This window comes from Nocardioides sp. NPDC023903 (genome assembly GCF_040639295.1).
Taxonomy (GTDB): Bacteria; Actinomycetota; Actinomycetes; order Propionibacteriales; family Nocardioidaceae; genus Nocardioides.
In genome coordinates, this window is sequence record NZ_JBEZZS010000010.1 from 56,738 (window position 1) to 113,345 (window position 56,608).

Annotated in this window: 56 protein-coding genes (2 of these 56 cut by a window edge); 17 read left to right on the forward strand and 39 right to left on the reverse strand. The window is 70.3% G+C overall.

What is annotated here, in order from left to right:
- The 15 genes from pgeF to mraZ all read right to left on the reverse strand — a co-directional run.
- Positions 1–413: the 5' portion of a peptidoglycan editing factor PgeF gene (gene pgeF, locus AB0F44_RS13080; protein ID WP_357355987.1), read on the reverse strand. 298 nt of this gene lie to the left of the window's left edge; the window shows 413 of its 711 coding nt (coding positions 1–413); it begins with the start codon at positions 411–413; the stop codon falls past the left edge of the window.
- A 41-nt stretch (positions 414–454) separates the two neighbouring features.
- Entirely contained in the window at positions 455–1,690 is a 1,236-nt protein-coding gene (gene ftsZ, locus AB0F44_RS13085) for a cell division protein FtsZ (protein ID WP_357355990.1), read from the reverse strand.
- A gap of 179 nt (positions 1,691–1,869) precedes the next feature.
- The gene (locus tag AB0F44_RS13090; RefSeq protein ID WP_357355992.1) at positions 1,870–2,784 is read right to left on the reverse strand and encodes an FtsQ-type POTRA domain-containing protein; all 915 of its coding nucleotides are present in this window, start codon (positions 2,782–2,784) and stop codon (positions 1,870–1,872) included.
- A gap of 17 nt (positions 2,785–2,801) precedes the next feature.
- Positions 2,802–4,220: a UDP-N-acetylmuramate--L-alanine ligase gene (gene murC, locus AB0F44_RS13095; RefSeq protein WP_350661408.1), complete on the reverse strand. Its 1,419-nt coding sequence runs from the start codon at positions 4,218–4,220 to the stop codon at positions 2,802–2,804.
- Positions 4,217–5,293, reverse strand: a complete 1,077-nt coding sequence (gene murG, locus AB0F44_RS13100) for an undecaprenyldiphospho-muramoylpentapeptide beta-N-acetylglucosaminyltransferase (protein ID WP_357355994.1) — start codon at positions 5,291–5,293, stop codon at positions 4,217–4,219. The genes murC and murG overlap by 4 nt, the downstream gene beginning before the upstream one ends.
- A gap of 13 nt (positions 5,294–5,306) precedes the next feature.
- Positions 5,307–6,599 (reverse strand): putative lipid II flippase FtsW, encoded by a 1,293-nt coding sequence (gene ftsW, locus AB0F44_RS13105; RefSeq protein ID WP_357355996.1) that lies wholly within the window; start codon positions 6,597–6,599, stop codon positions 5,307–5,309.
- A 108-nt stretch (positions 6,600–6,707) separates the two neighbouring features.
- Positions 6,708–8,171, reverse strand: coding sequence for a UDP-N-acetylmuramoyl-L-alanine--D-glutamate ligase (gene murD / locus AB0F44_RS13110; RefSeq protein WP_357355998.1), 1,464 nt, complete (start codon positions 8,169–8,171; stop codon positions 6,708–6,710).
- Positions 8,171–9,289 carry a phospho-N-acetylmuramoyl-pentapeptide-transferase gene (gene mraY / locus AB0F44_RS13115; RefSeq protein WP_160024331.1) on the reverse strand — a complete coding sequence of 373 codons (1,119 nt, stop codon included), beginning with the start codon at positions 9,287–9,289 and terminating at the stop codon, positions 8,171–8,173. Before mraY ends, murD begins: the two co-directional genes overlap by 1 nt.
- A gap of 138 nt (positions 9,290–9,427) precedes the next feature.
- Positions 9,428–10,888 carry a UDP-N-acetylmuramoyl-L-alanyl-D-glutamate--2,6-diaminopimelate ligase gene (locus tag AB0F44_RS13120; protein WP_357356176.1) on the reverse strand — a complete coding sequence of 487 codons (1,461 nt, stop codon included), beginning with the start codon at positions 10,886–10,888 and terminating at the stop codon, positions 9,428–9,430.
- Between the two features lie 139 nt (positions 10,889–11,027).
- A complete protein-coding gene (locus AB0F44_RS13125; protein WP_357356000.1) occupies positions 11,028–12,743 on the reverse strand; it encodes an MFS transporter in 1,716 nt (571 codons plus the stop codon).
- Positions 12,744–12,799: 56 nt separating this feature from the next.
- A complete protein-coding gene (locus AB0F44_RS13130) occupies positions 12,800–13,234 on the reverse strand; it encodes a MarR family transcriptional regulator (protein WP_357356001.1) in 435 nt (144 codons plus the stop codon).
- Between the two features lie 155 nt (positions 13,235–13,389).
- Positions 13,390–15,213, reverse strand: a complete 1,824-nt coding sequence (locus AB0F44_RS13135; protein WP_357356003.1) for a penicillin-binding protein 2 — start codon at positions 15,211–15,213, stop codon at positions 13,390–13,392.
- Positions 15,214–15,225: 12 nt separating this feature from the next.
- Positions 15,226–15,822 carry a hypothetical protein gene (locus AB0F44_RS13140; RefSeq protein ID WP_357356005.1) on the reverse strand — a complete coding sequence of 199 codons (597 nt, stop codon included), beginning with the start codon at positions 15,820–15,822 and terminating at the stop codon, positions 15,226–15,228.
- The gene (rsmH, locus tag AB0F44_RS13145; RefSeq protein ID WP_350661426.1) at positions 15,819–16,817 is read right to left on the reverse strand and encodes a 16S rRNA (cytosine(1402)-N(4))-methyltransferase RsmH; all 999 of its coding nucleotides are present in this window, start codon (positions 16,815–16,817) and stop codon (positions 15,819–15,821) included. The genes AB0F44_RS13140 and rsmH overlap by 4 nt, the downstream gene beginning before the upstream one ends.
- Before the next feature lie 250 nt (positions 16,818–17,067).
- Positions 17,068–17,481: a division/cell wall cluster transcriptional repressor MraZ gene (gene mraZ, locus AB0F44_RS13150; RefSeq protein ID WP_231380332.1), complete on the reverse strand. Its 414-nt coding sequence runs from the start codon at positions 17,479–17,481 to the stop codon at positions 17,068–17,070.
- Between the two features lie 229 nt (positions 17,482–17,710).
- On the opposite strand from mraZ, the gene AB0F44_RS13155 reads away from it, so the two are divergent.
- The 3 genes from AB0F44_RS13155 to AB0F44_RS13165 are packed head-to-tail and all read left to right on the forward strand — an operon-like array spanning position 17,711 to position 22,301.
- Positions 17,711–18,688: a MoxR family ATPase gene (locus AB0F44_RS13155; protein ID WP_357356008.1), complete on the forward strand. Its 978-nt coding sequence runs from the start codon at positions 17,711–17,713 to the stop codon at positions 18,686–18,688.
- Positions 18,689–18,717: 29 nt separating this feature from the next.
- Positions 18,718–20,013, forward strand: coding sequence for a DUF58 domain-containing protein (locus tag AB0F44_RS13160; RefSeq protein WP_357356010.1), 1,296 nt, complete (start codon positions 18,718–18,720; stop codon positions 20,011–20,013).
- Complete coding sequence (locus AB0F44_RS13165; protein WP_357356012.1) at positions 20,013–22,301, forward strand: DUF3488 and transglutaminase-like domain-containing protein; 2,289 nt, start codon at positions 20,013–20,015, stop codon at positions 22,299–22,301. Before AB0F44_RS13160 ends, AB0F44_RS13165 begins: the two co-directional genes overlap by 1 nt.
- A gap of 10 nt (positions 22,302–22,311) precedes the next feature.
- On the opposite strand, the gene AB0F44_RS13170 is transcribed toward AB0F44_RS13165, so the two are convergent.
- The 5 genes from AB0F44_RS13170 to AB0F44_RS13190 all read right to left on the reverse strand — a co-directional run bounded on the left by AB0F44_RS13170 (position 22,312) and on the right by AB0F44_RS13190 (position 26,149).
- Entirely contained in the window at positions 22,312–22,680 is a 369-nt protein-coding gene (locus AB0F44_RS13170; protein WP_357356014.1) for a DUF3040 domain-containing protein, read from the reverse strand.
- Between the two features lie 145 nt (positions 22,681–22,825).
- Positions 22,826–24,031 (reverse strand): DNA polymerase IV, encoded by a 1,206-nt coding sequence (gene dinB / locus AB0F44_RS13175; RefSeq protein ID WP_357356016.1) that lies wholly within the window; start codon positions 24,029–24,031, stop codon positions 22,826–22,828.
- A gap of 117 nt (positions 24,032–24,148) precedes the next feature.
- Positions 24,149–24,874: a methyltransferase domain-containing protein gene (locus tag AB0F44_RS13180; protein WP_357356018.1), complete on the reverse strand. Its 726-nt coding sequence runs from the start codon at positions 24,872–24,874 to the stop codon at positions 24,149–24,151.
- Positions 24,875–24,923: 49 nt separating this feature from the next.
- Positions 24,924–25,385: an SAV_6107 family HEPN domain-containing protein gene (locus AB0F44_RS13185; protein ID WP_350661441.1), complete on the reverse strand. Its 462-nt coding sequence runs from the start codon at positions 25,383–25,385 to the stop codon at positions 24,924–24,926.
- Positions 25,386–25,555: 170 nt separating this feature from the next.
- A complete protein-coding gene (locus AB0F44_RS13190) occupies positions 25,556–26,149 on the reverse strand; it encodes a hypothetical protein (protein WP_357356020.1) in 594 nt (197 codons plus the stop codon).
- 144 nt (positions 26,150–26,293) lie between these two features.
- Between AB0F44_RS13190 and AB0F44_RS13195 the strand changes: the two genes are divergently transcribed.
- Complete coding sequence (locus AB0F44_RS13195; protein ID WP_357356022.1) at positions 26,294–26,929, forward strand: DUF4126 domain-containing protein; 636 nt, start codon at positions 26,294–26,296, stop codon at positions 26,927–26,929.
- Positions 26,926–28,251: an NAD(P)/FAD-dependent oxidoreductase gene (locus tag AB0F44_RS13200; protein WP_357356024.1), complete on the forward strand. Its 1,326-nt coding sequence runs from the start codon at positions 26,926–26,928 to the stop codon at positions 28,249–28,251. Before AB0F44_RS13195 ends, AB0F44_RS13200 begins: the two co-directional genes overlap by 4 nt.
- 7 nt (positions 28,252–28,258) lie before the next feature.
- Here AB0F44_RS13200 and metF read toward each other — a convergent pair whose 3' ends face one another.
- A complete protein-coding gene (metF, locus tag AB0F44_RS13205; RefSeq protein ID WP_357356025.1) occupies positions 28,259–29,149 on the reverse strand; it encodes a methylenetetrahydrofolate reductase [NAD(P)H] in 891 nt (296 codons plus the stop codon).
- Positions 29,150–29,183: 34 nt separating this feature from the next.
- Between metF and AB0F44_RS13210 the strand changes: the two genes are divergently transcribed.
- Positions 29,184–30,269: a polyprenyl synthetase family protein gene (locus AB0F44_RS13210; RefSeq protein WP_357356027.1), complete on the forward strand. Its 1,086-nt coding sequence runs from the start codon at positions 29,184–29,186 to the stop codon at positions 30,267–30,269.
- A 30-nt stretch (positions 30,270–30,299) separates the two neighbouring features.
- On the opposite strand, the gene AB0F44_RS13215 is transcribed toward AB0F44_RS13210, so the two are convergent.
- Positions 30,300–30,977, reverse strand: coding sequence for an anti-sigma factor (locus AB0F44_RS13215; RefSeq protein ID WP_357356029.1), 678 nt, complete (start codon positions 30,975–30,977; stop codon positions 30,300–30,302).
- Complete coding sequence (sigK, locus tag AB0F44_RS13220; RefSeq protein WP_357356031.1) at positions 30,967–31,569, reverse strand: ECF RNA polymerase sigma factor SigK; 603 nt, start codon at positions 31,567–31,569, stop codon at positions 30,967–30,969. Before sigK ends, AB0F44_RS13215 begins: the two co-directional genes overlap by 11 nt.
- A gap of 101 nt (positions 31,570–31,670) precedes the next feature.
- On the opposite strand from sigK, the gene AB0F44_RS13225 reads away from it, so the two are divergent.
- Entirely contained in the window at positions 31,671–33,200 is a 1,530-nt protein-coding gene (locus AB0F44_RS13225; protein WP_357356032.1) for a molybdopterin-dependent oxidoreductase, read from the forward strand.
- Here the strand turns inward: AB0F44_RS13225 and AB0F44_RS13230 are convergent, their stop codons facing one another.
- The 3 genes from AB0F44_RS13230 to AB0F44_RS13240 are packed head-to-tail and all read right to left on the reverse strand — an operon-like array spanning position 33,201 to position 34,444.
- Positions 33,201–33,623 (reverse strand): barstar family protein, encoded by a 423-nt coding sequence (locus tag AB0F44_RS13230; RefSeq protein WP_357356034.1) that lies wholly within the window; start codon positions 33,621–33,623, stop codon positions 33,201–33,203.
- A gap of 5 nt (positions 33,624–33,628) precedes the next feature.
- Complete coding sequence (locus AB0F44_RS13235) at positions 33,629–34,039, reverse strand: ribonuclease domain-containing protein (protein WP_357356036.1); 411 nt, start codon at positions 34,037–34,039, stop codon at positions 33,629–33,631.
- Positions 34,040–34,072: 33 nt separating this feature from the next.
- Entirely contained in the window at positions 34,073–34,444 is a 372-nt protein-coding gene (locus AB0F44_RS13240; protein ID WP_355229878.1) for an Rv2175c family DNA-binding protein, read from the reverse strand.
- A 113-nt stretch (positions 34,445–34,557) separates the two neighbouring features.
- Here AB0F44_RS13240 and pknB point away from each other — a divergent pair, with 113 nt between their 5' ends.
- The 4 genes from pknB to AB0F44_RS13260 all read left to right on the forward strand — a co-directional run bounded on the left by pknB (position 34,558) and on the right by AB0F44_RS13260 (position 39,234).
- On the forward strand, positions 34,558–36,681 hold the full coding sequence (pknB, locus tag AB0F44_RS13245) for a Stk1 family PASTA domain-containing Ser/Thr kinase (protein ID WP_357356038.1): 2,124 nt from the start codon (positions 34,558–34,560) through the stop codon (positions 36,679–36,681).
- 2 nt (positions 36,682–36,683) lie between these two features.
- Positions 36,684–37,583: a deoxyribonuclease IV gene (locus tag AB0F44_RS13250; RefSeq protein ID WP_357356040.1), complete on the forward strand. Its 900-nt coding sequence runs from the start codon at positions 36,684–36,686 to the stop codon at positions 37,581–37,583.
- 194 nt (positions 37,584–37,777) lie between these two features.
- Complete coding sequence (locus AB0F44_RS13255; protein WP_357356042.1) at positions 37,778–38,758, forward strand: hypothetical protein; 981 nt, start codon at positions 37,778–37,780, stop codon at positions 38,756–38,758.
- Between the two features lie 8 nt (positions 38,759–38,766).
- The gene (locus AB0F44_RS13260) at positions 38,767–39,234 is read left to right on the forward strand and encodes a GNAT family N-acetyltransferase (RefSeq protein ID WP_350661472.1); all 468 of its coding nucleotides are present in this window, start codon (positions 38,767–38,769) and stop codon (positions 39,232–39,234) included.
- Between the two features lie 99 nt (positions 39,235–39,333).
- Here the strand turns inward: AB0F44_RS13260 and AB0F44_RS13265 are convergent, their stop codons facing one another.
- Entirely contained in the window at positions 39,334–40,674 is a 1,341-nt protein-coding gene (locus tag AB0F44_RS13265; protein WP_183545321.1) for a class II 3-deoxy-7-phosphoheptulonate synthase, read from the reverse strand.
- Positions 40,675–40,784: 110 nt separating this feature from the next.
- Positions 40,785–42,203 carry an APC family permease gene (locus AB0F44_RS13270; protein ID WP_357356044.1) on the reverse strand — a complete coding sequence of 473 codons (1,419 nt, stop codon included), beginning with the start codon at positions 42,201–42,203 and terminating at the stop codon, positions 40,785–40,787.
- A gap of 189 nt (positions 42,204–42,392) precedes the next feature.
- Between AB0F44_RS13270 and AB0F44_RS13275 the strand changes: the two genes are divergently transcribed.
- Genes AB0F44_RS13275 through AB0F44_RS13290 form a run of 4 tightly spaced genes read left to right on the forward strand, consistent with a single transcriptional unit; the run spans position 42,393 to position 46,069 of the window.
- Positions 42,393–43,235: a DUF1028 domain-containing protein gene (locus AB0F44_RS13275; protein ID WP_357356046.1), complete on the forward strand. Its 843-nt coding sequence runs from the start codon at positions 42,393–42,395 to the stop codon at positions 43,233–43,235.
- Positions 43,232–44,701, forward strand: a complete 1,470-nt coding sequence (locus AB0F44_RS13280) for a glycerol kinase (protein WP_357356048.1) — start codon at positions 43,232–43,234, stop codon at positions 44,699–44,701. The genes AB0F44_RS13275 and AB0F44_RS13280 overlap by 4 nt, the downstream gene beginning before the upstream one ends.
- Entirely contained in the window at positions 44,698–45,168 is a 471-nt protein-coding gene (locus AB0F44_RS13285; RefSeq protein WP_357356050.1) for a hypothetical protein, read from the forward strand. Before AB0F44_RS13280 ends, AB0F44_RS13285 begins: the two co-directional genes overlap by 4 nt.
- A gap of 28 nt (positions 45,169–45,196) precedes the next feature.
- Positions 45,197–46,069, forward strand: a complete 873-nt coding sequence (locus AB0F44_RS13290) for a metallophosphoesterase (RefSeq protein ID WP_357356052.1) — start codon at positions 45,197–45,199, stop codon at positions 46,067–46,069.
- Positions 46,070–46,137: 68 nt separating this feature from the next.
- Here the strand turns inward: AB0F44_RS13290 and AB0F44_RS13295 are convergent, their stop codons facing one another.
- The gene (locus tag AB0F44_RS13295; RefSeq protein ID WP_357356054.1) at positions 46,138–47,439 is read right to left on the reverse strand and encodes an endo-1,4-beta-xylanase; all 1,302 of its coding nucleotides are present in this window, start codon (positions 47,437–47,439) and stop codon (positions 46,138–46,140) included.
- A 227-nt stretch (positions 47,440–47,666) separates the two neighbouring features.
- Here AB0F44_RS13295 and AB0F44_RS13300 point away from each other — a divergent pair, with 227 nt between their 5' ends.
- Positions 47,667–48,224 (forward strand): GNAT family N-acetyltransferase, encoded by a 558-nt coding sequence (locus AB0F44_RS13300; protein ID WP_357356056.1) that lies wholly within the window; start codon positions 47,667–47,669, stop codon positions 48,222–48,224.
- Between the two features lie 3 nt (positions 48,225–48,227).
- Here the strand turns inward: AB0F44_RS13300 and AB0F44_RS13305 are convergent, their stop codons facing one another.
- The 6 genes from AB0F44_RS13305 to AB0F44_RS13330 all read right to left on the reverse strand — a co-directional run bounded on the left by AB0F44_RS13305 (position 48,228) and on the right by AB0F44_RS13330 (position 52,808).
- A complete protein-coding gene (locus AB0F44_RS13305; RefSeq protein ID WP_357356058.1) occupies positions 48,228–48,881 on the reverse strand; it encodes a class I SAM-dependent methyltransferase in 654 nt (217 codons plus the stop codon).
- A 38-nt stretch (positions 48,882–48,919) separates the two neighbouring features.
- Positions 48,920–49,738, reverse strand: coding sequence for an NADPH-dependent oxidoreductase (locus AB0F44_RS13310; protein ID WP_357356060.1), 819 nt, complete (start codon positions 49,736–49,738; stop codon positions 48,920–48,922).
- 65 nt (positions 49,739–49,803) lie between these two features.
- Positions 49,804–50,694 carry a hypothetical protein gene (locus AB0F44_RS13315; RefSeq protein WP_357356062.1) on the reverse strand — a complete coding sequence of 297 codons (891 nt, stop codon included), beginning with the start codon at positions 50,692–50,694 and terminating at the stop codon, positions 49,804–49,806.
- A gap of 25 nt (positions 50,695–50,719) precedes the next feature.
- A complete protein-coding gene (locus AB0F44_RS13320; RefSeq protein ID WP_357356064.1) occupies positions 50,720–51,565 on the reverse strand; it encodes an arylamine N-acetyltransferase in 846 nt (281 codons plus the stop codon).
- Positions 51,562–52,005, reverse strand: coding sequence for a flavin reductase family protein (locus tag AB0F44_RS13325; RefSeq protein ID WP_357356066.1), 444 nt, complete (start codon positions 52,003–52,005; stop codon positions 51,562–51,564). Before AB0F44_RS13325 ends, AB0F44_RS13320 begins: the two co-directional genes overlap by 4 nt.
- Positions 52,006–52,055: 50 nt before the next feature.
- Positions 52,056–52,808, reverse strand: a complete 753-nt coding sequence (locus AB0F44_RS13330) for a lysophospholipid acyltransferase family protein (protein WP_357356068.1) — start codon at positions 52,806–52,808, stop codon at positions 52,056–52,058.
- Positions 52,809–52,906: 98 nt separating this feature from the next.
- Between AB0F44_RS13330 and AB0F44_RS13335 the strand changes: the two genes are divergently transcribed.
- Positions 52,907–53,395 carry a hypothetical protein gene (locus tag AB0F44_RS13335; protein ID WP_357356070.1) on the forward strand — a complete coding sequence of 163 codons (489 nt, stop codon included), beginning with the start codon at positions 52,907–52,909 and terminating at the stop codon, positions 53,393–53,395.
- On the opposite strand, the gene AB0F44_RS13340 is transcribed toward AB0F44_RS13335, so the two are convergent.
- The 4 genes in view from AB0F44_RS13340 to AB0F44_RS13355 are tightly spaced (at most 10 nt apart) and all read right to left on the reverse strand, a layout consistent with a single transcriptional unit that may run on beyond the window.
- Positions 53,392–54,357 (reverse strand): ROK family protein, encoded by a 966-nt coding sequence (locus AB0F44_RS13340; RefSeq protein WP_357356072.1) that lies wholly within the window; start codon positions 54,355–54,357, stop codon positions 53,392–53,394. The two genes, AB0F44_RS13335 and AB0F44_RS13340, sit on opposite strands and share 4 nt — an antisense overlap.
- A gap of 10 nt (positions 54,358–54,367) precedes the next feature.
- Complete coding sequence (locus AB0F44_RS13345; RefSeq protein WP_350661499.1) at positions 54,368–55,321, reverse strand: ROK family glucokinase; 954 nt, start codon at positions 55,319–55,321, stop codon at positions 54,368–54,370.
- A gap of 3 nt (positions 55,322–55,324) precedes the next feature.
- Positions 55,325–55,747, reverse strand: a complete 423-nt coding sequence (locus tag AB0F44_RS13350) for a DUF5304 family protein (protein ID WP_357356074.1) — start codon at positions 55,745–55,747, stop codon at positions 55,325–55,327.
- A 2-nt stretch (positions 55,748–55,749) separates the two neighbouring features.
- A protein-coding gene (locus AB0F44_RS13355) for an ArsA family ATPase (protein ID WP_357356076.1) crosses the window boundary here: on the reverse strand, positions 55,750–56,608 show its 3' portion. It continues 353 nt past the right edge of the window; 859 of the gene's 1,212 nt are visible here — the last part of the coding sequence; its start codon lies beyond the right edge, outside the window; its stop codon occupies positions 55,750–55,752.

The window sequence follows — 56,608 nt, forward strand, 5'->3', positions numbered from 1 at the left end:
GCGCGCATCCGGGCGATGGTCTCGGGCACGACCCCGGCCGCCATCCCCTTGCGTCCGGCGTGCGCCGCGCCGATGACCCCGGCCGCCTCGTCCGCGAACAGCACGGGTACGCAGTCGGCGGTGCGGACCAGCAGCACCAGGTCGCGCTCGGTGGTGACGATTCCGTCCGCCTCGGGGCGGGTGCCGCACTCCGCGTCGACGACCGCGTTGCCGTGGACCTGGTAGAGGTCGGCGTAGGGCGCGCCGTCGGCGAAGTCGGCCAGCAGCAGCCGATGGTTCTCGGCCTTCGCCTCCGGCGAGTCCGAACCGTTGACCGCCAGGTTGAGCTCGGCGTAGGGAGCGAGACTGACCCCGCCGTACCTGTCGGTGAACGCCAGGTCGACGAGGCCTGCTGAGGCTCGGAACGAATACAAGAAAGGGACCTACTTCAAACTGTGCTTACTTGAGGCTGTGTTTACTTCAGGAAGTCGGGAACGTCGAGCTCGTCATCGCTGTACTGGACGCTCGGAGCGGGCTTCTTGGCGACCGGGGCGGGCTCGGCCGGCGGAGCCGCGGGCGGAGGCGTGGCCGGGGCCGGCTTGGCCGGCGTGGCCGGCGCGGCGGCCGGGGTCTCCTCGGCCTCCTCGGTGCGCCGGCTCGCGACCGCGGTGGCCACGGCGGCGGTCTCGCCGTTGTTGGCGGACTGGGAGCTGGAGCGGCTCTGCATGGTGCCGAGTGCCGACTGGCCCTCGCGGCGCTTGGGCATGCCACCGTCGAAGCCGGCCGCGATCACGGTGACCCGGACCTCGTCGCCGAGCGCGTCGTCGATGGTCGCACCGAAGATGATGTTGGCCTCCTGGTGGACCGCGTCGGCGACCAGCGCGGCGGCCTCGTTGATCTCGAAGAGGCCGAGGTCGGAGCCACCGGCGATCGAGAGCAGGACCCCGTGAGCGCCGTCGATCGATGCCTCCAGCAGCGGCGAGGAGACGGCCATCTCGGCGGCCTCGACGCTGCGGTTGTCTCCGCGCGCGGAGCCGATGCCCATCAGCGCCGATCCGGCGTTGGACATGACCGACTTGACGTCAGCGAAGTCGAGGTTGATCAGGCCGGGCGTGGTGATCAGGTCGGTGATGCCGGAGACACCCTGGAGCAGCACCTGGTCGGCCTGGCGGAAGGCGTCCATCACCGACACGTTGCGGTCAGAGATCGACAGCAGCCGGTCGTTGGGGATGACGATGAGGGTGTCGACCTCCTCGCGGAGCTTGGCGATCCCGTCCTCGGCGGAGTTGGCGCGACGGCGGCCCTCGAAGGCGAACGGGCGGGTCACCACACCGATGGTCAGGGCGCCGAGGGAGCGGGCGATGCGGGCCACGACCGGGGCGCCACCGGTGCCCGTGCCGCCACCCTCGCCGGCAGTCACGAAGACCATGTCGGCGCCCTTCATGACCTCTTCGATCTCGTCGGCGTGGTCCTCGGCGGCGCTCTCCCCCACACTCGGGTTGGCGCCGGCACCGAGACCGCGGGTCAGCTCGCGACCGATGTCGAGCTTGACGTCGGCGTCGCTCATCAGGAGCGCCTGGGCGTCGGTGTTGATGGCGATGAACTCGACCCCCTTGAGGCCGACCTCGATCATCCGGTTGACAGCGTTGACGCCGCCGCCACCGATGCCGACGACCTTGATGATCGCCAGATAGTTCTGTGCAGCTCCCACGGTGGTCGCCCCTTCGATCGCTGGTTGGTTCTTACGGCAGGTTCTGAACCCTTACCCTCAGCCTGAGGGTTATAGTTATGTCAACCTCGCCGTTCTCAGAACAGTAGGCAGACGTACGTCCTCAAACTGGCGCGACACGCGGACGCGGATCAGTTGTGCCGATCCGTTGCCGTCCGGTATCAGTCGACGCTCTTGCTGGTGACGGGCTGGCCGGGCACGGAGACGTCGTAGCGGGCCACGTCGGGCTCCGCCTTCATCAACGCGACCAGCACGTCGGCCTTGGTGTCGGACTGGGCGCTGCTCCCCCACACCACCCGCTTGTCGTTGCGCAGTTCCAGGGAGATCGAGTCGACGGTGGTCACCTCGACGTGGTCGACCCTCTTGGCCAGGCTCGCCGGGAGGGCCGAGGCCACTGCGGCGGCCTCGCGGAGCGCGTCGGAGTTGGTGCCGGTCACGGTGTTCACCATCGGCAGACCGGACGGCGCCTTCTTGTAGTCCCAGAAGACGGTGCCGGTCTCGTCGAGCGCGCGGAGCCGGCCGCCGATGGAGACGACGGCCACCGGCGTACGTTCGGTGACGTCGACCCGGATCTTGTCGGGCCACTCGCGCGAGACGTTGACCGAGCGCACCATCGGCAGCCCGTTGAGCACCCGCACCTGCACGGCCTCGAGGTCGGCGGTGGCCAGCGGCTCCCCGACAGGGACGGCCGCGAACTCGACGACCTCCTTGGCGCTGGTCATCTTCATCGAGCCGTGCACCGAGGTGCCCTTGACCTGCAGCCAGGTGGAGAAGTAGACCGCCCAGATCCCGCCGAGCAGAAGGGCGATGACCAGGGTGCCGACGATGAGGTAGCGCCACGCCAGCCAGCGCCGGCGCCACTGGCGCCGGGCGAAGGCCTTGCGGCTCTTCAGGGTCGCCGGATCGACCGGCGCAGGCTCGTCCTGAGACTCCTCCGGCTCCGGTTCGGCGCTCGACTCAGCCCCGGCCTTGGCCTCCTCCGAGCCGAGGTCGATCTCGCGCTCCCCGGACGCCGACTGGGCGATCTCCAGGGCCTCGGCGATCTCGGTCTCGACGCCTGACCCCTTCTCCGCCATGCTCGCCTCCCCCAGCGTTACTGCTCTGCCGTACGTAGCCTGGCGAGCACCATCGGGCCCACCTCCGTCACGGTACCTGCCCCGAGGGTCAGAACGAGGTCACCCGGACGGGCGCGGCGGGCCAGCTCGACGGCTGCCTCCTCGAGCCCGGCGACGCTGACGACCCGGTCGGGCGGCAGCGGCACCGCGTCGGCGACGAGCTTGCCGGTGACCTCGGGGTCGTAGTCCTCCCGGGCGAGGTAGACGTCGAGGACGACGACCTCGTCGGCTGCGCCGAGCACGCGGCCCATCTCCTCACCGAAGATCCGGGTGCGGGAGACCATGTGCGGCTGGAAGGCGACGATGAGCCGTCCCTGCCCCGCCACGGACCGGCCGGAGACGAGATCGCCTGCGATCTCGGAGGGGTGGTGGGCATAGGAGTCGTAGACGCGTACGCCTGCGGCCTCTCCCTTGCGCTCCATCCGCCGCCGGGTCCCGGTGAACGACTCCAGCCCCGCCTTGAGCAGGTCGAAGGAGTGCCCCAGGCGCAGGCCGACGGTGAGAGCGGCCAACGCGTCGGCGACGTAGTGGCGCCCGGGGATCTGCAGCGTGACCCGGCCCAGCTCGTCGAGCCCGTCGACGACGGTGAAGGAGGAGGTGGTGCCCTCCAGGACGACGTCGACGGCGCGTACGTCGGCCAGCTCCGACTCACCGACGCCGATGAAGCGGCGGCCGAGCGAGTGGGCGACGTGGCGCAGGTCGGCGGCGCCGGGGTCGTCGATGACCGCGACCAGGAACCCGTCGGGAGCCAGCCGCCCCACGAACTGGGCGAAACCCTCGCGGTAGGCCTCCTCGGTGCCCCACTGGTCGAGGTGGTCGGCCTCGACGTTGGTGACGACCGCGGCGTACGGCTTGTAGACCAGGAAGGCGCCGTCGGACTCGTCGGCCTCGGCGACGAACAGGTCGCCCGAACCCTCGGCGGCGTTGGTGCCCGAGGCGGCCAGCTCGCCACCGACGGTGTAGGTCGGCGCGGCGCCCGCGGCCTGCAGGGAGACGGTGAGCAGCGAGGTGGTGGTGGTCTTGCCGTGGGTGCCGGCGACGGCGAGGACGCGGCGGCCCTCCATCACCGAGGCCAGGCCGGCCGAGCGCGGGTAGATCCGCAGACCCTTCTCGACGGCCGCGACGTACTCCGGGTTGTCCTCGCGGATCGCGGTGGAGACGATCAGCGTGTCGACGCCGTCGACCTGGGAGGCGTCGTGGCCGACGTAGACGGTCGCGCCCTCCTCGCGCAGCGCCGCGACCATCGACGAGTCGGCGCCGTCGCTGCCGGAGACCTCGATCCCGCGGGCCAGCATGACCCGGGCGATCGCGGACAGACCCGCCCCACCGATGCCGATGAAGTGGACCCTGCCGAGCTGCTCGGCGGGAAGGATGTGCTCGGGAACGGGAACTCTCATGACCTGCCTCCTGCTACGACCTCGAAGATCATCCGTGCCAGCCGTTCGTCGGCGTCGCGAGGCACCAGGTCGCTGGCGGCCTTCGACATCGCCTCGAGCCGGGCGCGGTCGGTGACGATCGGGGGTACGTGGCTGGTGACCCAGGCGGCGTTCATGTCGGCGTCGGAGACGAGCACGGCCCCACCGGCGTCGACGACGGCGCGCGCGTTGAGCGCCTGCTCGCCGTTGCCGATCGGGAGAGGTACGTAGACAGCCGGCACTCCCACGGCGCTCGCCTCGATCACCGAGTTGGCGCCGGAGCGGCAGATCATCAGGTCGGCGGCGGCCAGTGCGAGGTCCATCCGGTCGACGTAGTTGAGCACGTGGTAGCCCGGACCGGGCGAGACCATCTCGTTCTTCGGGCCGATCACGTGGAGCACCTGGATCCCGTTGCTGGCGAGGGCCGGGTAGGCGCCGGAGACGGACTCGTTGATCGTCCGGGCGCCCTGGGAGCCACCGGTGACCACGATCGTGGGGCGGTGCTGGTCGAGCCCGAAGAAGCTACGCGCCTCGGCGCGCAGCGCCCAGCGGTCCATCGTCGAGATCATCCGTCGGATCGGCAGCCCGATGTATTCGGCCTTGGGCAGCTTGGTGTCCGGGAAGCTCACCGCGACCCGGTCGGCGAGGCGAGCACCGACCTTGTTGGCGTAGCCGGGCATCGAGTTGCCCTCATGGACGATCACCGGGATGTGGCGCCGCTTCGCGGCGATGTAGGCCGGCACCGAGACGTACCCGCCGTAGCCGACGACCACGTCGGGCCGGACCCGGTCGAGCACCTCGTACGTCGCGTCGACCGCACCCTTCAGGTTGGCCGGCACCTTCAGCAGGTCGCTGCTGAGCTGGCGCGGCATCGGGACCGGCGGGATCAGCTCGAGCGGGTAGCCCGCGGCGGGGACCACCTGGTTCTCCAGGCCGCGAGGCGTGCCGAGGCAGGTCACCTCCACGCTGGGGTCGAGTCGGCGCAGGGCATCAGCCGTGGCGAGCAGGGGGGATGTGTGTCCAGCGGTGCCACCGCCGGCGAGGAGGGCCTTCATGATGCGTCCGAACTTATCGGTTGCGTTGAGCGGACCGGTAAGCGGCTGCCTGGCGCGCCCGATCCTTTGCCAAGGCTTTACGCTGCTTCAGCGCCGCGGCTGCCGCCGGTTCACGACGGGCGAAGCCGATCACGACGCCAAGCGCCACCATCGATGGGATCAGCGCCGAGCCGCCGTAGGAGACCAGCGGCAGTGGGATGCCGATCACCGGCAGCAGCGCGAGCACCATGCCCACGTTGATGATCATCTGGCCCAGCAGCCAGACCAGTACGCCGAAGCTGAAGTAGCGTACGAACGGCCGGTCGGTCTGGCGCGCGACCTTGACCAGCGCGAAGGCGAGGGTCAGGAAGAGGCCGACGACGAGCAGAGTGCCGACCAGGCCGAGCTCCTCGCCCAGCACCGCGAAGATGTAGTCGGTGTGGGCCTCGGGCAGGTCGCCCCACTTCTGCTGCGAGGCTCCGATCCCCTGGCCCAGGATGCCGCCCGAGCTGAGCGCGTAGAGACCGTGGGAGGGCTGCCAGCCCTGCCCGTGGTAGTCCTTGAACGGGTCCGCGAAGCTGGTCAGCCGGGCAAGTCGCTCGGTGTCGGTGCTGATCAGGAACAGCACCGAGACACCGATGATCGAGATCGCCATCCCGAACAGCCGCCCGGGCGCCCCGACCACCCACAGCATCCCGAGCACGATCGCGAAGAAGACCAGGGCGGTGCCGAGGTCCCGGCCGGCGAGGACGAGCCCGGTGGCCAGCGCGATGCCGGGCAGGACCGGCATCAGCACCTCGTGAAGGCTGTCGAGGCGGCGCTCCTTGAGCGCGTAGACGTGGGCCGCCCACAGCACGATCCCGAGCTTGGCGATCTCGCTCGGCTGGATCTTGACCGGGCCGGCGCCGATCCAGTTCTGCTGCCCGTTGACGTCGTGGCCCAGGAAGATGGTCAGGAAGAGCAACACGCAGGCGATGACGTATCCCGGCCAGGCTAGCCGTCGCAGGTGCTTCGGCCGGATCCTGGAGGCGATGAACGCACACGGGATGCCGATGATCACCCACAGCACCTGCCGCCCGACGATCGCGTAGGAGTTGTCCATCTGGGTGTAGGCCCACACGCTCGAGGCGCTCAGCACCATGATCAGCCCGATGGTCAGCAGCAGCGCGGTGCTCGTGAGCAGCAGGTAGTAGGCGGCCAGCGGCCGGTTCAGCGCCACCCTCAGCGCGTGGAACCAGGCCTTGAGGTAGCCGAGAACCGACTTCGGGTACGCCTTGGCCTGCTCGGCCGAGCCGGAACCGGTCTGGTCGGGGCTGGTGGTCGTCACGGCCTACCTCCCAGTTGCGGTGCGACGTACGTCCATTACATTCTCGCCGCCGTCTCCGCGTTCGCGGCGCATCTCCCCCGCGTGTCGCCCCGGCCGAGGCCGGTGGGGTCAGAGCTGGCGGCGTACGGCGTCGGCGAAGGCGTCGCCGCGGGCCTTGTAGTCGCGGAACTGGTCCTGGCTGGCGCAGCCGGGGGCCAGGAGCACGGTGTCGCCGGGCTTGGCCAGCGCGGCGGCGATCTCGACGGCTTCCGCGAGAGCGGCTACGCCGTCGGGGTCGTCGAGCTCGACGATCTCCAGGTCGCCGGCGTGGGCGGCGAGGGCGGAGGCGATGACGTCGCGGTCCTGGCCGATCAGGATGACGGCCCGCAGCCGGTCGTGGATGGAGGCGACCAGGTCCTCGAAGCGGGCGCCTTTGGCCAGCCCGCCGGCGATCCAGATCACCGGGTCGTAGGCCTGCAGCGAGGCCTGGGCGGCGTGCGGGTTGGTCGCCTTGGAGTCGTCGACCCAGGTGACGCCGCCGGCCTCGGCGACGACCTCGATGCGGTGGCCGTCGGGGCGGAACGACTTCAGCCCGTCGCGTACGGCGGCCTGGGAGACCCCGTGCGCCCGGGCGAGCGCGGCCGCGGCCAGCGCGTTCTGGACGTAGTGGGGTGCGGAGGAGGCGAGATCGGAGATCTGGCACAGCTCCGCGGCGGAGGTCTGACGCTCCTCGATGAAGGCCCGGTCGACCAGGATGTCCTCGACGATCCCGAGCTGACCCACCGCCGGGGTGCCGAGGGTGAAGCCGATGGCGCGGGCACCCTCGACGACGTCGGCCTCCTCGACCAGGTGCAGCGTGGCCTCGTCGGCGAGGTTGTAGACGCAGGCCCGCTCGACGCCCTCGTAGACGCGGCCCTTGTCGGCGGCGTACTCCTTCATCGAGGGGTACCAGTCGAGGTGGTCCTCGGCGATGTTGAGGACGACGGCGGCCTGGGCGCCCATCGAGGAGGTGTAGTGGAGCTGGAAGGAGGAGAGCTCGACGGCGAAGACGTCGTAGGGCTCGGGGTCCATCACGGCCTCGACGATCGGCAGGCCGACGTTGCCGACGGCGACGGACCGGAGCCCGGCCGTACGCAGGATGTTGTCGAGCATCTGCACGGTCGTGGTCTTGCCGTTGGTGCCGGTGACCGCCAGCCACGGGGCGGCGTTGTCGGGGTCGCGCAGCCGCCAGGCGAGCTCGACCTCTCCCCAGATCGGGACCCCGCGCTCGCGCGCCTGGGCGAGCAGCGGAGCCGTCGGTCGCCAGCCGGGAGAGGTGACCACGACGTCGACGTCGTCGGGCAGCACGTGGGTGGCGCCCTCGCCGAGGCGTACGTCGGCACCCAGGATGCCGAGGAGCTTGGCCTTCTCCTGGCGCTCCTCGTCGCCCGGTGACTCGTCGAGCGCGATCACCGAGGCACCCAGGTGGGTGAGGTTGTCGGCGGCGGCGAAACCGGAGACGCCGAAGCCGGCCACGACCGCCTTCACGCCCTCCCAGGAGTCGTTGCGGCCGAGCTTGTCGAGCTTCTTTGCCTTGTCGTCTGGCTCAGTCATCAGATGGTCGCCACCCATTCGGCGTAGAAGATTCCCAGACCGGCCGCGACGCAGAGACCGGTGATGATCCAGAACCGGATCACCACGGTCACCTGTTCCCAGCCGAGCATCTCGAAGTGGTGATGGATCGGTGTCATCCGGAAGATCCGCTTCGGGGTGCCGGTCACCTTGCGGGTGATCTTGAACCAACCGGTCTGCAGGATCACCGAGACCGTCTCGGTGACGAAGAGGCCGCCTAGGATGATCAGCAGGAACTCGGTGTGCGACAGGATCGCGAACCCGGCCAGCACAGAGCCGAGCGCCAGCGAGCCGGTGTCGCCCATGAAGATCCTCGCCGGGCTCGCGTTCCACCACAGGAAGCCGATGCAGGCGCCGCTGATCGCGGCGCCGAGGATCGCCATGTCGAGCGGGTCGCGCACCTCGTAGCAGGTGCCGATCTCCACGCTCGGACGACCGCAGCGCTGGTTGTTCTGCCAGATCGAGATGATCGTGTAGGCGGCGAAGACGATCGCCGAGGAGGCCGCCAGCAGCCCGTCCAGGCCGTCGGTGAGGTTGGTGGCGTTCGACGTGCCGGTGACCATGATCCAGAAGATCACCAGCAGGAGGGCTCCACCGAGCCAGTAGAGGATCCCGTCCCCACCGAGGAAGTGTGGACCGAAGTCACGGATGAAGGAGAGCTGGTCGGCCGCCGGCGTGATGCCGTCGGCGTTGGCCAGCCCCGGGTGGATCGCCACAGCGCCGAAGCCCACCGCGACCAGCGTCTGCCCGACCATCTTGGACCACGCGCGCAGACCGAGGTTGCGCTGCATGAAGACCTTGATGAAGTCGTCGACGAAGCCGACCGCGGCCATCCCCACCAGGAGGAAGAGCAGCAGGTAGGCCGTCGCACTCGGGGCGTCCCCGGTCAACAGCTTGGCCGCGAAGTAGCCCACGACGACCGAGATCACGATCGCGACGCCACCCATGGTCGGGGTGCCGCGCTTGGTTCGGTGGGTGGTCGGCCCGTCCTCGCGGATCTCCTGGCCGTAGCCCAACTTCGTGAACTGTACGATCGCAAATCGGGTGCCGAGCAGCGAGAACAGAAGCGCAATCGCTCCGCTCAGCAAGATCGCTCTCATGTCAGCCGGGTGCCTTCCTTGCCATGCCGTTCCATGTCCTTGCCCCCGGGCCGGTGTGCATAGCGAAGACACCGGCCCCGGGCATTCTTCCCTACGGCTTCGCCGGCTCTGCGGCACCCCGCCGTATCAGCACATCGATCACTGTGTGGCCAACGCCGCACGGACGACCTCGCGGTCGTCGAACGGGTGGGTCACGCCGTTGATCTCCTGGCCCGTCTCATGCCCCTTACCTGCGACGACGACGATATCGCCGGGCTCGGCGAGGCTGATGGCGCGGACGATCGCGGCCCGCCTGTCGCCGATCTCCTCGACACTCGCGCTGCCGCCGGTGGTGCCCTCCAGGACCTGTCGCCGGATGCTCGCCGGGTCCTCGGTGCGGGGGTTGTCGTCGGTGACGATCACGTGGTCGGCCAGGCGCGCGCTGATCTCCCCCATGATCGGCCGTTTTCCGGTGTCGCGGTCTCCCCCGGCCCCGATCACGACGATCAGCCGGGACTCGGTCAGCGGGCGGAGCGTGCCGAGCGCGGCCTCGACCGCGTCCGGCTTGTGCGCGTAGTCGACCACGACGGTGAACGGCTGGCCCTCGTCGATCCGCTCGAGGCGTCCCGGGACCCCGGAGCCCTTCGCGAGAGCAGTGGCGACGTCGCGCACCACCGTCTCCTCGCCGTACGCGTGGTGGATGCTCGCCAGGGCGGCGAGGGTGTTGCTGACGTTGTAGTCGCCGGCCAGCGGGCTCGCGCCCGGGAACTCCAGGCCGTCGGGGCCGTGGACGGTGAAGCTGGAGCCGTCGGGGCGCAGCTCGACGTCGGTGGCGCGCCAGTCGGCGGAGTCGTCGTGCAGGGCGTAGGTGAGGATCGGGATGGTCGCCTCGGCGGCGAGGCGCCGGCCGTGCTCGTCGTCGATGTTGACGATGCCCAACTTCGCCCGCTCCGGGGTGAACAGGTCGGCCTTCGCCGCGTAGTAGTCCTCGACCGTCTCGTGGAAGTCGAGGTGGTCGCGGCCCAGGTTGAGGAAGACGGCGACGTCGAAGACGACCCCGTCGACGCGCCCCATCACCAGGGCGTGGGAGGAGACCTCCATGGCGCACGCCTCGGTCCTCTCCTCGACCATCCGGGCGAAGAGACCGTGCAGGTCGGGAGCCTCGGGCGTGGTCAGCGGCGTCTTCACGTCGCGCCCGCCGATTCGGGTGCCGACGGTGCCGATGACGCCGGCGCGGTGGCCGGCGTCGAGCAGCGCGCTCTCGGCCAGCCGGGTCGTCGTCGTCTTGCCCTGGGTGCCGGTCACCCCGATCAGCCGCAGCCTGCCCGACGGGTTGCCGTAGACGCGGGCCGAGAGCGCGCCGAGCACCTTGCGCGGCTGCTCGACGAGCAGCACGGGCACCTCGCCGAGGCCCTGCGCCTCCAGCTCGGCGGCGCCGGCGGCATCGGTGAGCACCGCGACCGCTCCGGCCTCGACCGCGCTGGCGGCGTAGCTGGCGCCGTGCGCCCGGCTGCCGGGGACGGCGGCGTAGAGGTCACCGGGCAGCACCCGTTGGGAGCTCAGCGTGACCCCGGTGACGCGGGTTTCGCCGCGTACGTCCAGACCGAACTCGCCGGCCAGATCGGCCAGCGTCACCGGCTCGGTCACTCGCGGGCGGGTCGGGCTCTTGGGATCCGCCGTCTCGTACGCACTGCTCACCTGGCGAAGGTTATCCGCCCGGCGGGACGAGATCCCGCCGGGCCGACCTCAGGCGTGGCGTTCAGGCGTGGCGCAGCTGGGTCAATGCCGCGGCGCTGAGCTCGTGCGGCTCCTGGCCGGGAACGACGAGCACGACAGGTACGCCGGCGTTCCGCACGACCGCGGAGGTGATCGAGCCGTCGGCGAGCTGGGCGGCCCGGCCCCTGGGCGAGGAGCCGAGCGCGATCGTGCGGACGCGGGCCTCGGTGGCGTACCTGGCCAGCTCCACCCCTGCGCTGGCGTGGTCGCCGACGCTGTGCAGCACCAGGCCGGTCGCGGTCACGCCGCGGGCGGCGAGACGATCCAGGTGGGCGCGTACGGTCGCGGCCGCCATCTCCGGCGCCTCGGCGTCGATGGCCAGCTCCTCGACGACCTCTGTCTCGCGGACGTGGACCACCTCCAGCGGCGCTCCTTCAGCGGCGGCCATCTCGGCTGCCCGGTCGACGACGGCATCGGCGTCGAGGGTGGCGCCGACGGCGACCAGCACCGGGCGACCCTCGCCCCGGACCGGGCCGACGGGCTCGAGCGTCGGCGTGACCGGCTCGGCGGTCTCGGCCGACTCGGCGGCCGTGATCAGCTTGTGGCCGCTGGCCAGGACGGGGATCGCGATCAGGAACGCCGCGGCCCCGACGTAGAAGGCCACCGACTGGTCGGTCGCCTCGGCGATCTTGCCCGCAGCGAAGGGCGCGAGGCCGCCGCCGATGAAGCGTACGAAACCGTAGGCCGACGACGCGATCGGCCGCTCCACCGGCGAGACCAGCATGACGGCCTGGGTGGTCAGCGTGTTGTTGAGGCCGACGAAGATGCCGGACAGGATCACGGCCACGATGACCACGGTCGGCGAGGAGACGCCCAAGCCGATGACGGCGAGCAGGGCGCCGAGTCCGAGCAGGTTGACGTAGAGGGTCGGCGCGGTGCCGAAGCGGCGCTGCGCCCACGGCGCGCCCCACACGGCGAAGACGGCGACCAGGATGCCCCAGGCGAAGAAGACCCAGCCGAGCTGGAGCGGGTCGTGCAGCCCCATCGGGTAGGGCGCATAGCCGAGCAGGGTGAAGAAGCCCCAGTTGTAGAGCAGCGCCATGATGCCCATCGTCAGCAGCCCGCGGTGGCGTAGCGCGGCGAGCGGCGCAAGGAGGGTGACCTTCTTCTCCGGCTTGGGCATCGGCGGCAGGAAGACCAGCGTGGCGACCAGCGCGATCGCCATCAGCGCGGAGACGCCGAAGAACGGGCCGCGCCAGGAGATGCCACCGAGGACGCCGCCGAGGAGCGGTCCGACCGCGATGCCGAGGCCGAGCGCGGTCTCGTAGAGGATGATCGCTCCCGCGAACCCTCCGGTCGCCGAGCCGACGATGACGGCGAGGCTGGTGGAGATGAACAGCGCGTTGCCCAGGCCCCAGCCGGCCCGGAAGCCGACGATGCCGTCGACACCGTCGACGGTCCCGGCCAGCCCGGCGAACACGACGATCAGCACCAGGCCGAGGACCAGCGTCCACTTGGCGCCGATCCGGCTGGAGACCCAGCCGACCCCGATCATCGCCACGGCGGTCACCACGAGATAGCTGGTGAACAGCAGCGACACCTGAGCCGGCGTCGCCGCCAGCTCCTCGGCGAGCACCGGGAGGATCGGGTCGACGAGCCCGATGCCCATGAACGACACCACGCACGCGAACGCGACCGCCCACACGGCGCGTGGTTGCTTGAACGGACTTGCGGCAGCTGCCCCTTGGTGGGAGCTCATTCTTCTTGCCTCTTCTCAGACGTTGGTTTCGTACGCGTCGCCGGCAGGCCGGCGCGTCAGGAATCGAGCACGGCGTCGACGAGCCTGTCGAGGGCAGGGAGCGCCGCCGCGATGGCGGCACGGTCCTCTGTGGAGACCCGGGCCAGGGCGGCGTCGAGCACACTGGCTCGCTGTCCGCGCCTGGTCTCGAGGACCTCTCGTCCGGCGTCGGTGACCTCGACGAGGACCGCCCGCCGGTCGGCGTCATCGGCGACCCGGGCGAGCATCCCCTGCCGGGTAAGCCGGTTGACCAGCTGCGTCATCGCGGGCTGGGACACCCCGGCGACCTTTGCCAGGTCCGTGACCCGCTGCGGTCCCGTCCTCGCCAGCCCGGCCAGCACCGTGGCCGCCGTCGGCGACACGTCCCCCGCGGTCGACACCTCCCGCACCAGTCGCACCACCTTCTCGAGGGCGAGCGACAGGTCACGTCCGGAGGCAGAAGTCGTGCTCACCCAAGAAACATAACATACCTATGTTATGCATTTGGGGTCGGAACAGCTGTCTCATCCGTCACAGCGCACAGGCAATGCCTGCACTTCTCTGGTGTTGCAATGCCCGAGAAGTGCAGGAATACCCGGTTAACCGGGTATTCCTGCAACCGGGCAACTCACCAACCAGTGGGCATCTTCGAAGGCGCGGTGCCGGTCGGCGGGACGCCGTAGCGGCGCAGGGCGAAGGACATGATCTGGGAGAAGACCGGGCCGGTGACGGTGCCACCGCCACCGCCGTTGCCGGGGTTGTGGATGGCCACGTAGACGGTGAACCGCGGGTCGTCGGTGGGGGCGAAACCGCCGAAGGAGACCGTGGTGGTGCCGTCGTAGCACTTGCACTCGGAGTTGACCCGCTGCGCGGTGCCGGTCTTGCCGGAGACGCGGTAGCCGGGGACGGCGGCCGCCTTGGCGGTGCCGTTGACGGGGTCGTTGATGACCCGCTCCATCATCTCCGCGGTCTGGGAGGCGGCCTCCTCGGAGACCACGCGGTTGCGCTGGGCGGTGTCGGTGCCGACCTCGGCGCCGGAGTTGTTGGTGGCGCTCCCGGCGATGAGGCTGGGATCGATGCGTACGCCGCCGTTGGCGATGGTGTTGACCGCGGCGGTCATCTGCACCGCGTTGACCGAGATCGACTGGCCGAAGTCGATGCGGTCCTCGTCGGCCGCGTTCCAGGTCTCCGGCGCGGCGAGCAGACCGGCCGACTCGGTGTCGAGACCGAGGCCGGTGCGCCGGCCCTGACCGAAGGCGGCCAGGTAGTCGCGCAGCTGGCCGTCCTCGTACTTGTCCGCGGCCATCACGGTGCCGATGTTGGACGACTTCGCGATCACCCCGGCCAGGGTGAGCTTCTCCATGCCGTGCTCGTAGTAGTCGTGGATGTCGGCGTCGCCCGAACGGTAGGAGCCCGGCACCTTGAGCCGGGTCGCGGGCGAGACGAGCCCCTGGTCGAGCAGGCCGGCGACGGTGAGCACCTTCTGCACCGAGCCGGGCTCGTAGACGTTGGAGAGGGCGTTGCTTCCGCGCAGCGACTTCGGCGAGGCCGCCGGGTCGCGGGCATCGAAGGTCGGGTAGTCGGCCAGGCTCAGGATCTCGCCGGTCTGGGTGTCCATGACCACCGCCATCCCCGACTCCGCGCGCGACTTCTGCACGGCGTCCATCAGGGTCTGCTGCACGTAGTACTGCAGGTCGCGGTCGATGGTGAGCCTCAGGTCGTTGCCGTCGACCGGGTCGACACGGTTGTTGGTGCCCAGCGGCATCCGGGTGCCGCTGACCGGGCTGGTCGCGTCGTACTCGGCATGGCCGTCCTTGCCGGCGAGGTGCTTGTCGAAGGCGGCCTCGAGGCCCGCCAGCGGACCGTCGTTGCCGAGGAAGCCGACCAGGTTGGCCGCGACGTCGCCGTTCGGGTAGTTGCGCAGCGGGTCCCGGCTGGTCCACAGCCCCTGGTAGCCCTCCTTGCCCGCCTTCTCGACGGCGGCGGTCGCCTGGGTCGCGGGCACCTGACGCTTGATGTACTGGAACCGGCTCCCGTCCTTGCGGAGCTTGGCGAGCGCCGAGGCGTAGTCGACGCCCAGCTCCTTGGCCAGGAACGCGGCGATGGCCGGGGCGTCCTTCTTCGTCTGCTTCGGATCGGCCAGCACCATCAGCCCGTCGGAGGAGTCGGCCAGCGCCTCGCCGTCACGGTCGAGGATCTCGCCGCGCTCGGCCGGCAGCACGACGTCGACGACGTTCTCGGCGGCCGCCATCGCGGCGTACGAGTGCGGGTCGATGCCCTGCAGCTGCACCAGACGGCCGCCGAAGACCGAGAGCACCATCGCCACCAGGATGAAGCCGACGCGGAGCCGGATGTGCACCGGCCCGCGTCGCTGTGTCGCCTTCGGCGTGGCCCGTGGGGCAGGACGTCGCGCCGGCCGGCGGACCTTCCGCTTGACCTGTCGCTGGGCCATTGCTCTCCTCCCCTACCGAGCCTCGCCCGGAGACGTACGCTGCTGCTCCTCTGCCGCCTGCTTCTCTGCCGCTTCCTGCTCGCGCTTCTTCTCGGCGAGCTCGGCCGCCTTCTTCTTCGCGGCGGCCGCCTCGGCCGCCTTCTGCTCGGCGACCAGCACGCTGTAGGGCTTGGCGACCTTCGGGTGCAGCGGCGGGGTCGCGGAACGGTCGGCCGCGGCCGCCTCGCCCTCGATCTTCGCCTCGGGGACGCGCAGCATGGCGGCGTTCTGCGGGACGACCATGCCGAGGTCCTTCGCCTTGGCGGCGATCTGGTGCGGGTCCTCCATCTTCTTCAGCTCACCGTCGAGCGCCTGCTCCCGGGCGGCCAGCGTTGTCGCCTGCTCCTGGAGGCGCTGCTCCTGGAAGGCCGACTGCTGCATGGAGGTGTTGAAGACGAGCAGACCCACGACGCCACCGACGAGCAGCATCGAGACGAGCACGACGAACGGCAGCCGCGGCGCCATCGGGGCAGGCAGCGGCGCCGGCACGGCGGTGAGCCGTGTCTGGGTCGTCTCGGTTGCCCGGTCCGGGCTGCGCACAGGCGCCTGTGGCGCGGCGGAGATGCTCATCTGGCTGCTCCAGGGTTCGACTTGGGAAGGTTGGTTCGGGGCTTGGTGCGCTCCACCGCGCGCAGTCGCACCGAAGCGGCGCGCGGGTTCTCCTCGATCTCTGCTTCGTTGGCCTGCTCGGCACCACGGGTGAGCAGGCGGAACGATGGCTCGGCCTCGGGCGGCACGATCGGCATGTCGGGAGGTACGTCCAGCTTCGTCGCCTCGGCGAAGGCCCGCTTGGTGAGCCGGTCCTCGAGCGAGTGGTAGGACTCGACCACCACCCGGCCACCGAGACCGACGGCCTCGAGCGAGTCCGGCAGTGCCGTACGCAGCGCCCCGAGCTCGTCGTTGACCTCCATCCGCAGCGCTTGGAAGGTGCGCTTGGCCGGATGTCCGCCGGTGCGACGGGCAGGTGCGGGGATCTCCGCGTAGAGGAGCTCCACCAGGGGCCCGCTCGTCGTGAACGGCACCGTCTCGCGACGCTTGACGATGGCGTAGGCGATCTTCTTGGCGAACTTCTCCTCGCCGTAGTCCCGCAGGATCCGGGTCAGGTCGCCCGCGGAGTAGTTGTTGAGGACGTCCGCCGCGGTCTGACCCCGGGTGGCGTCCATCCGCATGTCGAGCGGTGCGTCCTCCGCGTAGGCGAAGCCGCGCTCGCGCTGGTCGAGCTGCATCGAGGAGACGCCGAGGTCGAAGAGCACCGCTTGGACCTCGTTCAGGCCCTGCCCGGCGACGACGTCGAGGATCTCGTCGTAGACCGCGTGGACCCCTGTCCACCGGTCGCCGAAGCGGGCCAGCCGCTCCCCCGCGATGCCGAGGGCGTAGGTGTCACGGTCGATGCCGATCACCCGTGATCCAGGGATCCGCTCGAGGACGGCCTCGGTGTGACCGCCGTGACCGGTCGTGCAGTCGACCAGGACCCCACCATCGGTGAGCGCCGGCGCGAGCAGGTCGACGATGCGGTCGAGCATCACCGGCACGTGCTTCTGGTTCGTCACCGCCTCGACCCCCATCGCACGGCTTCATCTGGTGTGTGTTCCGCCCGTCTCGTTGATAGAGCCACGGGCTGACAACGCCACGGATCCGCAGAGCCAGGTCTCATGCCCGCTCCGTCACCACCAAGTGCCGTCCGGAGCCGGGGAAGGTGCCCCGGATGGCTGGATGAGTGGAGCGGGACTGAGACCTCGTCCTGCGGATCCGCTGTTGACTTGTTTGCTTCTCGATCAGCTCTGCTGCTTGTCGCTTTGTCGATCTGTCCCTTTATCAGTCCGTCGACTCGTCGAGGTCTGCGAACTTGGCCTGTGCACCCGCGGAGTACTCCGCCCACTTGGCCGGGTCCCAGATCTCGATCCGATCCATCACACCGATCACGACCACGTCCTTGACGATCCCGGCGTAGTCGCGCAGGAGCGGCGGAATGCCGATCCGGCCCTGCTTGTCGGGTGTCGTCTGCTCGGCCCCCGCAAAGAGGACACGGGCGTAGTCACGTGCGTCCCGAGAGGTGAGCGGCGTCTGCTGGGCCCGCTGCGCCTCCTGCATGAAGACATCCTCAGGCCACACCACGAGGCAGTTCTCCTGACCTTGCGTCACGACAACCCCCTCCGCCAGTCGATCTCGGAACTTTGCGGGGAGGAAGATCCGGCCCTTCTCGTCGAGCTTCGGCGTGTACGTGCCCATGAAGAACATGTGCTCGCCCCCGCGGTCAGCTCAACGTGGATCGTTCCTCCACTTTGCCCCACCGTACCCCACAATCCCCCACTTTCAAACCACCTTCCTCCCCCACGAGGCGTTTTCACACCACACCCCGCTCCCCGGTTGTTGTCACAGTCGGGTGAATGACGCAGACGCTCGTAGGCGCTACCCCGTACGGTGTTCCCATACGCTGGGTGAGTCGGAAGGACGCGACGTGACGACGCCGTTGGAGGCCTCATCGAATGGGGCAGAGATCGAGACATTGGTGCGGGTCGCGGGCCGCATTCGCGACAGCATCGAGAAGGTGATCGAAGGAAAGACCGACGTCGTCGACTCCACGCTGACCGTGCTGCTCGCCGAGGGACACCTCCTGATCGAGGACGTGCCCGGGGTCGGCAAGACCCAGCTCGCGAAGGCGCTTGCGCGCTCGATCGACTGCTCGGTGCGCCGCATCCAGTTCACGCCCGACCTGCTCCCGAGCGATGTCACCGGGGTGTCGATCTTCAACCAGAACACCCGGGAGTTCGAGTTCCGCCCGGGTGGCATCTTCGCCAACATCGTGGTCGGCGACGAGATCAACCGTGCCTCCCCCAAGACCCAGTCGGCGCTGCTGGAGTGCATGGAGGAGCATCAGGTCACCGTCGACAACGTGACCTACCAGCTGGACTCGCCGTTCATGGTGATTGCGACCCAGAACCCGATCGAGATGGAGGGGACGTACGCCCTCCCCGAGGCGCAGCGCGACCGCTTCATGGCGCGGGTCTCGGTCGGCTATCCGCCGGTCGCCTCCGAGATCGCGATGCTGGCCAGCCACAGCGCGTCCAACCCGCTCGACGACCTGGACCCGGTCACCGACGCCGTGGAGATCCGCAAGCTCGTCGGCGTCGTCAACCAGATCTACGTCTCCGAGGCGGTCCGCCGCTACACCGTGGCCCTGACCGCGGCCACCCGCACCAACAACGAGCTCGCCCTGGGCGCCTCGCCGCGGGCGAGCCTCCACCTGCTGCGGGCCGCCAAGGCTCACGCCGCTCTGCACGGACGCGAGTTCGTCCTCCCCGATGACGTACGCAGGCTGACCGGTCCGGTCCTTGCCCACCGTCTCCTCCCCAGCGCCTCCGCGGCGATGCACGGCCGGTCGGTCACCGACATCCTCGAGGCCGTCGTGTCCACCGTGCACGTGCCACAGACCTGACCCTCGGGCCGACTTCAAGGAGGGGCGCGATGCGTGAGGCACTGTCCGGACTGACCGTCCGGGGCCGGGCTTTCCTGGCCGCCGGGATCACCGCCATCGTCTGCGGGATCCTGCTGGACCAGTCCACGCTGTCTCGGATCGGGATGCTGCTGGTCGCGCTGCCGCTGGTCACCGCGGTGGTCGCCGCCTGGGGCCGCTACCGGCTCGCGCTCGTCCGCCACATCGAGCCGCACCTGACCGAGGCCGGCCAGCCCGCCAGGGTCGAGCTCACCATCGCCAACGAGGGCCGGATCCCCACCGGGACCCTGCTGCTGGAGGAGACGGTGCCCTACGCGCTGGGCGGCCGGCCGCGCTTCGTGGTCGACCGGATCGGCTTCGGGTGGCGCCACAAGCTCGGCTACCAGATCCGCTCCGAGATCCGGGGCCGCTTCGACATCGGCCCGATGCGGGTGACCGTGGCCGACCCGTTCGGCCTGGTCGAGCTCAACCGCGCCTTCCAGTCCACGGTCCCGTTCACGGTCACGCCGAGGGTGGTCCCGTTGCCCTCGACTCCCCTCACCGGCAACGCCACCTCGTCGGGCGACTCCCGGCCGCGGGCGTTCCTCGGTGGCAGCGCCGAGGATGTCACGGTGCGTGAATACCGGCGCGGCGACGAGCTGCGGCGGGTGCACTGGCGCAGCTCGGCCCGCCTCGGCGAGCTGATGGTGCGCCGCGAGGAGCAGCCCTGGCAGGCCCGGGCCACCGTCTTCCTCGACAACCGCCGCTCGGTCCACCGCGGCCAGGGCGCCGGCTCCTCCTTCGAGCACGCCGTCGTGGTCGCCGCCTCGGTCGCGGTGCACCTGGTGGAGGCCGGCTACTCCGTGCGGCTGGTGACCTCCGGCGGCCACACCCCCGGCGTCGCCGGCGGCAGCGGTGAGCTCAACGCCGGCTGGCACGACCGCGAGGGTCAGGCCGACGCGGCCGCCCTGCTGGAGGCGCTCGCCGTGGTCGAGACCGTCCAGCACCACCGCATCGACGCCTCCTGGATCGGCGAGGCCGGACAGGGCGGAGTCACCGTGGCGGTGCTCGGCTCGCTGGACGAGGAGGACGCCGGCGTACTTCGCCGGGTGCGTCACCACACCGGGTCCGCACTCGCCTTCTCGCTCGCCGTCGACGGCTGGAGCGCGGTGCACCTGGCGCCCGAGCAACGACGGCCCAGCGGCGTACCTCTGCTCATCCAGAACGGCTGGAAGGCGGTCGAGCTCGGGGTCGGTGACTCGGTGGCCACGCGCTGGCGCGAGCTCGGCACCCGGGGCGCGGCAGCGGGAGCCGGGGCATCGCGATGATGACCTCACGCGACACCCGCGGCGTCGTGCCCGCCATGGCGGTGCCACTGACCTGCTTCCTGACCGTGCTGTTCGCGCTGTCGTCTTGGGGCTCGTTCACGAGCACCCGGTTCCCCTATCTCGGCCCGATCCTGGTTGCCGGCCTGCTCGTGGTCGGCACCGGCATCTCCGCGCGGCTGCTGCGCGTGCACGGCTCGGTCGTGGTCCTGCTGCAGGTGCTGCTCGGCACGATCGCGACCAGCCTCCTGGTCGTGCAGCACCCCTTCCCGGTCACCGGCGGCGGCCGGGCACGGGTCACGGCCGAGATGACCGAGGCGTACGTCGCGTTCAACCCGTTCGACCTGCCGATGTCGGGGGCGGAGGTGGCGCCGTACCTCATCCCGGGCGGTGTCGCGGCGGTGCTGCTGGCCGACATCCTGGCGGTCTCGCTGCGGCGCCCGCCGATGATGGGGCTCGTGGTGCTGGGCGTCTTCACGGTGCCGTTCAGCATCATCGGCGCCGGCGGCTGGGGCGGGGTCTCCTGGGTCGTCTTCGCGCTCACCGCGACCTCGTTCCTGGTGATGCTGCGCCTCGACCGTGCCCAGCAGCTCGGCCGCTGGGGCCGGCGCCTCGACGACGACCTCCCGGTGGCGCCTGCCGCCGGGCCGGCGGTCATCGGCGTCTCCGCGGTCGCGATCGCCCTGCTCGCCCCGGCCTGGCTGCCCAGCCCGAGCGTCTCCCTGCCCGGCCTGGGTCCGGGCGACGGCGACGGGCCGCTGCGAGTGATCAACCCGACCGTCGGGCTCTACGACGACCTGCGCCGGCAGAGCGACCAGGTGATGGTGTCGGTGACTCCCGTCTACGGCGACACCGAGACTCCCCCGTCCTATCTACGCGTCGGGGCCCTGACCAAGTTCACCGGCACGGAGTGGACCTCGGGCAACCGCGACGTGCCCTCCGACAACAGCGGCGTGGCCACCTTCGAGCCGCCGATGTCCGACCCGACCCTGCTCGGCGATCCGACGACCTATCAGCTGAAGGCCAGCGCGAAGTTCCAGTCGACCTGGCTCCCGATCTTCGCCCATCCCCTCGAGGTCACCGCGAGGGGGCCGTGGCGCTATGACGAGGACACCCTCGACTTCATGTCCACCGAGGGCAGGGACCAGACCGTGGCCGGGACGAGGTGGCGGATGACCGCCGCCCCCGTCGAGCCGACCCAGGAGCGCCTTCTCGCCGCCGGGGACCCCGGCGTCGGCGCCCCACCGGGCATGACCGACCTGCCGCTGCTCCCCGACGAGATCGAGCAGATTGCCCTGGAGCGGACCGCCGGCCAGGACCGGCCGTTCGCCCAGGCGGTCGCTCTGCAGAACTGGTTCCGGCACAGCGGCGAGTTCACCTACAGCCTGGAGCGTGACGTCGGCACCGACAGCGCGGCCCTGCTGGACTTCCTGACCGACAACAAGGTCGGCTACTGCCAGCAGTACGCCACGGCCATGGCCGTGCTCGCTCGCGAGCTCGGCATCCCGGCGCGGGTCGCCTTCGGCTTCCTGGGCGGCGACCGGGACGAGGACGGCGTGTGGCAGTTCCGCGGCCGCGACCTGCACGCCTGGCCCGAGCTGTGGTTCGAGGACATCGGCTGGATCCGCTTCGAGCCCACGCCGGCGGCCGCCGACACCAGCGAGCCCGGCTACACCACGGGTGCGCTGGGCAATGCCAGCAACGAGCCGGAGGCCCCTCTTCCCAGCGCCGGCACGAGCGTCGCGCCGGTGCCCAACCGACCGCAGCGCGAGGAGCCCGACACGGCGGAGGTGGCCGATACCGGCACCGAGGAGTCCAACGCCGGCGCCGTCTGGACCGGTCTGGGGATCGGGGCTCTGGTCGGCCTGATCGCGCTCGCGGCGCCGGCCGTGATCCGGCGCCGGCGGCGTACGACGCGGCTCGCGGGTGATGCCGAGGCCGGCTGGACCGAGCTGGGTGACACCGCGATCGACCTGGGTCTCCCTTGGTCCGGCACCCGCTCACCGCGGGAGGAGGCCACCAGCCTGGCTCCGCATCTGCAGGGTCGCGAGCCGATGCTCGCTCTGCAGCGGATCGTCGCCGCCGTCGAGCGCAACCGCTACGCGGAGCATCGCGACACCGTGGCGGTCGGGGACGACGTACGCCTGGTCTCGGCCACGCTCAGGGAGAACGCCGATCGGCGTGCCCGTCGCCGGGCACGCCTGTGGCCGGCGTCGGTCTTCCGCCGTCCGCCGGCACCAGCGACCGACGGACCGGTTACCCGGTCCGAGCGGGAGCTGATCTCCTCTTAGAGGTCGTTTCTTAGAGGTCGTTGTCGCGGCGGCGCTGCTTCCAGCGCTCGCTGGCCCGGTCGAGGAACGAGGTGCGGGGCGTGTGGTCCCCATCGTCCTCCTCGACCGCGGCAGCACCACGAAGAGCGGTGAGCAGCACGGAGGTCGAGGCCAGCATCACCAGGAAGCCGACCACCCCGACGATCCACATCCGTGAGATCACACCGGTCATCAGCAACGCGACTCCACCGGCGAGCACGATGCCCGCGAGGACCGCGTGTCGACGTTGGGCACGGCGCAAAGCCGTGCCTCGGAGGGCGGAGGCGAACTTCGGGTCCTCCGCCGAGAGCGCGCGCTCCATCTGCTCAAGCAGGCGAAGCTCCTCTTCCGAGAGTGGCACCGTACCTCCCATGTCCTGTTGGGGCATCTCCAAGTCTAGGCTGGCCACCCTGAAGGCGGTAGTGAGCCCAGAAAATTCTTGTCCCTTGACGTTCTGCCACATGGCACAACCACGACCGATTGTGTCAAGCGAGGTGGCAGGTGCGTCAACCCCGCCCCTGATCCAGCAGGCTCGCGCGGCGTACGAGGCTCGATCCGAAGCGTTCGGCGACCTGATCGATGGCGCGGTCGGCCTCGGACCAGCCCCGTTCCCGCTCGCCGAGCACCAGCTGCCGGTCGGTGCCTTCCCTGGTGACCAGGTGCTCGACCCGGACCCCGACCAGGCGCAGGGCCCGGCCCCGGAGGTTGAGCTCGTCGTAGAGGCTGACAGCGGTGGCGTGCACCTCCTGGGTGACGTCGGTGGGATCGGGCAGCGTGCGGGAGCGCGAGATGGTCTTGAAGTCGGTGAACCGGACGGTCAGTGCGATGGTGCGGCCGACTGTGCCGGCCCGCCGCATCCTGCGCGTGACGCGGGCGGAGAGGCGCAGCAGCTCGCGGACGATGTCCTCGCGGTCGCTGAGGTCGTGACCGAAGGTCTCCTGGGCTCCGGTGGACCGGTCGGGCAGGTCGGGGCCCAGCCGCCCGGTCAGCTCGCGCCGGTCGGTGCCGGTGGCCAGCCGGTGCAGGTGGCCGCCGAGGCGTGGACCGAGGATCTGGTGAAGGGTCGGCACCGGGGTGCGCGCGATGTCGCCCACCGTCTCGAAGCCGAGCCGCCGCAGCCGGGTCCGGGTGCTCGGGCCGACGCCGTAGAGCTCTCCGACGTCGAGCGGGTGGAGGAAGCCGGGGATCTCCTCCGGCCGGACGACCACGACGCCGTCGGGCTTCGCCTTGCGGCTGCCGACCTTGGCCACGCTCGGGGTCGGCGCGACGCCGACCGAGCAGGTGATGCTCAGCTCCTCGGCGATCTGGCGGCGGATCCGCTGGGCGATCTGTTCGGGGCTCCCGAAGAGCCTGGTCGCTCCCCGTACGTCGAGGAACGCCTCGTCGACGCTGACCACCTCCACCAGCGGGGTGGCGCGGCGGAAGATCTCGCGGACCTGGTGGGAGACCTCGGCGACCTCACCGAAGTCGAGCCGGACCGAGACGAGCTGGGGGCACAGCCGTCTCGCCATCGACCCCGGCATCGCGGCCTTCACGCCGTAGGCCCGCGCCGGATAGTTGGCGCAGGTCACCACGCCACGGGCATGTCCCCCGACCACCACCGGCTGGTCCCACAGCTCGGGCTGGTGCCTGATCGCCACGGACACGAAAAAGGCGTCCATGTCGACATGGAGGATCGGGGTGACCTCCGGAGCGCCAGCGGAGGAGGTCACCCCGATCCTCCGAGGACGCGGACAAGCGCTGACTCGGCGCAAATGTCACGCCGGAGCGCTAGCGGAGGCGGGACCTTTGCGCCGCGTCGGCGCCAACCGGCGAAGCGAAGCGAGCCGTCAGCGAAGCGAAGCGAGCAAATGCAGCTGCGAAGCCAGCGGCAGATAATCCGGGCGCGTCGACGCCGCCTGCTCCAGATCGACCAGCGCGTTGGTCGCACCGGGATCGACATCGAGCAGCGACCCAGGAACATGATCCACGAACACACGTACGCCACGAACATCCGAGACCGCGAAGCCGGCAGCCTCGAGCAGCCCGGTGACCTCGTCGAGGGCGAAGCGGCGACCGGAGCGCCCCTGCGAAGTGGTGTCGTCGAGGAGCTCTGCGGCCTGTGCGAAGTGGCCGGCGAGAGCGCGGGAGAGGACGGCGGCGGTGCGCTGGGCGACCAGCAGGCTGAGCGTGCCGCCGGGACGGAGCACCTCGCGGATCCCTGCCAGCGCCGCCGCGGGATCGGGGACGACCTCGAGGACACCGTGACAGAGCACCACGTCGGCACCGCTCGGGTCGGCGACGTCGGAGAGTGCGGCGAGGTCACCCTGGCGCGCGTCGACGGAGACGCCGGCCTCGCGGGCCCGGCGGTCGAGCGCGGCCAGCGCGTCGGGGCTGGGGTCGACGACGGTGACCCGGTGGCCGAGCCCGGCGATGCGTACGGCTGAGGTGCCGGTGCCGCCGCCGATGTCGAGGACGTCGAGCGGGCCGGAGGCCAGGACCGGGTCGAGCGCGTCCCAGACGGCGACGGTCCGGGCGCCTGCCCGACGACTGGTGGAAGCGGAGCCAGCTGACATGGGGCCAAGCGTAGGCCCTGCCTCCCACCCTGCGTACGCCACACCTGGATCAGCCCACGAGGCGGTCGTGCGGGAGCCGGGTGGCCGGAGAGGTGTGGGCCATCAGCCCGAGGGACTCCTCGACGACGGCGAGGAACCGGTCGGCGTCACGCACCTGGTCGTCGGCCTCCTCCGCGGTGACCGCCCGGATCGAGCCGGCCTCAGCGGCGGCGCGCTTGGCGGCGCCGGCGGCGAAGTAGTCGGCCCACTCGGAGAGCTCGGGCGCGACCTTCTTGAGACGGACCCAGGCGTTCCACGGACGACGGCGGCCGGCACGGCTCGCGGCCTCGACGGGGTCGGTGCGGGCGGCGATCAGCGCCGCCGCGGCCTGGAGGGCGGCGACATGAGCGATGGCGTACCTGCTCGGCACGTCGTCGGCCACGATCGCCTCCGCGAGGGACTCGGTGGCGCGGAAGAGGTAGCTGTGTGTCGTCGCCGGCAGCAGATGCATCGGGTCGTCCTTCTCGCTCACGGTCGACCCCGCAGTGGACGGCTCCGGCGGGCGTCGGGGGTCGAGGACGACGCCCGCCAGAGCCTGGTTGTTCGAACATCTGTTCGAACACGAGATCAAACTACACCCCGCCACCGACAGTCACAAGGACGAATCGGGGACGGGGCGTGTCGAGGGGTGCTGCGGGTCGCTCAGTCGTCGGCGACGGCGCCGCGGATGAGGTGCGGCGGGTGGATGTAGCGGGTGTTGGCTGGCAGCCACATGACCACCAGCAGCCCCGCGGCGATGACGATCGCGATCGCGGTGAGCACGCTGATGATCACCGGCGGGCCGGTCAGGATGCCGCCGACGCTGGCCACCGCGGAGATGAAGACCAGGAACGTGATCACGATGCGGGCCCACTCGAAGCCGTTGCGGAGGAAGACCGCGAGCACACCGAGCATGCCGGCCATCACGCCGAACAGGGTGATGGCGGGGGCGATGAACGCCGGCGCGCTGACCCGGTTGTCGGTGGGCGGGTTGATGAGGGCCTCGAGCCCCTCGGTCTCCAGGATGCGCTTGGCCGAGGAGTTGCCCTCCGCCCACGCGCGCACCAACTCGTCGGAGGTCAGCACCATCACCACGACCACGACGGCGCTGAACGCGATCAGACCGACGATCAGGCGAATCGCCCACGTCATCTCCCGCGGCACGGGCTCGGCAGCGAGGGCCGCCACCTCGACAGTGGCCTCCAGGTCCTCGTTCACGACCACACCTTCGTTCTCGTCGGGTGTCGTCATGGTCATCCGGTCTCCTTGCGACGTGGGGGTGAACTCTGCGTTGATCAGCCCATTCTGCCGCACGGGGCACAACGGAGGTAAATACGGGATCGCGTGCGCTTGGTCTCGGGCCGGGTCCGAACTGTCGGTGGCGTAGGCCAAGATGTCTCCATGGAATCTCTAGCGCTGACCTTCTCCAGCGGGTGGGCCAGTGGCATCAACGCCTACCTGGTCGTGCTGGTGCTCGGCGTCGTGCAGCGTACGACCGGGGCCGAGGAGATCCCTGACGTGCTCGGCACCTGGCCGGTGCTGGCGGCCGCGGGGGTGATGTTCGCGATCGAGTTCGTCGCCGACAAGATCCCCTACATCGACTCGACCTGGGACTCGATCTCCACGTTCATCCGGCCCACGATCGGCGCCGTGATCGGTGTCCTGCTCGCCGGCGAGGCCGACTCGCTCAACGCGGCTGTCGCCGGCGTCGTGGGCGGCACCTCGGCGCTGATGTCCCATCTGGTCAAGGCCAGCGAGCGGTTGGCGGTCAACACCTCCCCCGAGCCGGTCTCCAACTCGGTGGTCAGCCTGGCCGAGGACGGCCTGGTCCTCGGCGTGGTCTGGTTCGCGACCGAGCATCCGCTGGCCGCCGCCGGCATCGCCGCGGTCCTGCTGGCGACCGGGCTGGTGCTGGTGTACTTCATCATCCGCACCGTTCGCGGGGGCTGGCGCAGGCTCACCCGCCGCGGAAGACGGGGCGCCCCGCCGCCGGACGAGCCCTCCGACGGCACCACCAAGCCCTACCCCGTCCAGTGACCAGCGTCGTCGTCCTCGGGGGCGGGTACGCCGGGATGGCCAGCGCCGCGAGGCTGGCCAAGCTCGGCCACTCGGTGACCCTTCTCGAGGCCTCCGGTCAGCTCGGCGGCGCTCTGGTGCCGGTGCGCGAGGAGGGGTTCACCTGGGACGCCTCGGCGACCTCGACGCTGCTGCCCGCGGTCATGCGCGACCTGTTCCGCAAGTCCGGTCGGCCCGCGGAGCGTGAGCTCGAGCTGGTGCCGATGGACGTCATCCGCGAGCACCGGTTCGCCGACAAGACCTCGGTCTCGATCCCCGGCGGCACCCGCGGCGCCCAGTTGGCGGCCTTCGACGAGCTCGGCCCTGGCATGGGCCAGCGATGGACCGATTACGTCGCCCGGTTCAGCGAGGACTGGGAGGTGCTGCGCCAGCACTACTTCGAGGTGCCGTGGGAGCCCTCGGCGCTGCCCTCCGCCGTCGCGGAACGGTTCCGGTCCCGCGAGACCCTCCACAAGCGGCTGCGCAAGACGTTCAAGGACGAGCGGCTCCGGCTGGTCGCGGCGCACCCGTTCGTCGCCGCGGGGCAGGAGCTGCGTGACGTACCTGCCTGGGCCGGGCTGACCGCCTATCTCGAGCAGCGGTTCGGCGCCTGGCGGGTCGAGGGCGGGATGGGGGTGGTGGCCGAGGTGCTCGCCGCCCGGATGGCCACCCGCCGGGTCTCGGTTCAGACCGCGACCCGGGTGGAGGACATCGTCGTACGCGAAGGGCGGGCGGTCGCGGTCAGCACCACCGCCGGAGAGATCGATCTCGGCGCCGACGGAGCGGTCGTCCTCGCCTTCGACCCGCGCTCGCTGCCGGCCCTGCGGCCGTTCGTGGAGCGCACGTTGCCGGCGATCCCGCCGATGACGTTCCATCTCGGGCTCTCCTCGCTGCCCGAGCATCTGGTCGATCTGCCCGACGAACTGGTGCTCCACGGCGAGCCCACTCTTGTCGTACGCACCCGCGGGCTCGCCCCCGAGGGGCAGCACGCCTGGACGATCCACTCCTACGGCAAGCTGATGGAGGACGTCCTGCTGGCGCTGGCGCGCCACAAGATCGATGTGCGCGAGCACGTCGTGCACCGTGTCGACCTGGGCGCCGCCGAGCTCGTACGCCGCTGGCGCGGGTCACCGCTGGGCGTGAAGTGGTCGGGGCGCGGCACGGTGTTCCAGCGTCTCGGGCCGCGCACCCCTCTCCCGAACGTGTACGCCGCCGGCGCCCACGCCACGCCCGGCTCCGGGCTGCCGTTCGCCGGGCTGTCGTCCGCGCTGGTCGCGCAGTCGATCGGGCCTGCCGAGAAATGAGCGCGGTCTAGACCGTGACGTTGAGCTTGGCGAAGATCTCCAGCGTCGCCTTGGAGCGGTTGAGCGTGTAGAAGTGCAGCCCGGGCGCGCCTCCGTCGAGGAGCTCCTGGCACAGCTCGGCGGCCACCGCGATGCCCTCGGCACGGATGTCGGCGGGCTCGGGACCGGCGGCGCTGAGGCGCTCCACGATCTCCTCGGGGACCTCGGCGCCGATCAGCTCGCTCTGGCGGCGGATGGCGGCGAGGTTCAGGATCGGCATGATCCCCGGCAGGATCGGGATGTCGACGCCGCGAGCTCGGACCCGGTCGACGAGGCCGAAGTAGTCGGCCGCACGGAAGAACATCTGGGTGACCGCGAACTCCGCGCCGGCCTTCGCCTTGGCGACCAGCACGTCGGCGTCGGCCTCGAGCGACTCGGCACTCGGGTGGCCCTCCGGGAAGGCGGCGACTCCGATGCGGAAGTCGCCGCGCTCCCGGGCGAGCTTCACCACGTCGATCGCGTAGTCGAGACCGCCCGGCGTCGGGGTCCACTCGGCGCGCGGTCCCTCGGCGGGGTCGCCGCGCAGCGCCATCACGTGCTCGACGCCCTTCGCCGCATAGGCGTCCAGGATCCCCGCGACCTCGTCGCGGGTGTGGCCGACGCAGGTCAGGTGGGCGACCGGCAGCAGCTCGGTCTCCGCGGCGATCCGGCCGGTGATGGCGACCGTCTTGTCACGGGTCGAGCCGCCGGCACCGTAGGTGACGCTCACGAAGGTGGGGCGGTAGGGCTCCAGCGCGCGCACGGCGTTCCAGAGCTGCTCCTCGCCGGCCTCGTCCTTCGGCGGGAAGAACTCGAAGGAGAACGAGCGCTCGCCTTGGTTGATCAGCTCCGCGAGGGAGCGTCCACGTCCAGTCACCATCGGGCCATCCTAGGCAGTGCCCTAGGCTCGGAGAGTGAATGAAACGTGGGACGCCGATGAATTCCGCAGTCGCGTCCAGGGGGCACTGGACACCTTTCTCGAGACACAGTCCCAGCGGCTGGTTCCGCTCGGTGACGAGGTCGAACCGCTGCTGCGCCGGGCCCGCGAGTCGATGTCCGGAGGCAAGCGGCTGCGCGCCGCGTTCTGCTACTGGGGCTTCCACGCGGTCCGCCCCGCCCCCTCGCCGGCCGAGGAGGAGTCGCTCGTACGCGCCGCCGCGGCGCTCGAGCTGCTCCAGGCCTCGGCGCTCGTCCACGACGACGTCATCGACGACTCCGACACCCGGCGCGGAGCGCCCTCCGCGCACCGCGCCTTCGAGGCCGACCATGCCGCCGCGGGCTGGCCGGGCCGGTCCCGTGCCTACGGTGATGCCGCGGCCGTGCTCCTCGGAGACCTGCTGCTGACCTGGTCGGACGAGCTGCTGCGTACCTCTGGGTTCGGGGACTCCGAGACCTCCGCCGCCCTGTCGGTCTTCGACCACACCCGCACCGAGGTGATCGCCGGGCAGTTCCTCGACATCACCGTCCAGGCGCGCGGCGCGGCGGACGTCGAAGCGGCGATGAAGGTGGTGCGCTACAAGGCGGCCAAGTACTCCGTCGAGCGCCCCCTCCACGTCGGCGCCGCCCTGGCCGGAGCCTCCCCGGAGCAGATCGAGGCCCTTTCGGCCTACGGCCTCCCCGTCGGCGAGGCCTTCCAGCTCCGCGACGACCTCCTCGGCGTCTTCGGCGACCCCTCGGTCACCGGCAAGCCCGCCGGCGACGACCTCGTCGAGGGCAAGCGCACCGTCCTGGTCGCCCTCGCCCTGAAGGCATCACCGCCCGCCGACGCCGACCTCCTGGACCGCTCCCTCGGCCAGCCGCTCACGGAGGACCAGGTCGCGGAGCTACGTACGATCATCGCCTCCTCCGGCGCGGAGCAGCAGGTCGAGAAGACCATCACCGAGCTCGCCGACCAGGGCCTCACCGCCCTCGACGACGCCAAGTCGTCAGGAGTCCTCGACGCGAACGCCGCAGAGGTCCTGCGCGCCCTCGCCACCGCCGCCACCCAGCGCACGGTCTAGCCGAGACGTCACCCCGGGCGGCCGAAGCGTCTAGAGCGAGGTGGCGGGCATCTCGAAGAGGACCTTGTCGGACGGCTTGTCGGAGCCGCCCTCGGGTTCCATGGTGACCATCAGGTCGCCGTCCTCGACCGGTACGGCGACGGCCATCTCCTCGTCGAGGACGCCGGCGGACTCCATGCCGGCGTCGGTGTGCCACCAGACCTGGTAGGTCATCCCGGCAGGGCGGTCGAGATGGGCGGTGTCGACGGCGACCATGTGCATCTCGTGGGACATCGCGACCATCAGCTCGCCGTCGGACGTCTCCTCCTTGTGCATCCTCGCATCGGGGGCCGACATCACCTCGGCGGCGGTCATGGCGGGCGGGTCGTCGTCTTGTACGACCACGCCTACCGTCACGCCGACACCGATGACCAGGGCGGCGACCGCGGCGATCACGCCCGCGAACCAACGACGGCGAGCGCGGTCCGCCGCGACGACGGGCCGGAGCTGCGGAGTCTCCGAGGCCGTACGCATCACGCTCGCGCGCAGCGATGCCGGAGGTGTCTCGGCGACCTCATCGGCCAGCGACGCGGTCGCCGACCGCAGCGAGTCGACCTCCTCCCGGCAGTCAGGGCAGGCAGCCAGGTGCGCCTCGACCTCTGCTCGCTCGGCAGGCTCCAACGCATGGAGGAGATAGGCCCCGACCAGGCCGTGTACGTCAGGCGCCATCGCGAGCCTCCAGACAGTCACGAAGACGGATCAGCCCGTCCCGCATCCGCGACTTCACCGTCGGCAGCGGCCGGCCGAGCAGCTCGGCGACCTCGGGATAGGTGAAGCCCTGGTAGTAGGCCAGCCGAACGGCCTGCGACTGCAGCGGGGTGAGGGAGTCCAGGCAGCGGCGTACGCCTTCGTGCTCCGCCGCCGTGACGACGGCGTCCTCCGGGCCGGCGACGTCGACCGGCTCACGCCGGGCGACATGCTCCTCCCTCGCTCGCGAGGCCTGCGAGGAGCGCACGGTGTCGACGGCGCGACGGTGCGCGATCGTCAGCACCCAGGTCCGGACGGAGCCGCGCGACGGGTCGAACCGGGCGGCCTGGCGCCACATCTCGGTGAACACCTCCTGGGTCACCTCCTCCGCACGCGAGGGGTCGCGCACGACCCGCCGGGCGACGCCGAAGACGAGCGGAGCCAGGTCGTCGTAGAGCCGGCCGAAGGCATCGAGGTCGCCACCGGCGACCGCGGCGAGCACCGCCGCCGGGTCCAGGTCGTCATCGGGGTCGGGTGACGTCTCGTCGCCCACGACCCGCAGCGCTCGCCGCACGCGCACCCCTTTCGACAAATGACCGATCTCACTCCGGGTTCGCAGCCGAAGAGTGGGAGGATTGGTCCCATCCGACCATCGATCGGCCACGAACCCACAGCATGGCATCCCGCATCCTCCTCGGACGTCCGTACGGCCCCGTCGCGGGCATAGCCGCCGGCGTGCTCGGCCTCGGCGTCGCCGAGCTGATCGCCGCCCTCGCCGGCGGCGCCTCTCCCCTGCTCGCGCTCGGCGACCGGGTCATCGACCTCACCCCGCGCTGGCTCAAGGAGGCGGCGGTCGCCACCTTCGGCACCGCCGACAAGCCGATCCTGCTCGGCTGCGTCGGGCTGGTCACGCTGGTCCTGCTCGGAGTGGCCGGCGCCCTGGCCGTACGCCGCCCCGCCCTCGGCGCGGGCATGCTGCTGCTCCTCGGGGCCATCGACATCGCCGCCCTCCTGGCCGACCGGGCCGGCAACGGGACAACCGGGATCGTCGCGATCGTGATCGGCCTCGCGGTCGGCATCACCGCACTGATCCTCCTCACCCGGCCCCTACGCGACACCGACAGCCCGCCCACCGAGGCAGAGGCGCCCGACGGCTTCGACCGTCGCAGGTTCCTGGTCGCCGCGGCCGCCGTGACCGCGGTCGGCGCGGTCGGCGGCGTCGGCGCGAAGGTGGTCACCGGCCGCCGGCACCCCGCGACGAAGCTGCCCATCCCGGCAGCCGTCTCCCCCGCCGCGCCCCTCCCGGGAGGCGCAGAGCTCCGGATCGACGGCCTCACGCCCCACCTGACCCCCGTAGACGACTTCTACCGCATCGACATCGCCCTGCTCACCCCACGCGTCGACCTCGCCGACTACCGGCTCAAGATCCACGGCCTGGTCGACAACCCGGTCGAGCTGACCTACGAGGACCTGCTCGCGATGCCGCTCTACGAGCGCCGCGTGACGATCTGCTGCGTCTCCAACGAGGTCGGCGGTGACCTGATCGGCAACGCGACCTGGACCGGCGTACGCATCCGCGACGTCCTCAAGCGCGCCGGCCTCTCCCCCGACGCCGACGCGGTCAAGTCCACCGGTGCCGACGGCATCACCATCGGCACCCCGCTCGAGGCGCTCACCGACGGCCGCGACTCGCTGCTCGCGATCGCCCAGGACGGGGAGCCGCTGACCCAGGACCACGGCTTCCCCGTACGCATGGTCGTGCCCGGCCTCTACGGCTACGTCTCGGCGACCAAGTGGCTCACCGACCTCGAGGTCACCCGTTTCGCCGACTTCCGCGCCTACTGGACCGACCGCGGCTGGTCTGCCGAGGGACCGATCAAGACCGAGTGCCGCATCGACATCCCGGGCGAGGACACGACGCCCGGCGAGGTGACCGTCGCAGGTGTCGCCTGGGCGCAGCACCGCGGCGTGAGCAAGGTCGAGGTACGCGTCGACGACGGCCCCTGGGAGCCCGCCACGCTCGCCGCCGAGGACAGCATCGACACCTGGCGCCAGTGGACCTACCGCTGGGACGCGACCGAGGGCGAGCACCAGATCCAGGCAAGGGCCTACGACCGCACCGGCACTCCGCAGACCGCCGACGAGGCGCCGCCCGCTCCCGACGGAGCCACCGGCTACCCGACGCGTACCGTCAACGTCGGGTGATCAGCCCAGGTCGGGCAGGTCCGTCTCCGGGCCGTCCCCGCGCAGCAGCACGGTGAACGCCGGGCGGTCCTCGGAGATCTCCGCGGACCGCTCCTGGAGGACCCGGACGATCTTGTCGAAACCGGCACGATCCGCGTACGCAGCGCATCCCCAGGTCTCCCACAGCAGCACCGTGGGCGCGGAGAGATCGCGCAGCGAGTCCCAGAGCGCGTCGAGGTTGCGGCCGAAGTGGGCCGGAAACCGCAGCGCGGCACCGATGGCGCCGAGCACCTCGTCCTTGGTCTCGGCCACGACGGCGATCTGCGCCAGCGACCAGCCGGCGCCGGTCACCGAGTCGGAGAGGTCGGCCGCGGCCAGCTCGGTGTGCCACCGATAGACGCCGGGATCGGCCTTCCCGGCCAGAAGCCCTGCCAGTCCACTCATCTCAATCACCCCCGGTCGATCCGTGAGAACGACTCGTAGTGGTCCTCGGTGAAGTAGAACTCCCCACCCTCGCCTGTGACGATACGCCGCGCGCCGCGGTCATCGGAGCCGGGCGTGGGCACGGTGTATTCGGCGTAGTAGCCCGACGCCTCGTCCGGCAGGATCCCCTCGCGGTTGCCGAAGGTGCTGCCGTCCTTGCCCGGGTAGGGGAACGGGCCGCCGGCGTCGATCAGCTCGAGCGTCTCCACGCCCTCGGGCGGCAGATCGGACTCCGCGATCCAGGCGAGGCCGCTCTCCGGGTCGGTGCCGGTCTTCCCGCCACCGCCCGCGCCGGAGTCACCGCCGCCTCCGCATCCGGCGACCAGCGCCATCAGGACGGCGATCACCAGGCCAACCAGGGCGTACTTCGACCTCACGAGGTTCCTCCGAGACGTACGGAACGGGCGGGTCTAGAGTGCCATGGCCTGAGCCCGGCGCTTGACCTCCGACCCGCGGTTCTCCCGAAGCGCGTCGATCGGGCGGCCGGGAAGGTCGTCGTCGAGGAAGAGCCAGGCGATGATCTCGCGGTCGTCGTAGCGTCCGTCGTGGAGCACGTGCAGCAGCCCGCTCAGACCCTTGACCGGCAGGCCATCCTGGATGAACAGGGCCGGGATGTGCTGGCCCTTGACGCCCGGCGGCACCGCCGCCGCGAGTTCGTGCTCGCGGATCATCGTGCGCACCTTCCCCACGGTCACTCCGAGCAACGACGCGGCCGTGGCCCAGTCGATCCACTCTTCAACCAGGACGCCCAGATCCTGCTCCGCCAGCCGCAAGTCGCTCATAACAATCACATTACCGGCCGGGGTAGCCGGTTCGGAAAGTCGTGAGTGGGACCCGCTGGTCCGTACCATTGCCCGGTCCGGAATACTTCTCCGACCGGAGACAGGAGGATCGCGTGGCTAGTGAGGCGGACCCCCGTGACGACGTCATCGGGCGCCACGGCGGAGGCTCGGCTACCGCATCCGAACCCCTTCTGGGCAAAGTCTTGGGGATGCGTTACCGGATCGTCGAGAAGGTCGCGAAGGGCGGCATGGCGACGGTCTACGTCGCCCACGACATGCGGCTGGACCGCATCGTCGCCGTCAAGGTCATGCACCAGGACCTCGACGAGGAGGGCAACTTCGCCGAGCGGTTCGTACGCGAGGGCAGGTCGGCCGCGAAGCTGTCCCACCCCAACGTGGTCGCCGTCTACGACCAGGACGAGGACGACGGCGTCGCCTTCCTCGCGATGGAGTACATCGAAGGCCACACCCTGCGCGACACCATCGCCTCGCAGGCGCCGCTGGGCGCGGCGAAGGCGCTGGCCTACATCGAGCCGATCCTGAGCGCGATGACCGCTGCGCACGCGATCGGCATCGTGCACCGCGACATCAAGCCCGAGAACGTGCTCATCACCACCGGTGCCGCCTCGATCTCGCAGCGGGTCAAGGTCGCCGACTTCGGCCTGGCCCGGGTGATGAACAACAACTCCAACGACGCCACCACCGGCAACCTGGTCGGCACCGTCTCCTATCTCGCGCCCGAGCTGGTCACCGAGTCCAGGTCCGGCCCACGGTCCGATGTCTACGCCGCCGGCGTCGTCCTCTACGAGCTGCTCACCGGCCGCAAGCCGCACAGCGGCCCCTCGCCGGTCGAGGTCGCCTACAAGCACGTCCACGAGGACGTCCCGCCGCCCTCCAAGGCCGCTCCCGGCATCCCGCGGTACGTCGACGCCCTGGTCGCCCGCGCGACCGCCCGCGATCCCGAGCTTCGCCCGGCCGACGCCGGCGTGCTGCTGCGCATGGTCAACCGCGTCATGGCGACCCTGTCCGCGGGCATCTTCGACGACCCCGACCTCACCGCCGACCTGGCGCTTCCCAGGGCCGGCGCGCCCGAGAAGTGCACACAGGTCGCCGACTCCCCGGCACGGGCCCACGACGAGTCAGCCGCCGAGTCGACCGCCGTCCTGCCCGCGCTCGGCCTGGGACCCTCCGGCCCGACCGGACCGTCCCGTCCCCCGCCGGGCCGTCCCCCGGGTCCGCCGGGACCGCCCCCGGGCGTCGGCCTCCCCTCTGGCGCACGGCTCTCGCTGAGCGAGCCCGAGGAGAACGTACGCATCGCCCCGACCCCCGCGCAGCCGAAGCAGCGCTGGAGCATGCCGGCGACCTGGAAGGGCCCGATCGCGATCGGCGCCGCCGTGGTGGCCGTCGCGCTGGTGGCGACCGGACTGTGGTGGTTCGTGGACGGCCGCTACGAGCGGGTGCCCTCGGTGGCCGGTCTGAGCAAGGCCGCGGCCACCACGCAGCTGCAGGACGCCGGCTTCGAGGTCTCGGCCAACACCGAGTTCTCCGACACCATCGACAAGGGCGTGGTGATCGACTCCGACCCCGGCCAGGGCGACAAGGTGCTGCCCGGATCGACGGTCGAGATCAGCGTGAGCAGGGGCATCGAGGAATACTCCGTGCCCAAGGTCAAGGGCATGGTCGCCGACGACGCCCAGGACGAGATCCGCGACCTCGGCCTCGGCATCGGCGACCCGATCGAGAAGTTCAACGACAACGTCCCCGAGGGCCACGTCATCAACTCCCAGCCGCGCGCCGGCACGCTGGTGCGGCCCGGCAAGGCGATCGTGCTGGTGATCAGCAAGGGTCCGGCCCCCGTCGACATCGTCGACTGGACCGGCCGCAGCGCCGAGCGTGCCAAGAAGTCGCTCGAGGCCGACGGCCTGAAGGTCGAGATCACCGAGGAGGAGAACAAGGACGCCCAGCCTGGCACGGTGCTCAGCCAGAGCCCCAACTCCGGCACCCTCCCCAAGGGCGAGACCGTGACCCTCGTGGTCGCCAAGGGTCCCGCCGCCGTCGCCGTCCCCAACGTCGTCGGCAGCAGCAAGGACACCGCGAAGCAGACCCTCGAGGCTGCAGGCTTCAAGGTCAAGGAGGAGAAGGACGACTTCGCGCTCGGCCTCAACTTCGTGACCCGGCAGGAGCCCGCCGGGGGCGAGGCGCCGTACGGCTCCGAGATCACGATCTGGCTGAACTGACCTTGACCTCTTCTCGGACCTCTCTTCGCAACCCGATCGGCACCCACGTACAGGTGGGCAAGGGTCTCGTCGCCGGTGCCCTCGCCAACACCGACGCGGTCGGCGGCGAGACGCTGCAGATCTTCGTCGGCAACCCGCGCGGCTGGGCGCTCTCGGCCGGGAAGCCGGCCGAGGACAAGGCGTTCCGGGCGGAGCTCGAACGGCGCGGCATGCGTGCCTTCGTCCACGCTCCCTATCTGGTCAACCTCGGCTCGCCGACCCCGGCCACCTACGAGAGGTCCGCGGCCCTGGTCGCCCACAACCTCCGCCGTGCCGCCGACATCGGCGCCGAAGGGGTCGTCATCCACACCGGCTCCTTCGTCTCCCCCGACGGGGACGCGATCGAGAAGCACGCCGTCGCGATGAAGCAGGTGCGCGAGGCGCTGCTGCCGGTGCTCGACGAGATCTCCGCCGAGGACGCTCCCTGGCTGCTGCTGGAGCCGACCGCCGGTCAGGGACGCTCGCTGTGCGCCGGCGTCGAGGACCTGCCCGCCTACCTGGAGGCCGTCGACTTCCACCCCAAGGCCGGGATCTGCCTGGACACCTGCCATGTCTTCGCCGCCGGTGCCCCGCTGGACGAGCCCGGTGGCGCGACCGCGTGTGTCGACCGGATCGTCGAGATCGGCGGCCCCGGACGGCTCCGGCTGATCCACGCCAACGACTCCAAGGACGTACGCGGCAAGCACCTCGACCGCCACGAGCAGATCGGTCGCGGCCACATCGGCACGACGGCCTTCGAGGAGCTCTTCGCGCATCCGGCGACCGACGGCGTCCCCTTCATCCTGGAGACTCCGGGCTCTCGCGACGCGGACAACCCCGATATCGCGCTGCTGCGCGATCTGCGGGCATCGGCCCAAGGTTAAGGGCGGGTGACCTAGGCTTGGGACCGCACGGGAGTGATCTTCGACGCCATGGGGGTGGCATGACCAGCTGCGCACAGTGTGGACACCGGCTGTCCGATGAGCCGGCGTGCCCGATGTGTGGACTCGAGGTCGCCACGGAGCCCGATCGAGCAGCCGAGGCTGACTCCACCGATGTAGAGGAAAGGACGCCACCCGTGTCCGCTGCTGAAGCGAAGCCCGAAGCAATACAGTCTGCTGCCAACGATGTCGTCACACCTGAGCTCGACGAGCCCAACGAGGCAACCGTGATCCGGAAGCCCGTCGAGGCCACCGCCCCGGAGGCCGTCGAGGACGAACCCGACGCGGCGCAGACCTCACTGAGCCTGCCCCGGATCAGCGCCTACGGCGACGACAACGTGCCGGGTCCGGCAAGCTCCGCGACCGCCACGAAGCCGAACGACGAGCCCACCGAACGCACCTCGAGGCGCCAGGCGCCGTCCGTCGAGGAGAAGCTCGACACCGACGAACCCGACGGGACCACCGCGCTCCGTCCGGCGTACGCACCGCCGACCGCCCCGCCGCCCACCACTCCTCCGCCTGCGCATGAGCCGGCAGCCGCGACGGAGGCCGTGATCCCTGATCCGGAGCCGTCGCCCATCCCGGACCCCTCGCCCTTCCCGGAGCCGACTCCGGTCCCAGGACCCGACCCCGTCCCCGACCCGGAGCCGACGCCCGAGCCGCCCCCGGAGCCGGGCCCCCTTCCCGGGCCTGAGCCCGTCCCGGAGCCCGAGCCGGTCTCCGTGGCCACGGCCGAGGTGGCGTACCAGCCCTTCGTCCAGCCCTCCGGGATGCTCGTCCAGGAGTCGCGCAACGGGAAGGCCCGCCACTGGGCCCCGCCTGAGGAGACTCCGGCCGACCAGGTCTACGAGACCGAGCCCGCCTACGCGACCGGCTACGCCGAGGAGGCCTACGCCACCGAGGACGCCGGCGAGTGGCAGACCGGCTACGGGTACGCCGGCGAGCCGGAGCCCCTCGAGCAGGACTTCGGCGACTACGGCGCCCAGCAGGAGTACGTCTCCTCGCTGATGGCCTCCGAGACCGAGGACAACCCCTCGACCTGGATCGTGCTGCTGTGGGTGGGCGCGATCTTCATGATCGTGATGCTCGTGCTCGGCATCTGGCTGATGACGCTGTAGCAGCCTAGATGCCGAGAATCATCGTCGCCGAGATCAGCAGCGACGAGCAGCGCGCCCTTGCGCTCGACGTCTGGCGGGCGGCCAACGCCGCCCGCCGCCGCACCGCCACCGAGGCCCGTATCCGCCGGGTCCGCGAGAAGCTGGAGTCCGCCGAGCTGGCGCTGCTCGCCCACTACGGCACCCGCCCGGCGGGGATGCTGGTCGCCGAGACCTACCTCGTCGACGGCGTACCCCTCCCCGGCTACGGCCACATCTCGATGGTCTTCGTCGACCCCGCCGTCTGGGGCTCCCACGTCGGCACCGAGATGATCCGCGACCTCCAGTCACGCGACTGGGAGGGCCTCAGCGTCTGGACCCGCACCGACAACCGCCGCGCCCAGCGCCTCTACGAGCGCACCGGCTTCACCGACACCAACAACCGCAGCATCCTCCACGACGGCGACGAGATCATGCAGCTCGCCTGGGCGCGTGAATGAATACCCGGTTAACCGGTAAAACCTGCACTTCCGGGGTGTTGCAATGCCAGAGAAGTACAGGAATACCCGGTTAACCGGGTATTCCTGCAGCGCGTGTGACTAGCGCGAGCGCAGCATCTCCGCAACCTGGAACGCCATCTCGAGCGACTGGACGCGGTTGAGGCGCGGGTCGACGACGGACTCGTAACGGTGCACGAGGCCGGCCTCGTCGAGCTCCTCGCCGCCGCCGATGATCTCGGTGACGTCGTCGCCGGTGTTCTCGACGAGAATGCCGCCGGGGACGGTGCCGAGGGCGTGGTGGACGTCGAAGAAGCCCTGGACCTCGTCGAGGACGTCCTCGAAGCGGCGGGTCTTGTAGCCGTTGGAGGTGGAGAAGGTGTTGCCGTGCATCGGGTCGGAGATCCAGGTGACGTTGACGCCCTCAGCGGTGATCTTCTCGACCAGCCCGGGCAGCCCGTCGCGCACCTTCCCCGCGCCGAAGCGGGTGATGAAGGTGAGCCGGCCCTCCTCGTTCTTCGGGTTGAGCTTGGCGGCCAGCGCGAGCGCGTCGTCGGGGGTCGCGGTGGGGCCGAGCTTGCAGCCGATCGGGTTGTTGAGGTGGCGGAAGTACTCGACGTGGGCGCCGTCGAGCTGCCGGGTGCGCTCACCGATCCAGACGAAGTGGCCGGAGACGTTGTACGGCGTCTCGGTGCGCGAGTCGATGCGGGTCATCGCGTGCTCGTACTCGAGCAGCAGCGCCTCGTGGGAGGAGTAGAAGTCGACCCGGTGAAACTCCTCCGGGTCGGCGCCGATGGCCTCCATGAACGCGATCGCGCGCTCGATCTCGGAGCCCATCGCCTCGTACTTGGCGCCGACGGGCGAGTTGCGGACGAACTCGGAGTTCCAGGTGTGCACCTGACGCAGGTCGGCGTAGCCACCGGTGGTGAACGCGCGCACGAGGTTCAGGGTCGAGGAGGAGGCGTGGTAGACGTCCAGCAGCCGCTGGGGGTCAGGGATGCGGGACTCCTCGGTGAACTCGAAGCCGTTGACGGCGTCGCCGCGGTAGGCCGGCAGGGTCACCCCGTCGCGGGTCTCGGTGTCGGAGGAGCGCGGCTTGGCGTACTGCCCCGCGAGCCGGCCGATCTTCACGACCGGGACGGAGGCGGCGTACGTCAGGACCACTGCCATCTGCAGCAGCACGCGCAGCTTGTTGCGGGTGTTGTCGGCGGTCGCCTCGGCGAAGACCTCGGCGCAGTCGCCGCCCTGCAGGATGAACGCCTCACCACGGCCGGCGGCGGCAATCGAGCTCTTGAGCTGGTCGCACTCCCCCGCAAAGACGAGCGGCGGCTGGTTCCTCAGCTTCTCGACCGCCGCGGCAAGAGCGGCAGGGTCGGAATAGGTCGGCTGCTGAAGGGCTCCGATGGCGTGCAGCTGCTCGAGGGAGGGGAAGGCGTCGTTCACGAGGCTCAGGGTACGCGGATCACCCGGTTGTTACGAAGTCATCTCAGAGACGGCAAGGCCGGCGTACGTCCTCAGGAGTTCGTACGCCGGCCCTTACCGAAGTCACCCGTTTACTTGTCGTCCTCCGGGTTGACGTCCATGTGCTCGATGTCCTGGAAGTGCGGCGGCTCGTCATCCTTGTTGGCGAACTTGTTGATGAGCCAGGTGATGGCCCACAGGATCACGCCGATGACCATCAGGCCGCCGGCGATCTCGTAGACGATGCCGTCGCGGTCGACCCACGGGCCCGCCAGGTAGATGCACAGGATGGCGGCGATGGGAGGCAACCACCTCGGCGCGGTGAAGAACGCCTTGTCGGTGTCGGCACGTCGGTTGCGCAGGACCACGCAGGCGATGTTGACGATCGCGAAGACGCACAGCAGGAGCAGCGCGGTCGTGGAGCCGAGGTTGGAGACGATGTTGCTGTCCGGGTCGCTGGAGACGTACCAGATCAGGCAGAGCGCCAGGACCGTGGTGAAGATGATGGCGATGTAGGGCGTGCGGCGGCCGGGCAGGACCGCGCCCAGCTGCTTGGGCAGCACCCGCTGCTTGGCCATGCCGTAGACCAGCCGGCTGGCCATCAGCATGTTGATCAGCGCCGTGTTGGCGACGGCGAAGACCGCCAGGAACGGGAACACCTTGTCGATCGGGAAGTCGGGAGCGCCCTTGGCGACCACCTCGAGCAGGGCCCGGCCCTCGGACTCACGGATCGTCTCGAGCTCTCCGGGGGTCAGGACACTGACGACCGAGACCGCGACCAGGATGTAGAGGAGCGCGGCTGCACCCAGGCCCATGAACATGGTGCGCGGGAAGATCCTCTCCGGCTCCTTGGTCTCCTCGACCATGTTGACCGCGTCCTCGAACCCGACCATCGCGAAGAACGCCACCGAGGTGGCGGCGGTGACCGCGAAGACCACGCCCATGTTCGAGTAGTCGTCGAAGGAGATCAGCTCGGACATCTCCGCCTTGCCCTGGGCGATGACGTAGAAGCCGACGCCGATCACGATGCACAGCGCGACCATCTCGACGACGGTGAGGATGATGTTGAACTTCACGCTCTCGCCCACGCCACGCAGGTTGATCAGCGCGAGCAGGACCATGAAACCCAACGCCAAGGTGGTGACGGCGCCTTCGCTGGGCGCGTCCATCCAGCCGTTGATCTCCAGGCCGCCGAAGAAGTTCTGCGCCAGCGTGTTGGCCGAGGTCGACGCGCTGGTGATGCCCGAGCAGGCGACCGCGAAGGTCACCATGAAGGTGAGGAAGTGGATCCCGAACGCCTTGTGCGTGTAGAGCGCGGCGCCGGCGGCGCTGGGATACTTCGTCACCAGCTCGAGATAGGAGAACGCGGTCATCGTGGCCACGACGAAGGCGAGCAGGAACGGCAGCCACAGGATGCCGCCCACATAGCCGGCCATGGTCCCGGTGACGGCGTAGACGCCGGCTCCCAGGATGTCACCGACGATGAAGAGCAGAAGGAGCCAGGGCCCCATCACTCTCTTCAACTCGGGTGTTTCTTCTTTCGCCAGGGTTGTCATGATGTCCTTCCTGGTCATGTTCGAAACTCAGTTCCGAAATTGGGATGAAGGGATCCCTCAATCAAAGCCCAACCTCGCCGTCAGGTGTACGACAATTCGTCAACACGCCGTAACCGGACGAAATTTCGTGGATAGGGTCGCGCCATGACCTTCTCCATCGTCGCCAGAGCAGTTGATCCAGGCACCGGGGAGCCCACCTGGGGTGTGGCCGTCGCTTCGAAGTTCCTCGCCGTCGGATCGGCCGTCCCGGCCGCCGTCGCCGGAGTCGGAGCCATCGCCACCCAGGCCGAGGCCAACGTCGCCTACAAGGGTCTCGCGCTCGCCCACCTCGACGAGGGTGCAACCGCCGCGGTCGCCCTCGAGAGGCTCCTGGAGGAGGACGAGCGCCGGGACCACCGCCAGGTCGGCATCGTCGACGTCGACGGCAACGCCGCCTCCCACACCGGACCCTCCTGCTTCGACTGGGCCGGCGGCCGGACCGGCTCCACCGAGAATGGGGCGTACGCGATCCAGGGCAACATCCTCACCGGCCCCGAGGTGGTCGAGGCGATGGAGGCCGCCTGGCTCGCCTCCTCCCCCGAGGAGCCGCTGCAGCACCGTCTCCTGGCAGCCCTCGCCGCTGGCGACGAGGCCGGCGGCGACAGCCGCGGGCGGCAGAGCGCGGCCCTCCTGGTGGTGCGCGAGGAGGCCGGCTACGGCGGCAACGACGACATCGCGGCCGACCTCCGGGTCGATGACCACGCTGCGCCGATCCCCGAGCTGAAGCGGCTCCTGGACCTCAGCGACTTCTACCTGACCGCGTCGACCGAGGCCGAGAAGGTGCAGGTCACCCCAGAGATCGAGGCCGAGGTGGAGACGTACGCCGCGGCGCAGGGCGCCAGGGGCTTCCTCGCCTGGGTCGCCACCGAGAACTACGAGATGCGGGTGGCCGAGGACCTGTCCTGGATCGACCGGCGCATCCTCGACATCGTCAGGACGCCCAAGTGAGTTCGATCCTCGCCATCGACGCCGGCACCACCGGTGTCACCGCCCTGATCGTCAACGAGGCGGGCGAGGTCGTGGCCCGGGGCTATGAGGAGTTCGATCAGCTCTTCCCCAGCCCGGGCCGGGTCGAGCACGTGCCCGAGGGGATCTGGCAGGCCACCCTGGAGGCTTGCCGTACCGTCCTCAAGGCCCAGGGCAACGACGACCTCGTCGGCATCGGGATCACCAACCAGCGCGAGACGGTCGTGCTGTGGGACCGGGAGACGCTGGGCTCACCGCGGCGGGCGATCGTGTGGCAGGACCGGCGTACGACCGCGATGTGTGCCTCGATGGCCGACCACGACGCCCGCGTCCGGAAGCTGACCGGGCTCCGCCTGGACCCCTACTTCAGCGCGACGAAGCTGGCCTGGATCCGCGAGAACGAGCCGCACACCTGGGCGCACGTGGAGTCGGGGCGCTACGCCATCGGCACCGTCGACTCCTACCTCATCGCCCGGATGACCCGCGGTCTGCACCACGTCACCGACGTCTCGAACGCGTCCCGGACGCTGCTGTTCGACATCGGCACCAACGACTGGTCCGACGAGCTGTGCGACCTCTTCGGGGTGCCGCGCGACGCGCTGCCGGAGATCGGCCCCAACTGGGGCGAGGGCGTGGTCACCGACCCGCGCTCCTTCCTGGATCTCTCGCTGCCGATCGCCGGCGTGGCCGGGGACCAGCAGGCCGCGCTGTTCGGGCAGGCCGCGTTCGAGGTGGGCGACTCGAAGTGCACCTATGGCACCGGCTCGTTCGTGCTGACCAACACCGGCACCACCCCGCAGCGGTCGGACTCCGGGCTGCTCACCTCGCCCGGCTGGATGTCGCCCGACGGAGAGGTCACCTACGTCCTCGAGGGCTCCATCTTCGTGACCGGCGCCGCGGTGCAATGGCTGCGCGACGGCCTGCAGATCATCGGCGCGGCCGCGGAGACCGAGGCGCTGGCGCGCACCGTGACCTCGTCCGAGGGTGTCGTGTTCGTGCCCGCCCTGACGGGCCTCGGCGCGCCCCACTGGGACCCCGACGCCCGCGGCACGATCATCGGCATCACCCGCGGCACCACCCGTGCCCACATCGTGCGGGCGACCCTGGAGGCGATCACCTTCGAGGTACGCGACGTGATGGCGACCATGCCGACGCCCGTGGCCTCGCTCAACGTCGACGGCGGCGCGGCCGCCAACAACCTGCTGTGCCAGCTCCAGGCCGACCAGCTCGGGGTCGACGTCTCCCGCCCTCGCTTCGTCGAGACCACGGGTCTCGGGGCGGCCTTCCTCGCCGGCCTCGGGGTCGGCGTGTGGTCCTCCTTCGACGAGATCCGCGAGACCTGGGCCCTGGACCGCACCTTCTCCCCGGACGCGTCGCGCCGCGAGGCGGCCGATGAGGCGTACGCCTCCTGGACCCGGGCCGTCGAGCGCTCCCGACAGTGGGCATGAGCACACCGCGACGGGTGCCCTGGTGGGGCCGGGCGCTCGTAGCGGGTGCTGTGTTCGTGGTCATCCTGCTGGTCGGTCTCGTCGGGCTGGTCGCCTGGGTCGGCGCTGACCTCGGTGAGTCCGCGGAGGCCGAGCCGATGGACTGCCTCGAGCTCGCCCAGTCGGTCGGCGTGCCGGACCTGCCGGACGGGACCTCGGCAGCAAGCTGCACCTATATCGGGTTCCAGGACTGGCAGATCGAGGGCGCGATGACGGTCCCCCGGGCCGAGCTCGACGCTTGGCTCGCCCGGTCACCCGGCTCGCCGGTGCTGGACGAGGCTGGCTGCACCAACGCCGACGCGATCGCCTGTGTCCAGGTCGACCTCACCCAGATCGGGGAGGAGGTCGACGCCCACTACCTCGACGTCGCCGTCCAGAGCGAGAACGACGGCGTCGCCGAGGTCCTCATGTCGGCCTTCACCACCTGACCCTTCGATCGGAGACGAGAACCCAAACTTGACCCGGATCCTGCATCTCTCCGACACCCATGTCACCGCCAGCGGCGTCGACATGGACGGTGTCGACGCCGTCGCCGCGCTCGAGAGCATCCTGCGCGACGCCCGCCATGTGCCTGGGCTGGACGCCGTCGTCGTCAGCGGCGACATCGCCGATGACGGCTCGGCCGCGGGATGCGGCGCGGTCCTGGCGCGGGTGGGCGCGTTCGCGGCCGAGCGCGGCATCCCGCACCTCTACTCGACGGGCAACCACGATGCCCGCGGACCGTTCCGCGAGGTGCTCGGCAGCGGACACCGCGATCCCGACGGGAGCGACCGCGGCCGGCTGCTGGATCCGGGCTCGGACCTGTGCGCGGCGGTCAGCTACCTGGGCGACCTCAGGGTCATCACCATCGACAGCCTGGTCCCGGGCAACACCCACGGCTTCCTCGACGAGCACCAGCTGGCCTGTCTCGCGAACGAGCTGGCCACTCCGGTGCGCGACGGAACGGTCCTGGTCCTGCACCATCCGCCGCTTCACCTCGCCTCGGTCCCCTTCGTTGCCGATGTCGTGCTCCGGAACATCTCCGCCCTCGGCCGGGTGGTGCGGAGCAGCGACGTACGCGCGATCCTCACCGGACACCTGCACTTCCAGGTCAGCGGGTTCCTCGCCGGCGTCCCCGTCTGGGTGACCCCGGGCGTCGTCACCCGCATCGACACCACCGCTCCCCCGCATCTCGTACGCGGCGTGCTCGGTGCGGGCGCGTCCGTCGTCGACCTCGCCGACCCGGCCTCGCCCACCTTCCACGTGCTCTCCGCCCGCGACCCCCGCGCCGGCGAGCAGGTCTACCTCTACGACGCCGCCTCCGGAGAGGACACCCTCGAGGAGCTCTGAGGCCGCGTATCCGACGGCACGGCCCCGGCCGCGGATCATCCGCGGCCGGGGCCTCAGCTTTCTTGGGGTCAGGCCGCGGTACAGGTCGCGGTCGGTGTCGCGGTGTTCCCGCCCGAGTAGAGCGTGATCCCGAACTGGTTGCCGTTGCCGTTCGGTGTGGCGGTGAGCGTTCCCGACGTACCGGAGACGGTCGCGTTCCAGGCGTTCTGCAGGCTCTGGCCCGAGCCGGTGCTGATCCGGACCACCCAGTCATCGGTGCCGCTGACGGTGAACACGGTGTTGAACCGGTCGTTCCAGGATTCGGTCCGGGTGGCGCTCACCGTGCAGCTCCCCGCCGGTGGCGTGGATCCGCCGTCGGCGGTGTTGAGCTGGTCGAGGACGTAGCCGTAGGCGAGCTTCTTGTTGCCTGAGCCGTCGAAGAGCAGCGGGGTGTCCGAGGCCCGCCACGAGTCGGTGTCGCGTACGCCCCAGACTGTGATGCCGGTGCAGCGGGTCACCGCCATGCAGGCCTGGGTCACGCCGCGGAACTGCTCGGCCTGCGAGGTGCCGGAGCCGGCGATGTCGAGCTCGGTGATCTGTACGTCCACGCCGAGGTCGGCGAAGTTCTGCAGCGTGACGTGGTAGTTGCTCGGCACCGGGTTGCCCGAGTTGAAGTGGGCCTGGAAGCCGACGCAGTCGATGGGTACGCCGCGCGACTTGAAGTCGCGGACCATGTTGTAGACGGCCTGCGTCTTCGCGTGGCTCCAGTTGTCGGTGTTGTAGTCGTTGTAGCAGAGCTTCGCGTTCGGGTCGGCCGAGCGGGCGGCCCGGAAAGCGGCCTCGATCCAGTCGTTGCCGGTGCGCTGCAGGTTGGAATTGCGACGGGCACCGGAGGAGCCGTCCTCGAAGGCCTCGTTCACCACGTCCCAGGCGTAGATCTTGCCTCGGTAGTGGCCGGCGACCCCGGCGATGTGATTGAGCATCGCGCTGCGGAGCGAGCTGCCCTCCATGTTCTGCATCCAGCCCGGCTGCTGGGAGTGCCAGGCCAGCGCGTGCCCGCGGACCCGCTTGCCGTTCTGGATGGCCCAGTTGGCGATCTGGTCGCCGGAGGAGAAGCTGAACTGGTTCGGCGACGGCTCGGTCGCGTCCATCTTCATCTCGTTCTCGGCAGTGATCATGTTGAACTCGCGGTTCGCGATGGTCGTGTACTGCGAGTCGGACATCCGACTCGCGGCGATGGCGGTGCCGTAGTAGCGGCCGGACTCGGCCGCGGCTGCCTGCAGGGTGGAGCCCTCGGCCCGGGCGGGGCCGGCGACGGCGAGGATGGCGATGCCGCTGGTGATCACCAAGGCGGCGAGGGTGGCGAAGGCGGCGGTTCTTCTGGCCTTCAAGGCGCGCAGGGGTCTAACTCGAACTCGGGTCATCATCGATCCTGTTCTCCCGGAATGAAAGGTGGTCGGTGGTACCTCAGAGCTCGCGCGAACTCGCTGGAAAACGTTATCGACATCGTTTTATAGCGTCAATAGATCGAGGCAAATTCGCGTGACTTACCTCACACAGGAATCCTGTTTCCGGCCGCCCGACGGCGAAGCCACAGCGTCATGACAGGCTTCGACACGTGCCCTTCACCCACCGCATCGCGACTCGAGAAGACATCCCAGCCCTGACGGCGATCATGAACACGTCGATCGGAGAGCTCCAGAAGGGGTTCCTGACCGCAGCCCAGATCACCTCGAGCCGAACGGTGATGGGCATCGACACCCAGCTGATCGAGGACGGCACCTACTTCGTGGTCGAAGAGGACGACGAGATCGCCGGCTGCGGCGGCTGGAGCAAGAGGGCGACGCTCTACGGCGGCGACCACACCCCGGGCCGCGAGCCGGCACTCCTGGACCCGGCAAGCGATCCCGCCAGGGTGCGGGCGATGTACACCAACCCGACCTTCGCCCGCCGCGGCGTCGGCCGGCTGATCCTGGACCTCTGCGAGCGCGCCGCGGCAGCGGAGGGCTTCACAACCCTCGAACTGATGGGCACCCTGTCCGGCGAGCCGCTCTACACGGCGTACGGCTTCGAGCCGGTCGAGCGGATCACCGATGACCGTGGCGGCGCCCCGGTCCCGCTGGTCCGGATGCGGAAGAGCATCACAGCCGAACCCGGAGACACGTTCGCCGTCTGACGCTCAGCGAGCGAAGGAGAACATCCGCTCCGGCAGAGCCGTCGGCGAAGCATCCACGGACCGTCGATGGACCCCGACCCGGAAGTCGGCGTCCGCTGGACGTACGAACGACTCTTCGGTGAAACCTCGACGGGCGAGGAGCTCGCGAACGAGATCTGCCGGGTCTCCGGGGTATGCGCTCAGCTCGCCGTCGCCGAGATTCGCGCCCCGCGTCCAGACCACAGCGCCACCGGGTGCCACGAGCGCAGGTAGCGCGCCGATCGTCGCCCCGAGATCCGAGTCGGTGATGTTGCCGAAGACACCGCAGGCCAGGAAGACGTCAGCCGGCGGCGCCCCGGCCAGCGTGCTGGCAAGCCCGGCATCTCCGGTGCGCACCTCGACTCGAGCCAGCCCCAGCGCTGCGGCGGTGGCCCGCGCACGATCCGCAAGATCCGAGTCGATCTCGACCAGGATCGCGTCGACATCGCCATCCATCGAGGCGAGGACCGGCAGCAGGTCCCGCCCGTCACCCGCACAGATGCTGGCGACCTGCGTACGAGCGCCGCGACGGTCCGCCAACAGACGCCTGACCTCATCGCGCACCGCCTCCAGACGTCGCACCAGACTGGAGCTCGGGTCGTCGTACCGCTCGTGCCACTCGCGCCAGTCGGTGCTCACGGCGCCAGAGTCTGCCATGACCGGTCCGCCTCCCGTCTTCAGCGACCGGCGAGCCCGAGGCGCTCGAGCTGCGCCCGGAGCCGGTGGCGGCCGGACATGCTGGCGGTCCCGACGAGGCGTGCCAGGACGCGCTCGGACCAGCCGCCGCCGAGACCGTAGGTGGCGTTGTAGCCACCGAGCCGCTCGTCGTACGCAGCCAGGTCGTCGGCACCCGGGGACGAGTAGGCCTCGTGGTGGAGGACGACGGACAGCGGAAGGCGAGGCTTGACGCCAGCCTCCTCGGCGGGGTCGGGCACCCCGACCGCGAGGCCGAAGACGACGAACGCGCCCGGAGGCAGGCCGATCTCGGCCGCGATCTCCTCGGGGTGGTTGCGGGCGCCGCCGACGCAGACCGTGCCCAGGCCGAGCGATGAGGCGGCGACGATGGCGTTCTGGGCGGCGAGAGTGGCATCGATGACACCGAGGAGTGTCGACTCCAGGTAGTCGGTCGCCTCGACCCGGGCGCCGGCGGCCGCCGCGAGCCCGCGGGCGCGGCTGAGGTCGGCGACCCAGAGCAGGAAGAGCGGTGCCGCCTCGATGAACGCCTGATCACCGGCCAGCCTGGCGAGTCGCGCCTTGCGGGCCGGGTCGCGTACGGCGACGACGCTCCAGGTCTGCAGGTTGGACGAGGTGGGCGCCGAGGAGGCGGCGGCGATGATCGCGGTGAGCTGGTCGTCGGTGACCGGGTCCCTCAGGAACGAGCGCACCGACCGGTGCCCGAGCTGGTGCTCGATCACCGCGCTGGTCGTCGCCAGGGCGGCGAGCGCGGGGTCGCGGTAACGGGCAGCGACGGCGGAGTCGGTGGCAGTCTCGGTCACCCTGCCAGGATAGTCGACCAAACAACTCGACATTCACGAGCATCCGGAAATGCCCAAGGCCGACCCTATCCGCCGAGGCGCTCCACCTCAGCGGCTGCGGAGTCCCGGGCAGCGGCGGCCTCCGAGACCGCGCTCTCGGCGGCGTCGCGGGCATCCTCCGCCTCGGTGAGCTCGTCGTCGACGTCGGCGGCGGTCGACTCGAGGTCCGCCAGCCGGCGGCGTAGCTCATCGATCTCCGACTTCACCTGGAGCGACCTCGCCTCGATGTCCTTGAAGGCCGACATGGCCTTGTCGCGCTCCTCCTCGGCACCGGACAGCGCGGACTCGGCCTCCGTGAGCGCATCCCGGGCCTCGTCGAGCGCCGCGGTGTCGGGCAGGTCTGGCACGGCTCGCAGCGGCTCCGGGGGCGGCGGGACGACCTCGGGCACCTCGAAGCCCAAGGCGTCCGGCAGCGCGACGGCGTCCGCCGCGTTCACGGCATCGATCCCGGTGGCGGCCAATGCCGAGATGAGCAGGCCGCTGCGTACGGCCTGGGCGGCGGACTCGTCGATCATGGCCGCGGTCAACGTCGCCTCGACCTGGGTCGCCACCGCCTCGGTCACCCGGAGACCGTGCTCGCGCGCGAGGCCGCGAGCGCGGGTCGTCACCGCCGCGGTCAGCTGGCGGCGCTGCTTGGTGAGCTCACGCAGCTGAGCGGCGTCCATACCTGTCTGCGCCTCACGCAGCAGGGCGCCGACCGAGATCACCTGCTCCACCTGCTCGGTCTCGTAGCGCACCAGCAGGTTCACCACCCACGCCGCGGTCGAGGGCTTCTTCAGCGCCTTGACCGGACCCGCCAGTGGCGTCCCCTTGAGATCCTTGACCCGCGCATCGCGCTCCGGAGTGAAGTCGGCCAGCGGCAGCCCGTAGAGCTCGGCCGCGATGTCGAGCAGCTCGGGTGCAGGTTCGTCGCTCATGTCCGCCATCTCAGCACGTCGCGGACTACCGCGTCAGCAACCACTCGTCGTACTCGGCGGCCTGTCGCTTGTGGAGCTCGCGCAGCGCGTCCTCCTCGACCCCGAGGAACGAGAGCCCGAGACCGCCCAGGGCCGCACGCCACTCCTCGAAGTCCCGCAGCTCGCGCGTCGACGCACCGGATCCGGTCCGCGTGTGCCGGATCGAGCGAACGGTGTCAGCCCCTGTCGCGTCACGCCGCTGCACGACGAGCTTGCGGGCGAAGTCGCCCTCCGGCGGCGTGGAGAGACGCAGGTGCGACGCCTCGATCGCGTCCTGCACAACGTCGCCGCGGACGAAGCTCCCGTTGAAGGAACCGTGCGGATCATGGTGGAAGGTCCATCCCGTCTCCCCCACCCGCGCCAGCCGGTAGACGAAGCCGGACTGCCGGAAATGCCCGTCGGCCAGCGGCAACGGGTCACGGAAGCCGTCCCCGTAGCCCACGTCGGCAGCCCACCGGCCCGCCGGGTTCGATGCGGTCGGCAGTCCACGGACCTCGATCGCCAGGTGGTCCAAGGTCCCCGAAGGACCTGTCGCCTCGAGCATCTGGCCGAAGCGGCGTACGACGTCGAAACCGAGCTTCTCCAGCACCATTGAGAAGACGCCGTTGTTGTGGAAGCAGTAGCCCGCGTTGCCGCCGGCCGCGACCCGCGCCAGCGTCACCTCGGGGTCCACCGGGTCCGGTGCCCCCACGGCTCCGATGGTGGCGAGCATGATCGAGAGGTTCTCATAGGGAAGCGTGTCGAGATGGCGATGATGAAGGTCGACAAGCGTCTCGTACGTCGCCTCCGGCCGCCCGTTGATGCCGAGCCGTCGCAGATAGCCGTCGATCATCGTTCATACCTTCCGTGCCGGTGGACCAGCGGGTCGGCGTCGTCACCGACCTCGAGCGACACGATCTCGCACGTCGCCAGCGCGGACCAGCCGATTTCCTGCATCGACACCAGGCGTACGCCTGCCCAGGTCGGCGCATCGGCGAGCCGCCGGCCGAACTCGGTCGTCTCCCACGAGCCGGAGCGGAACGCGCCGCCGGGAGCGGGAGCGGTGCCCCCGAACGCCTCGGCGAGGTCGCGATGGCGCCAGTGGAGCAGCGATACGACCCCCACGCCGGTCTCCTCGAGCTCGTCACGCAGGTCCGAGTCGGGATCGAGCAGGCCGAGCACGGCTCCGGGCGACCCGTTGGCCACCATCAGCGAGGAGACCGTGAGCCCGGCCCAGGAACCGGCAGAGCCGGAGGTCCACAGCGACACCCGCCCACCCAGACGACCGCGCAACCGGCGTACCGGATCCTCCGGCGTCGGGAACGGGTGGGACGAGTGGATCGTCAGGCTACGTCCTTGGTAGGCCCGGTCTTGGGCGACCCGGAGGACTTCTTCGCGGGCTTCTTGCCCTCGGCCAGCTTCTTGGCCTCGGTGGCGTACATGTCGACGTACTCCTGGCCGGAGAGCTTGAGGATCTCGTAGACGATCTCGTCGGTGATCGCGCGCAGGATGTAGCGGTCGTTGGTCATGCCCTCGTAGCGCGAGAAGTCCAGCGGCTTGCCGTAGATGATCCGCGGGTGCACGAGCTTGCCGAACTTCTTGCCCGGAGGCGCGATCACATCGGTGCCGATCACGGCGACCGGGATCACGGGCGCACCCGTGTCCAGAGCCAGCCTGGCGATGCCGGTCCGGCCCCGGTAGAGCTTGCCGTCGTGGGAGCGGGTGCCCTCGGGGTAGATCCCGAAGAGCTCGCCCTCGGCCAGAACCCGCTTGGCGGCGATGAGCGCCCCCTCGGCGGCGGTCGCGCCACCACGGTCGATCGGCACGTTGCCGGTGCCCGAGAAGAAGATCCTCTGCAGGAAGCCCTTGGGGCCCGTTCCGGTGAAGTACTCCGCCTTGGCGACGAAACGCACCATCCGCTTCATCCCGAGCGGCATGAAGAGCCAGTCGGCGTAGGAGAGGTGGTTGCTGGCCATGATCGCCGGGCCCTTGCGCGGGATGTTCTCCGCGCCCTCATAGGACGGACGGAAAACCGCCCGAAGGAGAGGCCCGATCGCGACCCACTTCAAGAACGAGTAGAAGAGCTTCGTCGACACCCCATCGCCTTCCCTATTTGCCTTCGACCGATGAGCCTATAACGAGACAGGTACTTCTACTCCCGCACCCTGTCATGAGATCCGGCTAGGCTGGAGGAGTGAGCGACCGAGACGACCGGCCCGAGGACGCGACCGGGGCCTCCGACGACGCCTCCGTGCCCTCGGAAGGCCAGCCGTCGGACGACGAAGCATGGCGCGAGATCGTCGAGAACTACGGCGACCGCCCCGCCCTCGAGGAGGAGCCCGTCGCCCGCGATCTCTTCGAGAAGAAGATCGACATCGTCGAGACCGTCGACGAGCCGGACGCCTATGACGACATGTGGCGCGACGACGAGGAGGGCTACGTCCCACCGCCTCCGCCGCCGCTCCCGAAGCCGACCCCGGCGCGCCTGCTCGCCTGGATCGGGGTGCTCGGTGCACCGGTCGCCGTGCTGGTCCTGATCGTGGTCACCCAGATCACCGGCCGCCACTTCAACAGCTGGGTCATCGGTGGCCTGGTCGCCGCCTTCCTGGCCGGCTTCGTCTACCTGCTGGCGACCATGCCGTCGGAGCCCCGCGACCCCTGGGACGACGGCGCTCGCGTCTAGCTCTGGTCCGCGGTGAGGCGGCGAGCCAGGATGCTCGCACCCACCACGCCTGCCTCCGCGCCGAAGGCGGTCGCCACGATCCGCGGCACCTCGCGGTGGAGGCGGCCGACGAGCGAGGCCTCAAGGGCCGTGCGGGCAGGCGCCAGCAGCAGGTCGCCCGCGGTGGAGACTCCCCCGCCGACGACCAACAGCTCGGGGTCGAAGGCGGCCACGAGGCCGGCCATTCCGACCCCCAGCCACGACCCCACCGACTCGTACGCTGCCAGCGCGAGCGCATCACCGCGGGCCGCGGCGGCGGTGACCGCCGGGCCGGTGATCTTGAGCGGGTCACCCGCGGCCAGCTCGTCGAGCGCGCAACCGGCGTACTCCTCGGTCTCCACACGGGCGCGCACGAAGGCGACCAGGGCGTTGCCGGAGGAGTACTGCTCCCAGCAGCCGGTGAGGCCGCACTCGCACGGGAGCCCGCCAGGCACGACCTGCATGTGACCGAACTCCCCGGCCATGCCGTTGCGGCCCCGGACGACCCGGCCGTCCAGGATCACGGCACCGCCGATGCCGGTGCCGAGGGTGATGAGCAGGGCCGAGTCGACGCCGCGGGCCGCACCGAGCTCCAGCTCGGCCAGCGCGGCGCAGTTGGCGTCGTTGTCGAGCGCCACCCGGGTGCCCCATCGCGCGGAGAGCCGGGTCAGAGTCGGCTCACCGCGCCAGGGCAGGTGGGGAGCGAACATGACCCGCTCCCCGGCCGCGTCGACGAACCCCGCGGCGGCCAGGCCGACGCCGGCGACGGGCCGGCCGGCGGCCACCTCGGTGACCGCCTCGGTCAGCGCGTCCTCCACCAGCTCCAGCTCGACCCGCCGTCCGGGCGTGCTGCGCTGAGCGGTACGGAGCACCTCACCGGCCGGTGAGACCTCCGCCGCGAGCACCTTGGTGCCGCCGATGTCGACACCGATGTGCAGGTTCACTTGGATTGGCTCACTTGCGGGCCAGGTCAGCCGCGCCGATCAGACCGGCCTGGTTGCCGAGCGTCGCCTTGCGGACGTCGAGCATCGGCCGGTGTCCGCGGCCGGTCAGCTGGGCCTGGAAGGCACGCCGGGCGGGCCCGAGCAGCAGGTCGTCGGCCTCGGCCACTCCCCCGCCGATGGCCACCACGGCCGGGTCCAGCACGGCGGCGATCGAGGCGATCCCCTCGCCGAGCCAGATGCCGAGGTCGGTCAGCGCCTCGATCGCGAAGGCGTCCCCGTCGCGGGCCGCCTCGGTGATCAGCGGGCCCTTGATCTTGTCGAGGTCACCCTCGGCGCGGTCCAGGACCTCGCGGGCCAGCAGGGACCCGCCGCGTGCGGCGGAGCGGACGTTGCGCACCAGGGCCGACCCCGAGGCGTACTGCTCCCAGCAGCCACGGTTGCCGCAGCCGCACAGGTGGCCGTTGGGCACGACCCGCATGTGGCCGATCTCGGCGCCGACGCCGAAGGCGCCGCGATAGAGCTCGCCCTCGAGCACCAGGCCGCCGCCGACACCGGTGCCGACGGTCACGAGCATCATGTTGTCGACCTCGGCACCCGCGCCGTACTCGAACTCGCCCCACGCCGCCGCGTTGGCGTCGTTCTCGATCACGACCGGCAGCTCGAGGACCTTCTCCAGGCGCTCCTTGAGCGGTACGTCGCGCCAGGCGATGTTGGGCGCGAACATGACCGTCGAGCGGCCCTTGTCGATATAGCCCGCGGCGCCGATGCCGACGCACTCGATCGGGTGGCGGGTCTTGAGCTCCAAGACCACCTCGACGATGGCGGCCTCGATGGCCTCCGGGCTCTTCGCCGGCGACTCGACGCGGTGGTCCTCGATGATGTTGCCGTCGTGGTCGACGACGCCGCCGAGGATCTTGGTTCCACCGACGTCGACGCCACAGGCGAGCTTCTTCGTCGTCGTCATGCCTCAGCTCCAGCCGTCGAGATCGATCCGTTCGACCTTCTCCGAGCGCTGCGCCCAGTCCCGGGTCGCATCTTCCTCAGCCCGCACGCCATCACTGTGAGCATCCTCGCCTTCACTAGGGCCAGCACCCGGACTCGTGGCCGCCGCATTGAGCACCGTGACCGCGGCCTGCATCAACGATGCGGCAGCGCTGGCCAGGTGCACCTTGACCTCCGGACTCGACTCCCGGAGGACATGTACGGTACGGCACAGCGGGCAGTAGGCACACTCCGGTGCCCCGGTATCGAGATGCTCCCCGACCGCCTCGGTGAAGTGGCCCATCCGGGAGTCCTTGGCCCACTCGCCAATGGCCTCCATCAGCCGGCCGAGCTCCTCGGCGGTCGACCCCAACGGCTCGTCCGCCCACTCGTGGCGCTGCTCGCTCACGACTACTCGCTCTCGGTGTTCGTCGTCTGACGAGAAAACGTTACTCGCAGCTCCCCGCCCTCGACCCGCGCCCCGCTGACGCGCATCCGGGCGAGTGCGGCAGGAAGGGTCAGCAGGCGCCGGTAGGCCCCTACGGTGATCGCCAGCTCGTCGCCGTTGCGACCCAACTGCACCTGGTCGCGCGCGACCCACTGGGCCAGCCCGGGAAGCGCCAGATAGACGATCGTGGTCTCGCCGGTGGTCTCGGTGCGGAACGGGGCCGCGGTCTCGGGGACGGCCAGCGGGTCGACGCTTCCCGTCCAGGCGTACGCAGCCTCGGCGACCTCGCGCAGGTCCTCGACCCCGACCGGCTCGGTCGGCCGGTAGAACGAGCGCCAGACCGGCAGCCCCTCGAAGGAGGCGCCGACGTCGCCGAGCACGTCGTCCTGGGCCTTGACCCAGCCGGCGCGCCAGTCGTCGGAGCCGCCGGCCGGAAAGATCCGGTTGGCGACGACACCGTCGACGCGGTAGCCGTAGAGGGAGAGCGTCGTCCAGGACCGTCGTGCCTCGGCGAGCACGACCCGCTCGGGGGTCAGCACGATGCGTACGGACGCCACGGGGCCCGACAGCAGGGCGCGGACCTCCGCGAGCTCGTCGTGGAGGCGGACCAGGGCGTCGAAGACGGAGTCGCCGGGCATCGGCACGCCGGCGGCCTTGGTCAGCACCGGCTTGAGCGCCTTCACCATCTTGCGCTGCACCGGGAGGATGCGCTCGAGATACCAGCCCAGGGCCTCGGGAAGGGCGAGCAGCCGCAGCGTCTCGGCGGTCGGGGCGCAGTCGACCACGATCGTGTCCCACTCCCCCGAGACGGCCATCCGGCGC

Coding starts and splice junctions, on each gene's coding strand:
- AB0F44_RS13090 (WP_357355992.1), bottom strand. CDS start 2,784: ATGGCGGAGAAGGGGTCAGGCGTCGAGACCGAGATCGCCGAGGCCCTG.
- murC (WP_350661408.1), bottom strand. CDS start 4,220: ATGAGAGTTCCCGTTCCCGAGCACATCCTTCCCGCCGAGCAGCTCGGC.
- murG (WP_357355994.1), bottom strand. CDS start 5,293: ATGAAGGCCCTCCTCGCCGGCGGTGGCACCGCTGGACACACATCCCCC.
- murD (WP_357355998.1), bottom strand. CDS start 8,171: ATGACTGAGCCAGACGACAAGGCAAAGAAGCTCGACAAGCTCGGCCGC.
- mraY (WP_160024331.1), bottom strand. CDS start 9,289: ATGAGAGCGATCTTGCTGAGCGGAGCGATTGCGCTTCTGTTCTCGCTG.
- AB0F44_RS13125 (WP_357356000.1), bottom strand. CDS start 12,743: ATGAGCTCCCACCAAGGGGCAGCTGCCGCAAGTCCGTTCAAGCAACCA.
- AB0F44_RS13135 (WP_357356003.1), bottom strand. CDS start 15,213: ATGGCCCAGCGACAGGTCAAGCGGAAGGTCCGCCGGCCGGCGCGACGT.
- AB0F44_RS13140 (WP_357356005.1), bottom strand. CDS start 15,822: ATGAGCATCTCCGCCGCGCCACAGGCGCCTGTGCGCAGCCCGGACCGG.
- rsmH (WP_350661426.1), bottom strand. CDS start 16,817: ATGGGGGTCGAGGCGGTGACGAACCAGAAGCACGTGCCGGTGATGCTC.
- mraZ (WP_231380332.1), bottom strand. CDS start 17,481: ATGGGCACGTACACGCCGAAGCTCGACGAGAAGGGCCGGATCTTCCTC.
- AB0F44_RS13160 (WP_357356010.1), top strand. CDS start 18,718: ATGCGTGAGGCACTGTCCGGACTGACCGTCCGGGGCCGGGCTTTCCTG.
- AB0F44_RS13165 (WP_357356012.1), top strand. CDS start 20,013: ATGACCTCACGCGACACCCGCGGCGTCGTGCCCGCCATGGCGGTGCCA.
- AB0F44_RS13180 (WP_357356018.1), bottom strand. CDS start 24,874: ATGTCAGCTGGCTCCGCTTCCACCAGTCGTCGGGCAGGCGCCCGGACC.
- AB0F44_RS13190 (WP_357356020.1), bottom strand. CDS start 26,149: ATGACCATGACGACACCCGACGAGAACGAAGGTGTGGTCGTGAACGAG.
- AB0F44_RS13195 (WP_357356022.1), top strand. CDS start 26,294: ATGGAATCTCTAGCGCTGACCTTCTCCAGCGGGTGGGCCAGTGGCATC.
- metF (WP_357356025.1), bottom strand. CDS start 29,149: ATGGTGACTGGACGTGGACGCTCCCTCGCGGAGCTGATCAACCAAGGC.
- AB0F44_RS13215 (WP_357356029.1), bottom strand. CDS start 30,977: ATGGCGCCTGACGTACACGGCCTGGTCGGGGCCTATCTCCTCCATGCG.
- AB0F44_RS13225 (WP_357356032.1), top strand. CDS start 31,671: ATGGCATCCCGCATCCTCCTCGGACGTCCGTACGGCCCCGTCGCGGGC.
- AB0F44_RS13230 (WP_357356034.1), bottom strand. CDS start 33,623: ATGAGTGGACTGGCAGGGCTTCTGGCCGGGAAGGCCGATCCCGGCGTC.
- AB0F44_RS13240 (WP_355229878.1), bottom strand. CDS start 34,444: ATGAGCGACTTGCGGCTGGCGGAGCAGGATCTGGGCGTCCTGGTTGAA.
- AB0F44_RS13260 (WP_350661472.1), top strand. CDS start 38,767: ATGCCGAGAATCATCGTCGCCGAGATCAGCAGCGACGAGCAGCGCGCC.
- AB0F44_RS13270 (WP_357356044.1), bottom strand. CDS start 42,203: ATGGGGCCCTGGCTCCTTCTGCTCTTCATCGTCGGTGACATCCTGGGA.
- AB0F44_RS13275 (WP_357356046.1), top strand. CDS start 42,393: ATGACCTTCTCCATCGTCGCCAGAGCAGTTGATCCAGGCACCGGGGAG.
- AB0F44_RS13285 (WP_357356050.1), top strand. CDS start 44,698: ATGAGCACACCGCGACGGGTGCCCTGGTGGGGCCGGGCGCTCGTAGCG.
- AB0F44_RS13315 (WP_357356062.1), bottom strand. CDS start 50,694: ATGAGCGACGAACCTGCACCCGAGCTGCTCGACATCGCGGCCGAGCTC.
- AB0F44_RS13320 (WP_357356064.1), bottom strand. CDS start 51,565: ATGATCGACGGCTATCTGCGACGGCTCGGCATCAACGGGCGGCCGGAG.
- AB0F44_RS13345 (WP_350661499.1), bottom strand. CDS start 55,321: ATGACGACGACGAAGAAGCTCGCCTGTGGCGTCGACGTCGGTGGAACC.